This window comes from Povalibacter uvarum (assembly GCF_014202975.1).
In the GTDB taxonomy this organism is placed as follows: Bacteria; Pseudomonadota; Gammaproteobacteria; order Steroidobacterales; family Steroidobacteraceae; genus Steroidobacter; species Steroidobacter uvarum.
Map to the genome: position 1 here is coordinate 516,346 of NZ_JACHHZ010000004.1, position 57,477 is coordinate 573,822.

Here is a 57,477-nt window from a genome sequence, read left to right on the forward strand (position 1 = left end):
CACTGTCGGGCTCGCTGTTCCGAGTGAGCGGTTCAACGTGTTCTTGATCGTGAAATCCATTTCGTTCTTGCCGTAGACGAGCGAGCTGTCCATGTCCCAGTCGCCCCAGCCCCACTTCACACCCGCGGCGGCCGAGTAGTCGGTGACCTCGGGTGCGATGATGGGCAGGAAGCCGTCGGCGTAGATCTGGATGACATTGCGATCATCGAGTGCGCGGCGGAAGAAGCCAGCGGACTCCACATCGCGTTCCTGATAGCTCGCCCAGCCGTAGAGCTGCACGCCGCCGGAGAGGTCATAGCCGGTGTTCAGGAAGATCGTCTTCTGCTCCATGTCGGGCTCGCCCGACCAGGCATTGAAGCGTTCGATCGTCTGTTCGCGAGCATCGTACGTGCCGCCGACGAGCGGATACTGTTGCCGGAAGTCGAGGCCGTCGCGTTCCGTGCGCTGCTGATCTTTGTACTCGGCAGCGATCGTGAGGAAGCCGTCCTGACCGAGCGACAGTCCCTTCCACGCAGAGACCACCAGCGTCTCGCCGTCGGAGACATCGCGATCGACATCCGGCGAGGGAACCGTCCACGTAGCGTTCGCGGGCGGTTGTGTCGTGGGCGTCTTGTAGCTCGACTCACGCCAACCGTAGCTGCCGGAAGCGCCGCCGCCATCGCTGTTGTCCCGCAGCTGCAGGTTGATCACGCCGGCGATTGCGTCCGACCCGTACTGCGCCGATGCGCCGTCGCGCAGCACTTCGATCGATTTCACCATGGCGCTCGGGATGGTGTTCATGTCGACGGCGGACGAGCCGCGACCGATCGTGCCGTTGACGTTGACCAGCGATGCGGAGTGGCGGCGTTTGCTGTTTACGAGTACCAGCGTCTGATCGGGCGCAAGGCCACGCAACGTCGCCGGCCGGATCGTGTCGGTGCCGTCGGCGAGACCCGGGCGCGGGAAATTGAAAGAGGGGAGCACGGTCGACAGAGCCTGGTTCACTTCCGTGGTGCCGGAGTTCGCGAGCGTCTCGGCCGAGATCACGTCCACGGGCACAGCGGTATCGAGCGCCGAGCGGTTCTCCACCCGGGTGCCGGTGACGACGATCTGTTCGAGGACGTTCTTTTCTTCGGAAGGCACCGTCTGGGCGTGTGCCGAGTAGCTGGCCAGCAGCGTGAGCGACGCAGCGGACAACAGCCGTGAGGCGGATCGGTCGGGTTGCATGCATGTCTCCCTGTGGTTCGAAAAGGCCACCTGCCCCGGGGCGGCAGGCCGATCGGAAATCGACGGACCAGGGAGCGAACCCGCTTGCGGCCGGGCGAATCTGCAGCCTCGGCGCAACGCTCGACGACACGCCTCCCCTGCCGGTCGTGGCGGGACTGTGGCGGATCTGACCCGGGGGCGCTATCACGATTAGCCGAAACTGGACGATCAATCGAAGCGGCCCCGCCGGCTGCGATCGGCCCGCCCGTGGCGTGCGCCCCACAGCGAACATTCCCCCAGCCGGTCCTGTACGATTGCGCGGCCGACACCGATCACGGATCCCATGACTACGCATTCGCCGTTCCTTGTTACCGCTCTCGATGCCGCCCGGGCCGCCGCCGATGTCATTCGTCGCTATTACCAGCGCAATCTCGAGGTCGTGATCAAGGCGGACAAATCGCCGGTGACGCAGGCCGACATCGATACCGAAAAAGCGATTCGCGCCATCATCGGCGCACGCTTCCCGGAGCATGGGTTCTACGGCGAGGAAACCGGGCAGAGTGCGCTGGACGCCGACTATCTCTGGCTCGTCGACCCGATCGACGGGACCAAGGCCTTCGTTCGCGAGTACCCGTTTTTCTCGACGCAGATCGCGTTGATGCATCGGGGCGAGCTCATCGTCGGTGTTTCATCGGCACCGATTTATGGCGAGCTCGCGTATGCGCAGGCCGGCGTGGGGGCGTGGCTGAACGACAAGCCGATTCGCGTCAGCGACATCGACAGCATCGAGGCCGCGGCGATTTCAGCGGGCAATCTCAAGACGCTCGCGAAGAGCACCGGCTGGGCCCGCTACGGCCAACTCGTCGCACGAGTGAGCCGGATCCGGGGCTACGGCGACTTCCTGCACTATCACCTGCTGGCCGCGGGGAAGCTCGAAGCCGTGATCGAATCCGACGTGAACATTCTCGACATCGCCGCGCTCGCCGTGATCGTGGAAGCGGCGGGTGGAAAATTCACTGACCTGAACGGCAAGCCGCTGGGACTCGAAACGACGTCCGTGCTGGCGGCCAACTCGCGCATGCATTCGACCTTGCTGAGGGAGCTCTCTTAGCGCTCGAGAGAACCGACACTCGTTACGCGTTGGGGGCGCGGACGTGGACAGACCCAAGAAGAACACGGAGTCCCTATGGCCCAGCATCCCCCGTCGCCTTTTCACACCCGCGATCTGCCCGAGCCGCCCGCGCGCCTGTGGCCCCTGATCGGCCCCGGCGTCGTTGCTGCCGGTGTCGGGCTCGCCTCGGGCGAGTTCGTTCTCTGGCCCTACATCGCATCTCAAGTCGGACTGACGCTGTTGTGGGGTGCCGCGATCGGCATCGTCACTCAGTGGTTCATCAACATGGAGATCGAGCGCTACACGCTCGCCACCGGTGAGACGGCGTTGATGGGCTTCACGCGATTGTGGAAACACTGGGGCCTCGTGTTCGCCTTGATGGTGTATTTCGCGAACCTGTGGCCCGGCTGGGCGACGTCTTCCGCAACGATGGTGACGTATCTCGTCGGCGGCAATCCTCTGCCCATCGCGATCGGGATGCTCATCGTCATCGGCGCCGCGCTCACGCTCGCACCTGTCGTCTATGTGATGCTCGAGCGCGTGCAGTTTCTCAAAGTCATCGCCGTGATCACGTTCATCGCCGTGGCGGTGTTCTTCGTGATCTCCCGCGACGCTTGGACACAATTGCCGCGGACGATCGTCCATGTCGGAACGTTTCCGCCCGAGCTCGGTTTCGCGCTGGTGATGGGCGCGTTCGCATTCGCGGGCGCGGGCGGCGGGCAGAATCTCTGCCAGAGCAACTGGATCCGCGACAAGGGATTCGGCATGGGCGCTTACGTGCCGCGCCTGGTAAGCCCGATCACGGGTGAGGAGCACGCCGCGAACGTGCCGACGTGCTTCACCTTCGAGCCGACCGAACAGAATCTCTCCCGGTGGCGCGGCTGGTGGCGGCTGGCGAACATCGAGCAGGCTTCGACCTTCGCGCTCGTTTCCTTCGTGACCATCGTCTTCACGTCGATGATCGCCTACTCGACCGTCTACGGCAGGCCTGATGTGCCGCAGACAGTGGATTTCATCCGCGTGCAGGGAGAGCAGATGCAGGTGCAGGCGGGTACCTGGTTCGGCCTGCTGTACTGGATCATCGGCGCGATTTCGCTGTTCGCGGCCGCAATGGGCATCGTCGATTTCACCAGCCGCATCGGCGCCGACGTGATCAAGACAACGTACCTGCGCACGTCCAGGCACAGCGAAAGCCGGATCTATTTCGTGCTCGTCTGGGGCCTCGTTGCCTGCGGTTGCATCGTACTGCTGCTCGGCGTCACGCAGCCCCTGCTGCTGCTGATCATTTCCTCGGTGACCGGCGGGCTGATGATGTGCATCTATTCGGTCCTGCTGATCGTGCTGAACCGGAAGAAACTGCCGGCACCCATCCGCATTTCGCCGGTGAGGCTTGGCGCGCTGGTCTGGGCGGCGTTACTGTTCGGCGTGCTGGCATTGCTGACATTCCAGCAGCAGATCCGGAATCTGCTGTCGTGACGAGCGCGGTGGCCAGCAGGTGCAACCTCAAGGGTTGCCGCAGCATCCCAACGATGCCTCATCGTCGAGTACGGAGAACGTCATGAATTTCCTGCTTCTGGCCTTGGTCTGGTGCCTGCTCTTCGCGGTGGCATGGCCGATTGCGCTGGTCGTTCTATTGCTGATGCCGCTGCTGTGGCTGCTGTCGATTCCGTTCCGGATCGTCGGCGTGTTGCTGGAAGCGGCGATCGCATTCCTGCGCGCGTTGCTGTTTCTGCCGGCGCGACTGCTGGGGCACCGGGGATGAGAAGTTTCACACGCAGTTCACGCAGCGCACGGAGATAGAAAGCTGTGGGTCCGGCTCCAGCCACAAAGCCCGGCAGCTTTTCATTCTCTGGAACCTCCGTGTCCTCCGTGAGCTCCATGTGAAATCCCTTCTCCGGACTCACACCGCTACGAAAGTCCTTCCACCCTCCCAGCTCACTTCGCGAACGGCCACCCCGTAAAGCCGGCCGATATTGGTTTCAGTCAGAATCTCGCGAGTCGGTCCGCAGAGCCAGTCTCCGTCCCCGAAAAGCAAGACGGCCTGATCGCTGAATCTTGCGGCGAGGCCGGCGTCGTGCAGGCTCATGATGACCGCGCGGCCGGCGTCGGCGCGTGCACGGAAGAGCCGCAGAGCGTCGAGCTGATGCGGCGGATCGAGGTGATTGATCGGCTCATCGAGCAGGAACAGCTCCGGATCCTGCGCAAGCAACGTCGCGATCGCCGCGCGGCGACGCTCCCCGCCCGATAGTGTGCTGATGTCGCGCGCGGCGAATCCGGCGAGATCCACGGCTTCCAGTGCAGTGCCTGCGATGCTGCGATCGATGTCGCTTTCCCACTGCCAGAAGTCGATGTGCGGGTGCCGGCCGATGAGCGCGGTCTCCATCACCGTCGATGGAAATGGGTCCTCGGTTGTCTGCGCCAGCAAGCCGAGTTTGCGAGCGAGTTCTTTGCGCGGCCACTGCGCCAGCGATTGACCGGCAACGCTGATCGAACCTTTTTCGGCAGCTCGCAGACCGCAGAGCGTATGCAGCGTCAGCGTTTTTCCCGCGCCGTTGCGTCCCAACAGCGCAGTCACACTGCCGCTCGAAACGCTGAGATCGAGCGAGCGCACCAGCGTGCGACCCGCCACGGAGATATCGAGCCCGCGTACGTCCAGGAGTGTCATTGCGCCCAGCCGATTTCGGCCGCCGTCGTGGGTCCGATGACGACCTGATCGAGCGACTCGGGAATCTCAGCCTGCCTCGCGCTGACCGGAATCCGTCCGCCCATCAGCTCCGCGAACGACTGCGGATAAAGCGGCTGCAGATCCGGCTCCGCGTAGCCATCAGGCAATCGAGGCAGATTGTCCGGGCCGTATTTGTCGGTGGCGCCGAGCGTGTGAAGGAGTTCATGTGCGATCACGGTGTCGTTCGACCCCGCCATTGTGCGATCGGCGAACACGTGCACGATGCCAAACAGGCCCTTCTGCATGCCGACTGAGTGCTGCAGCGCTGGCGTCTGCCGAGGATCGTGATACAGCACGAACAGTTTGACCTCCGTGCCGGGTGGCCCGTCGATGCGCCATGCCCAGTAGCGCGCCCGCAGACTCCACAGCATGATGCCCAGGCGGCCTGTGCCGGGTTCGATCATCGGCGGCAAATCGCGTACTTGTGATCCCAGCAGCACGCGAACCGGGCGATCGAGCGCGATACCGTATTCCATGCCTTCTTCCGCGAAGAACGTTTCGATCGGCTGGAACGCATCGGCCGTCAGTTGCCGCACGTACCTCTCGGCCGTTGCGGAGCCGTCGCCGTTCGCAGGGACAATCGCTACGCTCAGTGGATTGCTCCAGTCCGTCGAGTACAGTCGATCGAACCACGTGTTCGCAGCGACGATCAGCAGGATCAGCAGCAGGACGGCAATGCGAAACTTGCGCCACATTGGATTGCGATGAGGATCGCTATGGTGCTTTCAGCTTGCCGCTTCGACGTTGAGTCCGGCGAGCCCGCCGTCGGCGGTGCTGTAGCTCACCGTCATCGGTTGGCAGCACACCGAGCAGTCCTCGATGTAGCTCTGTTCCTCGATCGACAGGTCCAGGAACAGCGTAATCGTCTCGCCGCAATGCGGGCACATGACTTCGGCGGTGGTCTCGAGCATGCGCACAAGCTACAGCGTAAAGGCGTTGCGAATCCACTCGATCTTGGTGCCTTCGACCGCCACGACATCGAACCGGGCCGGATATCGGCGCAGGTCGGCGCGATACGCGAGCAAGTGCCGCGCGGCGATGATGATGCGCTTTTGTTTGCGCCACGTGACAGAAGCGGCGGCACCGCCGAACGCGGCGCTTTCGCGATAGCGCACTTCGATGAGGACCAGAACGCCCCCTTGCAGCATGACGAGGTCGATCTCGCCAGCGCGGCAGCGATAGTTCCGGGTGACGAGCGTCAGTCCGTGCTGTTTCAGGTAGTCGAGTGCGGCGTCTTCGCCTGAGTTACCCGCATCCTTGCGGTTGATCATGCTGTTATCTCGAGGCGGTTGCCGTGGTTCCCACGGGTACGGGTTGACCATCCGTTACGCGAGCCCAGTCCAGTTCGCGGCGAACGCGGCCGCGCTCATCGATGGAGAGCAAGCCCGTCATGCCCGGGATCGTGTTGGCGGGGCCGAACTTGCCGGCCTTCAGCAAGGGCACGATGCGATAGGCGTCGAAGCCGAATGCGTAGAGCCGACCGCGACCGCGTGCGCGCACAGGCCAGTAGCGGCTCAGTGCAGTGCGCAGTTCGGTCGAAACCGCATCGGGCGAGATCACCCATGGCATGTCCGGGAAGATCACGCCGTCGAGATCGTTGTTCGCCTGCGCGTCGGGTTCGAAGATGTCCGATGTCGCGTACACGGGCAGATCGTCGGCGAGATAGAAGCGCAGTGTCGGACGCAGCGAACGACCTTGTGCAGGGTAAGCGCCGATGAATACGAACTTCGCATCGCTGCGCCGCCGCGGTTCGAACTCGAGGCGCTGTCCCAGAGCGGTGCTCAGCGAGTTCGCGCGTGCCCGACTCTCATCGATGAGCAGCAACCGCGAGATCGGATCCGAGAAGTCGCGTGCTGATGTGTCGTAGTAGCGCACGCCGGCAACACTTCCGCCTTGCGTCTTCAGCTCGGTTTCGAACGCGCGATAGAGGCGCTGGCCCCATTCATTGTTGGGCAGCAATGCGAGCCCGCGATTGCGGCCGTCAGAGACCACGCGACGCGCGACCTGACGGGCTTCGTCTTCAGGATCGAGTGAAAACTGGAAGAGCATTGGCGGCGAGCTCGCGCCATCGGGCAACTGGTTCAGTGCCAGTGTGAGCACGGAGACGTCACTCGATGCGCCGAGCGCAGCGACATCTTCCTTCATGAGCGGACCGACGACGAACTGAGAACCGTCGGCGATCGCACGGCGATACGCGGTGCTCGCGCCCATCGCGACCGTGTCATAGATGTTCACTTGCGGTCGGCGCGCGGGATCCTGTTGCAGCAGTGCGGCCATGAAGCCATCGCGCACGGCGACACCAGCAGCCTGCTGTCGTCCGCTGAGCGGCAGCACCAAGGCAACTTGCGTGGGATAGTCGAGACCGACGCCGAGATCGGGCAGCACTTCTTCATTGAGGAATGTGTTGGCCGGATGAGTCGGATACCGGGCACGCCAGCTCGCGAGATCGTTTTTCGCAGTGAACGGATTGCGTGCGGCAACGAGTGCGGCACTGCCCAGATCGAGCCAGCCGGCGACGATGGCGCTGCTGCCCGGCTGCGCTTTGAAATCGGCATTGCCGGCAGCGCTCTGCTGCAGACCTTCCCAGATGAGGCGCTGGTTGGCGCGGATGTCCTGAGGATTGTTCAGGAGTCGTTCGCGTTCGAGCGCCGTGGTGACCCCGAGTGCTGGTTTGTTCAGCGCGAACTGCGCTTTCGCGCGCAGGGCGAGAACGTCGGGTGCGTTCTCTCGGGGGATCGGCTGCGGGATGCGATCGAGCTCCGCGAGCGCCTTCGCTGGATTGCGGGACTGCAGCGCCAGTTCAGCGGCGATCTGAGCGCGCGTCGCGAAGTCCTGAGTCGGTAGCGAAGGACTCAGTTTCGCGAGCGTCGCGTTGACCTTGTCGGGATCGCCGGCGAGCAGATACTCCTTCGCAGCCCGCAGCAGGAGACGATCCCGCAGTTCCTTCGGCGACGTTGCCGCGACCTGTTCATAGACCTGCGCCGCCTCGACATACTTGCCTTCGCGCGCCAGCTTTTCCGCCTGCGCAAACTGCTTCTCGCTGCCGGGCGCCTGCGTTTGCGTCGTCGGCGTTGTGCATGAAGCGATGCTCAGTGCTGCCAGCACGCAGAGCAGGCCGTCCCGCACGGACCGCAGAGTCGTGAGCAGCTTCGATGGGCCTTCTGGTGCCCGGCCGCAGACGGTAGTCTGTGGGCCCGCGGGCAGGTGCAGCGTCAGGGACATGTCGGGAGATCCGGATGAATGCCAGGATGCGATGACGGGTCCGCAGTGTACCTGTCCGGTCTCGCGCCTGTAATTGCATCGTTCCACGGAAATACGCGTGTCAGCAGAATCCCCCACAAAAGCGGCTCCCGGGACGATATTCGTGGTAGCGACGCCTATCGGGAATCTCGGCGACCTGAGTCCGCGAGCACGCGAAGTGCTTGCCGGCGTGTCCCTGATTGCCGCGGAAGACACGCGCCACACCGGTCAGTTGCTGCAGTCGTTCGGTGTCGCGACGCCGCTCACGTCGATGCACGAGCACAACGAGTCGCGGAAGTCGGCGGCATTGCTGGATCGGGTCGCCCGGGGCGAATCCATCGCGATCGTGTCCGACGCCGGCACGCCGCTCATCAGCGATCCGGGCTTCGATCTGATCGCAGCTGCGCGCCAACGCAATATTCCCGTGATCGCCGTACCGGGCCCGTGTGCCGCGATCGCTGCCATTTCAGTTGCCGGACTGCCGACCGATCGATTCGCCTTCGAAGGCTTTCTCGCGTCGAAGAGCGCTGCGCGCCGCACACAACTGGAATCACTCGTCGCCGAGACGCGCACGCTCGTGTTCTACGAAGCACCGCACCGACTGACCGAAGTCCTGCGAGATATGGCGGCTGTGCTTGGCGGCGACCGGCGCGCCACGGTCAGTCGCGAGCTGACGAAACGATTCGAAACCACGTACAGCGGCTCACTCGCGGAACTGGCCGCTCTGGCTGAGCGCGACGAGAACATGTCGCGCGGCGAGATCGTCATCGTCGTCACCGGCGCTCCAGAACAATCTCACGACGCAGTCGCCCTCGATGCCCAGCAACTGCTGCGCGCGCTGCTCGACGAACTTTCTCCCGCCCAAGCCGCAAAAATCGCCTCGCGCCTCACCGGCACCAAACGCTCGGAGCTCTACGACCTCGCGATGCGCCTGAAGCCGGGCGAACAGATGTGAACAGTCGACGATCCCCTCGTCGTCATTCCCGCGCACGCGGGAATCCATCTTGTTTTTCAGCCCCGGATGGACACCCGCCTTCGCGGGTGTGACGGACGCGCCGTCCTTTTCTTTCCGAACCAACCGCCAACCGCCAACCGCTAACCGCTTCTTCCTTGCTACCATCGCCCCCGGAGTCGGCCAGACAACCGCTGTCCGCAAGGATGGAGGAAAGTCCGGGCTCCCAGGGCAAGGCGCCAGGTAACGCCTGGGGGACGTGAGTCCACGGAAAGTGCAACAGAAAGCAAACCGCCGAACTCCCGCAAGGGGGTGGTAAGGGTGAAATGGTGCGGTAAGAGCGCACCGCGCCGGTGGCAACACTCGGTGGCACGGCAAACCCCGCCTGGAGCAAGACCAAATAGGGAAGCACGCTGGCCAAGCAATTGGCCGGCACGTATGGCCCATACAGGCTTCCGGGTAGGTCGCTCGAGGTGCGCGGCGACGCGCACCCCAGATGAATGGTTGTCCTCGACAAAACCCGGCTTATCGGCCGACTCCTTTTTCTACCTGCCTGGCGACGTCACTCCCGCGAAAGCGGGAGCCCATGTCCTTATCCGGATGGATTCCCGCTTTCGCGGGAATGACGAGGCGAGAGTCGCTTCGCGTCTTTTTCGATTAAATTTCCTAAACGATTTCGGGCAGCCCCCATTCATGGCGTGAGGCTGTCCGGAATTTTTGTATACCTCCCCGGCCACTGGCCTTCGTAATAGGGCGCCAGAGCGCGTCGGCGCTTTGCCTCATTCCTGCCCCAACTCTGCGCAACTTTGCGCGCAGGCTCCTTTCCATCGTCCAGAAGAGCGGTCCACGGAGGAGCTTTCCGAAGTGCATTCTTACTTAAAGAAGCGCGCTTAACTCACTGATTCACATTGATACCTGTTTTCGAGTCTCCGGCCCCAGGGAGGTCCTGGAGCTAAGTCTCTGTCGCCAAACAGGAAATCACTCAGATTTTTTTGACTTGCAGCTTTGGCGGTACCTATAGTCGCCGCTCGGTGGGAAATAGTGGGAAGTCGTGGGTTGAAGGGGCGCGGAAGAGCGCCCTGAACCCTCAAGTGGCAAGCAAACATGTTCCGCGGTGCAAACAAGGTGACGCTCGACTCGAAGGGGCGGTTGGCCATGCCAACGCGCTACCGCGAGCGCATCGTCGAGCGCTCCAACGGGAGGCTCATTGCGACCGTCGATCGTTCGGATCGCTGCCTGCTCATTTACCCGCTGCCGGAATGGGAAGAGATCGAGCTGAAGCTGCGGCGGCTGCCGACGCTCAACCCGGTCGCGCGTCGGTTGCAGCGGCTGATGATCGGCCACGCCACCGACCTCGAGCTCGACAACAGCGGCCGGATCCTGGTGCCCCCGAGCCTGCGCGAATACGCCGGGCTTTCCCGCACGGCGATGCTGATCGGCCAGGGCAACCGGTTCGAGCTTTGGGACGAGACGCAGTGGAACGACAGCCGCGAGCAGTGGCTGAAGGTGGATGAGGAAGCTGAGGAGTTGCCGCCGGAGCTGTCGTCGCTGTCGCTCTAGTGCGCGGCTCAGGGCCTGGTGATTAGTGAAGGGGTTGGGATGTCCGAACACACGCCGGTACTTCTCGAGGAAGTGCTGGCAGCGCTGCAGGTTCGCGAGTCAGGTCGTTATCTCGATGCGACCTTCGGCCGCGGCGGACATACGGCGGCGATTCTCGAGCGTGTGGGCAAGGAGGGCAGGGTCGTAGCAATCGATCGGGATCCGGATGCCATTCGCGCCGGCCGCGAACGGTTCGGGGCCCAGCGTTCTTTGACGGAAAAGGGTTTGCTGGCGGATGGACGGTTGACATTGGTGCTGAGCCCGTTCTCGCTTCTCGCGCAGGTCGTGGCGGAGGCGGGCGCGGTCGGGGGTTTCGATGGCGTGTTGCTCGATCTCGGTGTTTCGTCTCCGCAGCTCGACAACGCGGCGCGTGGCTTCAGCTTCGTGCAGGACGGTCCGCTCGATATGCGGATGAACAACGCAAGTGGCATGACGGCGGCGGATTGGCTGGCAAAGGCGCCAGAGCACGACATCGCGCGCGTCATCCGCGAGTTCGGCGAAGAGCGGTTCGCGAAGCGCATTGCGCGAGCGATCGTTGTCGCGCGCGGTGTCGAGCCGATCGTGCGTACGTCCCAGCTGTCGCAGATCGTTGCCGGCGCGGTGCCGATGCGCGAGCCGGGGAAACACCCTGCCACTCGCACCTTCCAGGCGATCCGCATCCACGTGAACCAGGAGCTCGATGAGATCGAGGCTGCGCTCGAGGCCTCGCTGCTCGCGCTCGCGCCGCACGGTCGTTTGTGCGTGATCAGTTTTCACTCGCTCGAAGATGGAATCGTGAAGCGCTTCATGCAGAAGCATTCGCAGGAAGACCCCGTGTACGCCGGATTGCCGGAAGTGCCGGCGCACGCACGCCCGAAGCTGCGCCGCGTCGGCAAAGCGATTCATCCGTCGGCGGTCGAGGTGGACCGCAATCCGCGCGCTCGCAGCTCGATCATGCGAGTCGCCGAGAAGGTGGCCGCATGAACTCGGTCAGCCGCTGGTCGCTGCCGGTCTTGTGGTGCCTGCTGTTCGCGTCGGCGATCGGCGTCGTGTGGAGCCGGCATGAGACGCGCAGTCTCTTCATCGAATTGCAGGGGCTGCACGGGCAGCGCGATGGCCTCGATATCGAGTGGGGCCAGCTGAAGATCGAACAGAGCGCATGGTCGACGCACGGGCGCGTCGAGCAGACGGCGCGTTCCAATCTGAAGATGGTGATTCCGAAGCCCGACGAAGTCCGACTGGTGCAGCCGCAGTGATCCGCAACGACAACAACAGGGCATTCTCGGCCGAGCAGTTCGGCACGCGCTTGCGTGTCGTGCTCGGCCTGCTGCTCGTCATTGCCGTCGCGCTCGTTGCGCGCGCGGTCGATCTGCAGTTGCTCGATGATGGATTTCTCGAAGGGCAGGGCGACGCGCGCTTCACCCGTGTAGCCAAACTGTCAGCCATTCGCGGCGCGATCTACGATCGCAACGGCGAGGCGCTCGCGGCGAGCATGCCTGTGGATACCGTCTGGGCATCGCCGAAAGAGGTGATGAAGTCGTCGGATCAGCTGCCCCGACTGGCTGAGGCATTGAATCGCGATCCGAAGTGGCTGACGCAGGTGCTCACCAGCAACCTCGAACGCGACTTCGTCTATCTCGTGCGCCACATGCGCCCGAGCGATGCCGCTCAGGTTTCGGCGCTCAAGATTCCCGGCGTCTATCTGCTGCGCGAATACCAGCGCTTCTACCCGGCGGGCGAAGTCACCGGTCATCTGCTCGGCTTCACGAAGAAGTACGAAGACATCGGTCAGGAAGGACTCGAGCTCGCTTACGACCGCTGGCTCGGTGCCGAAGCCGGAGCGAAGCGCGTCATCCAGGATCGCTACGGTCGCACTGTCGAAGACATCGAGAGCATCCGAGCGCCACGTCCGGGCAGCGATCTCGTGACGAGCATCGACCTGCGCATCCAGTACCTCGCGTATCGCGAGCTGAAGTCGGCCGTACAGCTGCACCAGGCGAAGGCCGGCTCGATGATCGTGATCGATGTCGAGACGGGCGAGATCCTGGCGATGGTGAATCAGCCGTCGTACAACCCGAATGATCGCGATCAGGTCGCGGCGTCGCGCTATCGCAATCGTGCTGCGACGGACATCTTCGAGCCGGGTTCGAGCATCAAGCCGTTCATCGCCGCGGCGGGCATCGCTTCGGGCCGTTTCCATGCGAGCACGCAGATCGACACATCGCCGGTCCGTGTCGGCGTGAAGCTCATCGAGGATCACAAGCATCTCGGTACCGTGCCGCTCACGACCGTTCTCGCGAAATCGAGCAACGTCGGCATGGCGAAGATGGCGCTGAGCCTGTCGCCGGACAGCATGCACGACACGTTGACGGCGTTCGGCTTCGGTCAGGTGTCGGGCAGCGGGTTCCCCGGAGAATCGGCAGGATTGCTCAATGATGCATCGCACTGGCGGCGAATCGGCCAGGCGACGATCTCCTATGGCTACGGCCTGTCGGTCACGCCGCTGCAGCTTGCGCACGCTTACGCGACGCTGGGTTCGGGCGGTGTCAGCCGGCCAATCACGCTGCGGCGTGTGGATGCCGCTGTTCCCGGGCAGCGTGCAATCGATGAACACGTCGCTCGCGAGCTGATCGACATGATGGAAAGCGTCGTGTCGCAGGACGGCACCGGCAAGAGCGCGGCACTTGCCGGGTATCGCGTCGCCGGGAAAACCGGTACGGCCTGGACGGCTGCGTCCGGTGGCTATTCGACCGACCGTTACAAGGCGACATTCGGCGGCGTCGTGCCCGCGAGCAAACCGCGGCTGGCTGCGATTGTCGTTATTGACGAGCCGGGCGGTCAGCTCTACTACGGAGGCGACGTCGCCGCCCCCGTGTTCTCCAATGTGATGGCAGGTGCATTGCGCCTGCTGGGTGTGCCGCCGGATGGCCTGGACCAGTTGCCGAAAGCGACGCTGGCGCAGGCGAGCCGCGGATCGCAATGAGTGCCATGAACAGTGCACTCGCAAGGCGAAACGCAGTGAATGTCACGCGCCAACAGGCAGGAAAGAATCTGCGTGCGTTGCTCGCGGGGACTGCTGCTGCCGACGTTCCGGATCTCGAGATCACGGACCTGACGATCGACAGCCGCAAGGTACGAGCGGGCGGTGCGTTCGTCGCACTTCCCGGTCTGCGTAGTCACGGCGTCAGCTTCGCGACGCAAGCGATCAGCTCCGGCGCGATCGCGGTTCTGTGGGAGCCGGCCGACGGTGTCGTGCCGCCAGCAGTCCCGGCTAACGTAGCGATGGTCGCTGTGCCCGATCTGAAGGCCGCGATCGGAACGATCGCGGATCGCTTCTTCGATTCGCCGTCCGCAGCGGTGTTCGTCACCGGTATCACCGGAACCAACGGCAAGACGACGACGGCCTACGTCCTGGCCGGTGCGCTGGCGGAGCTCGGTCGGCCGTCGGCTTATGCGGGCACGCTCGGTCACGGTCGCATCGGCGCTGTGAAGCCGGGTACGCATACGACGCCAGATGCGATCACGCTGCATCGGCAGATCGCCGAACTGCGCGATGAAGGCATCACGCACCTCGGGATGGAAATCTCGTCGCATGCGCTCGACCAGGATCGTGTCGCGGGGGTCCGTGTCGACACGGCCGTGTTCACGAACCTGACTCATGACCATCTCGACTATCACGGGACCTTTGAAGCGTACGGCGAAGCGAAGGCGCGGCTGTTCGCGTGGCCGACGCTCGAACACGCGGTCATCAATGTCGACGATGCGTTCGGGCTGAAGCTGGCACGCGAGTATCGAGGCGAAGGTCTCGTTGCATGCGCGCGGTCGACTTCGTCGCTCGCGTCGCTGCCAGCCGATACATCACACGTCCTGGTTCGCCGCGTTCGCGCCGAGGCGGGCGGGCTGGTCATCGATCTCGACGGCACGTGGGGAACCGCCACGCTGCGGTCGCGTTTCGTTGGCGACTTCAATGTCGACAATCTCATCGCCGTGCTGGCAGTGCTGCTCGGCTGGGGGTTCGAACTCTCCGATGCAGTTGCCGCACTCGAGCGCTGTTCTCCACCACCCGGTCGAATGGAAACGTTCACTGCGGCGGGCAAGCCGCTGGCGGTCGTCGACTATGCGCATACGCCTGATGCGCTCGAGAAGGCGTTGCTGGCTGTTCGCAATCACTCGAGCGGCCGCCTCATCTGTGTGTTCGGTTGCGGTGGTGACCGCGACGCACGCAAGCGACCGGCAATGGGTGAAATCGCCGAACGTCTCGCCGATGTCGTCGTGATCACCGACGACAACCCCCGCACCGAGGATGGCAATGCGATCGTGGCCGGAATCGTCGCGGGGCTGAAAGAGCCGCAGCGTGCCACGGTCGAGCGTGATCGGGCGCGTGCGATCGAACATGCCATCGCGAAGGCCGGTGCCGGCGACGTGGTTCTCGTCGCGGGCAAGGGGCATGAGGACTACCAGATCGTCGGGATCGAGACGCGCTACTTCAGCGATCGCGACGTCGTGCAAGCCGCGCTGAGGAGGGATGCATGAGTAATCAAGCCCTCAAGAAGACTCTCAACGACATCGTGCGAGTCACCGGCGCCGAACTGGTCGGCGAGAACTGTGAGTTCACGAGCGTCTCGACCGATAGTCGCTCGTTGCAGCGTGGCGCACTCTTCGTCGCACTGTCCGGCCCGAACTTCGACGGTCATGACTTCGTGTCCGCAGCCGCCGAGCGCGGCGCAATCGCCGCACTCGTCGAGCGACCACTGCCCGTTGAGTTGCCACAGGTCGTCGTGCCCGATGCTCTCGCAGCGCTGTCGACGTTCGCGCGCGAATGGCGTCGGCAGTTCCAGATTCCTGTGATCGGCGTCACCGGCAGCAACGGCAAGACGACGACGAAGGAACTGATTGGCGCGATCCTGACGCGGCTCGGGGCCTGCCTCATCACCCGCGGCAACCTCAACAATCACATCGGCGTGCCGCTGACGCTCATGCAGATGAACGCGACGCATCGTTATGCCGTCATCGAGATGGGTGCGAATCATCAGGGCGAGATCGCGCATCTGGCGGGCCTCGCGGAGCCGACGATCGGCATCGTGACGAACGCAGGCGCCGCCCACCTCGAAGGCTTCGGCAGCCTCGACGGTGTTGCGAACGGCAAGGGCGAGATGTTCCAGGCATTGCCTGCCGACGGCGTTGCAGTGATCAACGCTGACGACAAGTACGCGGCACAGTGGCGCGACAACCGGACAGCGGAGAAGGCGTTCTCCTTCGGTTTCGAGCAGCCCGCTGATTTCATGGCGCGCAAGGTCAATGCGAGCGGCGACGCTGGCGGTTTCCGCATCGATTTCGAACTGGCGACACCCGCGGGCACGAAGCCGGTGACGCTTGCGCTCGCCGGATTGCACAACCTTCGCAATGCGCTCGGCGCGGCCGCTGTCGCCTTCGCAGCTGGCGCAACGCTCGAGCAGATCGTCGAAGGACTCGGTGCGATGCGCGCGGTTTCCGGACGGCTCGAGCTCAAACCCGCGATCAACGGCGCTTTCCTCGTCGACGATTCGTACAACGCCAATCCGAGCTCGCTGAAAGCCGGACTCGATGCGCTGCGCGGCTTCAGCGGCAAGCGCTGGCTCGTGCTCGGCGACATGCTCGAGCTCGGTGAAGGCGCGAACGAGCTCCATGCCGAAGTCGGGCGCTACGCGCGCCAGGTGGGTGTCGAGCGGCTCTTCGCGATCGGCAAGCATTCGCACTTCGCGGTCGAAGCTTTCGGGCGCGGCGCCCAGTGGTTCAACGATGTCGAACCGCTCATTGCCGAGGCGCGTCGTTCACTGACGGCCGGCGTCGCGGTGTTGATCAAGGGTTCGCGCGCCAACCGATTGGAGCGCGTATCGGCAGCGCTGGCGGCCACGCCGCCGCAGGCAGCGAACGGACACTAAAAGAAGAATCACATGCTGTTCTATCTCGCCCACTACCTGAGCGACTTCCATTCCGGCTTCCGTGTGTTCCAGTACCTGACGCTGCGCGCGATTCTCGCGGCGCTCACGGCACTCGTGATCTCTTTCATCGTCGGTCCGTGGATGATCCGCACGCTGTCGGACCGACAGATCGGTCAGCGCGTTCGCGACGACGGTCCGAAGACGCACTTGCCGAAGGCCGGAACGCCGACGATGGGCGGCGCGCTGATCCTGGTCGCGATCGGCGCGAGCACGGCGTTGTGGGCGGACATGACCAATCGCTTCGTGCTGATCACGCTGCTCGTGACGCTCGCGTTCGGCCTGATCGGATTCTGGGACGACTATCTGAAGCTCGTCGTCGGCAACAGCCGCGGTCTCATCGCGCGCTACAAGTACTTCTGGCAGACGATCGCCGGTCTCGGCGCGGCGATCGCGCTGTACATGACTGCGAAGGCGCCGGCGGAAACGGCGCTCTACGTTCCCTTCTTCAAGACGGTAATGGTGCCGCTCGGTGTCGGCTACATCGCTCTCACCTATTTCGTCATCGTCGGTACCAGCAACGCGGTGAATCTCACCGACGGGCTGGACGGTCTCGCAATCATGCCCGCGGTTCTGGTTGGCGGTGCTCTGGGAGTTTTCGCTTATGCAACAGGCAATGCGGTGTTCTCGGGTTATCTCGGCATTCCATTCATCGAGGGCACCGGTGAAATACTGGTGTTCTGCGCGACGCTGGTCGGTGCTGGACTCGGATTCCTCTGGTTCAACACCTATCCGGCCCAGGTGTTCATGGGTGATATCGGTGCGCTCGCGCTTGGTGCGGCACTAGGCGTCGTCGCCGTCATCGTCCGGCAGGAGATCGTGCTCTTCATCATGGGCGGCGTGTTCGTCATGGAAACGCTGTCGGTGATGCTGCAGGTCGCCTCGTTCAAGCTGACCGGCAAGCGCATCTTCCGCATGGCGCCGATCCATCATCACTTCGAGCTCAAGGGCTGGGCCGAGCCGAAGGTGATCGTGCGCTTCTGGATCATCTCCGTGATCCTCGTGCTCATCGGTCTTGCGACGCTGAAGGTGCGCTGATTCATGACGCCCCAGGTCGACATGCCCCGCTCGATGCAACCGCGCTCCGGACGCACTGTCGTCGTCGGACTCGGCCGCACGGGCATGTCCTGCGTTCGATACTTGCGCTCGCGCGGTATCGAGTTCGCAGTAACCGACAGTCGTGCAACGCCGCCGGAAGCGGCTGCGCTCAAGCAGCTTGCTCCCACCGCAGATGTGGCGTTCGGCGGATTCGATCCCGCGTTGCTCGATGGCGCGGCAGAAATCATCGCATCGCCCGGTGTGTCGCTTCGCGAACCTTTTCTCGCGGCCGCCGCGGCGCGCCACGTTCCGATCGTTGGAGATATCGAGCTATTCGTTCGCGAGGCGCGGGCACCAATCGCGGCCATCACGGGAACGAACGGCAAGAGCACCGTGACGACACTCGTTGCACAGATGGCTGAAGCGGCCGGCAAGCGTGTTCTCGCGGGCGGGAACCTCGGTCGACCGGCGCTCGAACTGCTCGAAGAGCCGGCACCCGAGTTGTACGTCCTCGAACTATCGAGCTTTCAGCTCGATACGACGCAGTCGCTCCGCGCTGCTGCCGCGGCGGTGCTGAACGTCACGCCAGACCACATGGATCGCTACGACACGATCGCGGACTACGCGGCTTCGAAGGCGCGCATCCTGCGCAATGCCGGCGCGGCGATCGTGAATCTCGACGATCCGCTCGTGCGGGTGATGGGTGAGGAAGCCGCGCGGGTCATCGGTTTCAGTTTGCTGAAGGATCCCGCCGCTGCGTACTACGCCCTCACGCAAGGTGCGGACGTCGCGTTGATGCACGGCGAAGAGCGCATCGTGCTGCTGTCGGAGCTCAAGATCGCTGGTCTTCACAACGCGGCAAATGCATTGGCTTCGCTCGCGATGGCTGAGGCCCTCGGCCTCGATCGGCAGCGCTGCGTACGGACGTTGCGTGACTTCCCGGGCCTCGCGCATCGATCGCGATGGGTCGCGGATGTCGCCGGCGTGCGCTATGTCGACGACTCGAAGGGAACGAATGTCGGTGCAACGCTCGCTGCTGTCGCCGGCATGCCTGGTTCGTTGGTGCTGATCGCGGGCGGGCAGGGCAAGGGTCAGGACTTTGCGCCGCTGGCGCCTGCGTTTCGCGGCAAAGTCCGCCACGTCGTCCTGCTCGGGCAGGACGCAAAGTTGATCGCTGATGCGCTTCAGGGCGTGGTGACTCTCGAGTTTGCACGTGACATGCAGGAAGCCGTCGCGATGTCCGCTCGCGCCGCCCGATCGGGTGAGACGGTGTTGCTGTCGCCTGCTTGCGCGAGCCTCGACATGTTTCGCGACTACGCGCATCGCGGTGATGTCTTCGCGGCCGCGGTCCGGGGATTGCAATCATGAACGCCGCGACACTCACCTTCGCCCGTTCCAACGCGCGCCCGCGCGCCTTCGTGTTCGATCAGGTCCTGATCCTAGCGACGGCAGCGATCCTGCTGCTCGGCCTGATCATGGTGACCTCGGCTTCGATCTCCGTCGCGGACAAGCAGATGCAGGAGCCGCTGTTCTATCTCGAGCGTCAGTCGGTCGGGGTCATTCTCGGGCTGATCTGCGCCGTGGTGATGATGTTCATTCCGACGCGCATCTGGGAACAGCTCGCGATGCCGCTGCTGCTGTTCGCATTCCTGCTGCTGATCCTGGTGCTCATCCCGGGCATCGGTCACGAGGTGAATGGCAGCCGGCGCTGGTTGCGTGCCGGCTTCATGAACTTCCAGGCCTCCGAGCTGACGCGCGTATTGCTGCTCACCTATCTCGCGAGCTATGTCGTGAGACGGCAGCAGGAGTTGAAGGACGAGCTCAAGGGCTTCGTCAAACCGCTCGGCGTTCTCATGGCTGCCGCGGCACTGCTGTTGCTCGAGCCCGATTTCGGCGCGGCGACGGTACTGATGGCAACCGGCCTCGGCGTGCTCTTCCTTGCAGGCGTGAAGCTGCGTCACTTCGCTGCCCTCGTCGCCATCGCGGCGGCGGGAATGGCGGGGCTCGCGGTCACGAGTGCATATCGACTCAAGCGACTCACTGCGTTCCTCGATCCGTTCGCCGATCCGTTCAACTCCGGCTTCCAGCTGACGCAGTCGCTGATCGCTGTCGGTCGCGGCGAGTTGTTCGGCGTGGGTCTCGGCTCGAGCGTGCAGAAGCTCTTCTATCTGCCCGAGGCGCACACGGATTTCGTGTTCGCGATCCTGGCCGAGGAGTTGGGGCTTGTCGGCGTGATCGCCACACTGGGCCTGTTCATCGTGCTCGTGTGGCGCACGTTCCGGATCTCCCGCCTCGCCGCCGAAGCCGGGCTTGCGTTCCAGGCGTACTGCGCCGCTGGCTTCGGCATCTGGCTTGCTTTCCAGACGTTCATCAACGTTGGCGTGAATCTCGGCTTGCTGCCGACGAAGGGATTGACGCTGCCGTTGATGTCGTACGGCGGCTCCAGCATTCTGGTCACGCTCGGCTGGCTCGGCCTCATCCTGCGCATTCATCACGAAGCGAATGTCAGCGGCCGCCTTGCTGTGCGTCGCAAGGAGCGCGAAGAGTAATGTCGCGCACCGTTCTCATCATGGCGGGCGGCACCGGGGGGCATGTGTTCCCGGCGCTGGCGGCTGCGCGGGTGCTTCGCGAACGGGGCTTCGAGCCGGTGTGGCTCGGAACGCAGCGCGGTCTCGAAGCGAAGCTCGTTCCGCCGCAACAGATTCCGATCGAGTGGATTACCGTCGGTGGTGTGCGTGGCAAGGGCATCACGACCCTGCTGGCCGCGCCGTTCCGCCTCGCTCGCGCCGTGTGGCAGAGCCTGCAAGTGATGCGGCGTCGCAATCCTGTCGTCGTGCTGGGCGCCGGCGGTTTCGTGTCGGGACCTGGTGGCATCGCTGCGTGGCTCACCGGTCGGCCGTTGCTGATCCACGAACAGAATGCCGTCGCGGGCATGACCAACCGCGTACTGGCGCGCTTTGCCAAGCGGGTGTTCGAGGCTTTTCCTGCAAGCTTTCCGTCATCCATCAAGGCGGAGCGCGTTGGAAATCCCGTGCGTCGTGAGATCGCCGCGCTGCCGTCGCCCGAGTCACGGTACGCCGAACGCAGCGGACCATTGCGCGTGCTCATCATCGGCGGCAGTCAGGGCGCATCGCGTCTCAACGTCGTCGTGCCGGCGGCACTCGCGATGATCGACGTCTCCATTCGGCCCGCGGTGTTGCACCAGGCTGGCGAGCGACACATCGAGAGCGCGCGTGACGCTTACGCGAAGCACGGAGTGCAAGCAGACGTACGCGCGTTCATCGACGACATGGCGGAAGCGTATGCATGGGCGGATCTCGTGATCTGCCGTTCTGGCGCGCTGACTGTCTCCGAACTTGCAGCGGCCGGACTGCCGGCGGTGTTCGTGCCGTTCGCGGCGGCAGTCGACGATCATCAGACGCACAACGCGCGCTTCCCGGTGTCGGCGGGGGCTGGTGTGCTGATTCCGGAAGCGGATCTCACGCCGATGCGATTGTCGAACGAGCTGCGAACGCTGCTGGGCGCTGGTCGTTCTCATCTGGCCGAGATGGCGATGAAAGCGCGTTCGATCGCGCTGATCGATGCCGACGTCAGGCTGGCCGACGCCTGCGTCGCGGCTGCGGGAGGTGCCCGATGACCGACCGCATGCGCCGGATCCATCGCATCCACTTCGTCGGCATCGGCGGCGCCGGCATGGGCGGCATCGCCGAAGTGCTCCTCAACCTGGGCTACCAGGTGCAGGGCAGCGATCTCAAGCCCAACACTGTCACTGCCCGTCTGCAGAAGCTCGGCGCACGCGTGATGTTCGGTCATGCGTCGGCGAACGTGGCCGATGCCGATGTCGTCGTCGTGTCGACGGCGATCCAGCGGGACAACCCGGAGATCGCGGACGCGCTCGCACGGCGTCTGCCGATCGTGCAGCGTGCGGAGATGCTCGGCGAGCTGATGCGCTTCCGCTACGCAATCGCAGTCGCGGGCACACACGGCAAGACCACGACGACGAGCATGGTTGCGAGCCTGCTCGCCGAAGGCGATCTCGACCCGACGTTCGTCATCGGCGGACGACTCGTGAGTGCCGATACGAATGCACGCCTGGGTCAGGGGCGCTATCTCGTCGCGGAAGCGGACGAGAGCGACGCTTCCTTCCTGCACCTGCAACCGATGATCTCGATCGTCACCAACGTCGACAACGATCACCTCGGCACGCATGAAGGCGACTTCGAACGGCTCAAGCAGAGCTTCGTCGACTTCCTCCACAACCTGCCGTTCTACGGGCTCGCGGTCATTTGTGCCGACGATCCCGTGGCCGCTGCAATGATTCCGCGCATCAATCGACCCGTCGTCACGTATGGCATCGAACAGGCCGCCGACGTGCGGGCGACGGACATCGTGCGCGAAGGACTGAAGACCCGTTTCACCGTCCACCGCGCCGGCAAGCCGGCACCCCTCGTCGTCACGCTCAATCGCCCGGGCACGCACAACGTGCTGAATGCGCTCGCCGCGATTGCAGTCGCCTCCGAACTGGATGTCGCCGATGCCGCGATTCAGGCAGCCCTCGCGAACTTTCAGGGGATCGATCGGCGCCTGCAGCAGAACGGCGAGGTCGATATCGCGGCGGGACGCGTCACGCTCGTCGACGACTACGGCCATCACCCGACGGAGCTTGCGGCGACGCTGGAAGCGATCCGGCAGGGCTGGCCGGGCCGTCGGATCGTGCTCGCGTTCCAGCCGCACCGTTACACGCGCACGCGCGATCTGCTCGACGACTTCGCAAGGGTGCTCGCTGGTGTCGACGCGTTGCTCGTCACAGAAGTCTATGCGGCAGGCGAAGCGCCGATTGCCGGTGCCGACGGCAAGGCGATCTGCCGCGCTGTGCGCTCGCACGGCCGCGTCGAACCTGTGTTCGTGGAGAAGGCCGAGCAGTTGCCGCAGGCGTTGCTTCCGATCCTGCGTGATGGCGATCTCGTCGTGACGATGGGTGCGGGCAGCATCGGCGCTGTTGCGTCGGATCTCCCGGTCACGCTCAAAGCGGAAGGGAGGAGTGCATGAACTCGCTCGCCCTCCCGCCTGATTTCGATTCGCGCGTGCTGCGCAACGAGCGCATGGCGAAACACACGTCCTGGCACGTTGGCGGCCCCGCGGATTTCTTCTTCACGCCAGCCGACGAAGCGGACCTGGTTGCATTCCTGCGCAGCCTCGAGCCGATGACGCCGGTCATGTGGATCGGCCTCGGCAGCAATCTGCTGGTGCGCGATGGCGGCATCCGCGGTGCGGTAATCGACACGCACGGCGTCTTCGCCGAACTCGATCGCATCAACGACAACGAGATCCAGGCGGGCGCCGGTGTCGCGTGCGCGAAGCTCGCAAAGCAATGCATCAAGTGGGGACTTGGACCCGCCGAGTTCTTCGCTGGCATTCCAGGAACACTCGGTGGTGCGCTCGCGATGAACGCCGGCGCATTCGGTGGCGAGACATGGAATCACGTCATCTCTGTCACGACGCTTGATCGCTCGGGCACGCGACGCGAGCGCCCGGCTTCGGACTTCACCGTCGGCTATCGCCACGTGTCTGGACCAAAAGACGAGTGGTTCCTCGGGGCGCGGCTTCGCTTCGAACAGCGGCCGGGGGTCAGCAACGACGACATTCGCCTGCTGCTCGCGCGCCGCAAGGCAACGCAGCCGATCGGCGAGTGGTCCTGCGGGTCCGTCTTCACGAACCCGCCTGGCGATCACGCGGCCCGACTCATCGACAGCGCCGGCCTCAAGGGCTTTCGCATCGGCGGAGCGCGTGTGTCCGAGATGCACGCGAACTTCATCGTGAACGACGGCACGGCGACAGCTGCGAACATCGAGCAGCTCATCGCGCATGTCAGGCAGACGGTTGAAAGCACCCACGGCGTGAAGCTCACGCCGGAGGTGCGGATGGTGGGGGAGAGAGAATGAATAGGGCGCGAGGCTTGAGGCTCGAGGCACGAGCCAGAGAGGCGACTGGTTACTTCTGGCTTACACGCCGGTCGCCCAGCGCGTGGGCGCTCATGGCTCGCAGCCACGCAAGCCAGATTGCACCTCCCTCCTTCTGGCTCGCGCCTCGAGTCTCAAGCCTCGCGTCTCTGAATCTCCGTCCAGGAGCAGAGCAATGAGCGCCCAGCGTCAGTCCCGCGTCACCGACCCGCGTTCTTTCGGCCGCGTCGCCGTCCTCATGGGCGGCACCTCGTCCGAGCGCGAGGTCTCGCTGGATTCCGGTCGCAACTGTCTCGAAGCGCTGCAGCGTCGCGGCGTCGATGCGCAGGCGGTCGATGGTATTCCCGCGCTCGTGCAGGCGCTGGTCGCGAAGCGCTTCGATCGCGTGTTCAACATTCTCCACGGCCATCACGGCGGTGGTGAAGACGGCATTCTGCAAGGGTTGCTCGATGCGCTGCAGGTCCCGTACACGGGTTCCGATGTGCTCGGGTCGGCACTGTCGATGGACAAGATCCGTACGAAGCAGGTGTGGCTCTCGCTCGGGATGCCGACGCCGCGATACGTATCGCTCGCGAAGAAGAGCAGCGACGTCGAAGCGGCAGCTCGTTCGCTGGGTCTGCCGGTGATCGTGAAGCCCGCTTGCGAGGGCTCGAGCGTCGGGGTGAGCCGCGTGTTCAGCGAAGCCGATCTGCCGAGTGCGGTCGCGCTTGCCGAGCGCTACGAAGGCGATCTGCTCATGGAACAGATGATCGTCGGTGAGGAGTACACGGTCGGCATTCTCGGTGCGGAAGCGCTGCCGACGATCCGCATCGTGCCGGCCGGCGAGTACTACGACTATCACGCGAAGTATGTCGCCGAGGACACGCAGTACATCTGCCCAGGTCTGAGTGGTGCCGCGGAGAACGAGATGCGGGCGCTCGCGCTCAAGGCGTTTCAGGCTGCGGGCTGCGGCGGCTGGGGTCGCGTCGACGTGATGCGCGATCGCGGCGGCGCGAACTTCCTGCTCGAAGTGAATACCGCGCCCGGTATGACGAGTCATTCGCTCGTGCCGAAGGCGGCGCGTGCCGTGGGCATCGAGTTCGATGATCTCGTGTGGCGCGTACTGGAGACGAGTCTCGATCGTGGAGGTGGCGCCTGATGTTCGCTTCTCGCAAACGCAATCGACGCAAGGCCGCCTCGGGCGAGGAAGCCGGTTGGCTGTCGAAACTCTCGCTCAGTGGATTGCAGCCGCTCTTCACGGAGAGCGCGAGGCACGTGCTCGGCATGTCTGGCGCGATCATCGCGGGGGTGTTGATTCTGTGGGGTCTGGCGACGGCGCTCGATCGGCCGATCGCTGCCGTCGATGTCGGCGGTCAGTTCCAGCGTGTCGCGCCGATCCAGGTCGAAGAAGCGGTCACGCCGTTTCGCGGCGCCGGATTTCTGTCAGTCGATCTCGATCGACTGCAGGCATCGCTCGAGAAGATTCCGTGGGTGGATCGTGCACGCGTGGAGCGGCGCTGGCCGAGTGCCGTGCGCATCACGATCACCGAACACGTTGCCGCCGCACGCTGGGGCGAAGACGGATTGATGAATACGCGCGGTGAGCTCTTCCTGCGTCACACGCGTCACATTCCGCCCGAGTTGCCGCAGCTCATCGGGCCGGAAGGTACGGAAGAGCAGGTGGCAAAGCTTTATCTCGAGAGCTATCCGCGGCTGCTCGCGGTGGGAATGCGGCTTGCGAAAGTCGAGCTCGATCCGCGCGGCGCGTGGCGGCTGACGCTCGCGAACGGCGTGCAGGTTCGGCTCGGCCGGCAGGATGTCGAGCAGCGCCTCGAACGATTCCTGCGCATCGCGAGCCCGCTGGTCGCGACGCGCAGCGGCGAAGTCGAGTACGTCGACCTTCGCTACAGCAATGGTTTTTCCGTGGGCTGGAATCCTCCGGCCACGCGTATGGCGCACGACGCGCAGGATCTGACGCCCGATGCCTAACGCTCTCACGCAACCGGACGGTCAATAAGTGGCTAGAAAGAACGATCGCAATCTGATTGTCGGCCTGGATATCGGCACGTCCAAGGTCGTCGCCATCGTGGGCGAGATGACCCACGACGGCAAGCTGGAGGTCGTCGGGCTCGGTTCGCACCCTTCGCGCGGCCTGAAGCGCGGCGTCGTCGTCAACATCGAGTCGACCGTGCAGTCGATCCAGCGCGCCGTCGAAGAGGCGGAGCTCATGGCCGGTTGCGAGATTCACTCGGTATATGCGGGCATCGCGGGCAGTCACGTGCGCAGCCTCAATTCGCACGGCATCGTCGCCATCCGCAACAAGGAGGTGACGTCGGAGGATGTCGATCGCGTGATCGATGCAGCGCGTGCCGTTGCGATCCCCGCCGACCAGAAGATCCTGCACATCCTGCCGCAGGAGTTCCTGATCGACAGCCAGGAAGGCATCCGCGAACCGATCGGCATGTCGGGTGTGCGCCTCGAAGCGAAGGTTCACATCGTCACCGGCGCTGAAAGTGCCGCACAGAACATCGTGAAGTGCGTGCAGCGCTGCGGCCTTGCGGTCGAAGACGTCGTGCTCGAGCAGCTCGCATCGAGCTACGCGGTGCTCGCTGACGATGAGAAGGAACTCGGAGTGTGTCTCGTGGATATCGGTGGCGGCACGACGGACATCGCGGTGTTCTCGGGCGGCGCGATCCGCCACACCGCCGTGATTCCGATCGCGGGCGATCAGGTCACGAACGACATCGCCGTCAGTCTGCGCACGCCGACGCATCACGCCGAAGAGATCAAGATGAAGTTCGCCTGCGCGCTGTCGCAGCTTGCGAACTCGGACGAAACGATCGAGGTGCCGAGTGTGGGCGATCGTCCGCCGCGACGCCTCGCCCGCCAGACGCTCGCGGAAGTCGTCGAACCGCGCTACGAGGAGCTGTTCGCTCTCGTGCGCGAAGAGCTGCGCCGCTCCGGCTTCGAGGAAGTGATTGCCGCGGGCGTCGTGCTGACGGGCGGCAGCGCAAAGATGGAAGGCGCCGTCGAGCTCGCCGAAGAGGTGTTCCACATGCCCGTGCGACTGGGCATTCCGCAGCACATCAGCGGCCTCGTGGATGTGGTGAGTAACCCCATCCACTCGACCGGCGTCGGCTTGCTGCTCTACGGCCGCGAGAACTACATGCGCGGCCGGCGCGAATCGCCGATCAGCGGCAATGCGCGTGGTGTGTTCGACCGGATGAAGGCTTGGTTTCAAGGCAACTTCTGATCGCGCGTTGCGCGCTCGGAAGTTGTCGGTGACGAGGTGAAGGGCGTGATCCGCGGCCTCTGACCAACGATCACGGTTTATGTCGAAGCTGATAGATGTCTTACCGACATCGAGGGGACTAACGATGTTTGTACTTGCTGATACAGAGAATCAAGGGGCCGTGATCAAGGTCATCGGCGTGGGCGGTGGCGGCGGCAACGCCGTATCGCACATGATCCAGACCGGGATCGAAGGTGTGGATTTCATCTGCCTCAACACGGATGCTCAGGCGCTGAAGCATTCGAAGGTGAAAGTCGGTCTGCAGATCGGCTGCAATATCACGAAGGGCCTGGGCGCGGGCGCGGATCCGGAAGTCGGCCGTCAGGCGGCGATGGAAGATCGCGATCGCATCATCGAAATGATCGAAGGCTCTGACATGCTCTTCATCACCGCCGGCATGGGCGGCGGCACTGGCACGGGCGCCGCGCCGGTCGTGGCACAGATCGCGAAGGAGCTCGGCATCCTCACGGTTGCCGTCGTTACGCGTCCGTTCGACATGGAAGGCCGCAAGCGCATGGGTTCGGCGGACCACGGGATCTCGGAATTGAGCCGTCACGTCGACTCGCTCATCACGATTCCGAACCAGAAGCTGCTCACGGTGCTGGGCGGCGACGTCACGCTGCTCGATGCCTTCAAGGCAGCGAACCAGGTGCTGCAGGGTGCGGTGCAGGGCATCGCGGAACTCATCACGAAGCCCGGCATGATCAACGTCGACTTTGCCGACGTGCGCACCGTGATGGCGGAAACGGGTATGGCAATGATGGGCTCGGGCTCGGCTCGTGGTGAGAACCGCGCGCGCGAAGCTGCCGAAGCCGCAGTCTCCAGCCCGCTCCTCGAGGATGTGAATCTGCACGGCGCTCATGGCCTGCTGATCAACGTCACCGCCGGCATGGACCTGCGCACGAGCGAGTTCAGCGTCGTCGGCGACACGGTGAAGCAGTACGCCTCGGAAGACGCGAACGTCGTCGTCGGTTGCGTGATCGATCCGGAAATGCGCGAAGAGATTCGCGTGACCGTCGTCGCGACCGGCATCGGCCGCCCGGTGGCGGAGCAGATGCCGCAGCCGGATGCCCGCAAGATGACAGCGATCCAGGGCGGCCGCGCCGGCCGGGTGCCGACGCTCGACGACCTGCACGTGCCGACCTACATCCGCAATCAACGCGATGGCGGCGGTCGGGACATGCACGCTCCTCGTCGCGCAGTGGGCGATGGCCTGAACGCGGACGACACGACGATGCTGGATATTCCGGCGTTCTTGCGTCGGCAGGCAGATTGAGAAGAAGGGGATGGCGGATAGCGGATGGCGGATAGCCAGACGCAACCCGCGCCCTTTCGATATCTGATCCGGGTGTGTCCCCGCCCGGAAGCGGTAACGACCGCGCTCGCGCCCCCGACAGGTCAGAGGCTTGTCGGGGCTGCGGGCCGGTGCTACGGTGCCGCCGGCTTCGTGGACATGGCTCTATTCCAGGGTTTCCTGATCCGCCCCATCCGCCATCCGCTATCCGCCATCTACTTCCTCAGATGCATCAAAGAACCCTCAAGAACTCCATTCGCGCCACGGGCGTCGGCCTTCATTCGGGCAAGAAAGTCCTGATGGTCGTGAAGCCTGCGCCGGTGGATACGGGTGTGGTCTTTCGGCGGACGGATCTCGAGCCGATCGTCGATGTGCCGGCCTATGCCGAGAACGTCGGCGAGACGACGCTGGGCACGACTCTTATAAGAGGCCATTCGCGGGTCTCCACGATCGAACACCTGATGTCCGCCTTCGCGGGGCTCGGCATCGACAATGCGTATATCGAACTGTCGGCCGAAGAAGTGCCGATCATGGACGGCAGCGCGGGACCCTTCGTATTCCTGCTGCAATCCGCGGGCCTGGAAGAACAGGACGCGCCGAAGCGCTTTGCGCGGATCCTGCAGCCCATCCAGGTGGAAGAGGGCGACAAGTGGGCCCGCTTCACGCCTTACAACGGTTTCAAGGTCAACTTCGAGATCGAGTTCAATCACCCGATCTTCAAGAAGCGCGACCAGACGGCCACCATGGATTTCTCCAGCACGTCCTTCCTGCGGGAGATCAGCCGGGCCCGTACTTTCGGATTCATGCGCGATCTCGAGTACATGCGCTCACGCAACCTGGCGCTCGGCGGCACGATGGAAAACGCGATCGTGCTCGACGACACGCGGATCCTGAACGAGGAAGGGCTGCGCTACGAAGATGAGTTCGTGAAGCACAAGATCCTCGACGCGATCGGCGATCTGTACCTGCTGGGCCGCAGCATCCTGGGCGAGTTCAGCGGCTTCAAGTCGGGCCATGCCCTGAACAACCGGCTGCTGCGAAAACTGATCGCGACACCGGAAGCCTGGGAAGAGGCGACGTTCGAGACGGGGCCGGGACCGATTTCGTACGTGCCGACGGCGTCGGCGGCCGTCGGGGCATGACATATAAGAAGCCGGTCAGCGGGATGAGCTGGTAGCCGGCTAGCCAGAAGCCGAAAAGAACCTCCCAGCTGTCATTCCCGCGCACGCGGGAATCCATCGGTCCGTAAGTCCGGCTCTGGCCGAACGTTAGGCGAAGTCCCCCGCGGCTTTACCCCAGCTAAAGCCTCACTCATCAATCGAGCCGTCTGGTGCGTTGATTCGTTAACTTTACCTAACTCATCCCGGAAGCTTTCGCGCCTAGGGGCTTCCCCGGCCGACCCGGATGCGCACTTTCGTGAACTGGGTCTCACCCTGAGCACGCAGGGATTCGGCGACCGAGTCCTGGAGGTACCGCATTCGTGAGCCCCACGCCGCCGAGTCCGCGGTGATGACCAGGGTGTCATCGCGGTAACTCGCTGAAACTACATGATCTTTCTCCTCGCCGGGCAGCGCCTGGCGCACCCGGGTCGTCAGGTCCTGGGTCTCCTGGGCACGGCGTTCGAGGTCGGCGAACAGGGCGCCAAGACCCGTTGCGAGGGGCTTCATTCCTTCAGACATAAACTGAAAGGCCGTTAATGTGAGCTATAGCCGCTTGATCTTTGCTTTGCGGATTCTGCATATTCCCCCTGACTGTAAAGGGCAAACCCGCTGAAAGGCGGGGACGCAAAGCCACCGGTCTAAGGGCTGCGCTGGGAGCGGCCACGATAGCGGGGTTGCCAGGATGTACAACACGAATATTCGGTTTACGTCCGCGCTTCCCCAAGGGAAATTTGCCGTCGCTTGTCGCGCCACGACCGTGCTGCAAGCAGGACGTTTTGTCGCGCCACATTTTTTAAGGACGCGAGGCATGCTCGAATGAACGTCATCGTCTTTTCACGGCGCCTGGGGCGCGCTCGCCAGATCGAGCTCGGCCGCCCGCTCGCCGCGACGGTGACCATCGCGCTCGTCGTCTCCGTTTTCGCCGGCGTCCTCTTCGCCGGTGTCCAGCTCGGTCGCAGCAGCCTTTTCGAACCCACCACGCAGGTAGCGGAGTGGGGCCGCAAGCTCGAAGATCAGCGGCTGCAGGTCATTGAAACCAAACAGGAACTTCAGAACCGGATGGACGCGATCGCAAGTCGCGTCGGCCAGATGAACGCCCACGTGATCCGGCTGGACGCGCTGGGTCGCCGCCTCACCGAGATGGCGAACCTGGACAAGGGCGAGTTCGACTTCACCAATCCGCCGGCCGTCGGCGGTCCGGAAGGTCTCGTCGAAGGCGCGGTAGCCACGTCGCCTGATATCTCCGCGATGCTCGACAGCCTCACCCGTCAGATCAAGGATCGCGAGCAACAGCTCAGCGTTCTCGAAAGCCTCATCTCCACCCGCAACCTGAACCGCCAGATCGTGCCGGGCGGCCGCCCCGTGATGCAGGGCTGGATCTCCTCCTATTTCGGACAGCGCACGGACCCGTTCAACGGCCGTACCGCGTATCACCGCGGTGTCGATTTCGCCGGCCCGGCGGGGTCGCAGGTGGTCGCTGTCGCTTCCGGCGTCGTGACCTATTCGAAGGATCGCTTCGGCTACGGCAAGACCGTGGAGATCAACCACGGCAACGGCTACGTCACCCGCTATGCGCACAACCAGCGCACCCTCGTGACGCCTGGCGACACTGTTCAGAAGGGCCAGGCCATCGCGCTGATCGGATCGACCGGTCGCTCCACCGGCCCGCACCTGCACTTCGAAGTGCTCAGGAACGGCCGGGCAGTCGACCCGATGAGCTTCGTCAGGCAGTGACGGAGCGCCCCCAAGGGGCTCCACCCTAGGCATCGATCCCGCGGCGCCACGCCTTCGTAAGTTACGGAAGATTAAGAATTTCGCGGCACGTCCCGCGTGCTGTCTTTCCCCGCATTCGAACGACGATCCACGCGGGAATCTCAGCCGAAAGTCCCTCGTTGACCTTGTTTTCCGGTCCCGCGCCTAGAGCCTAGGGCCTAGTGTCGTGCACACGGCGTGTACAATCGCGTCCTTTCTTTTCAGCCCCCTGTCGGAGTTCTCTCAAGTGGCGAACTGGCTCAGCCAATTGTTCGGCAGCCGCAATCAGCGGCTCGTCGGTGGATATTCGAAAGCCGTGAATCGCGCCAATGCCCTGGAGCCGACAATCCAGGCACTGAGCGATGAAGCGCTGAAGGCCAAGACCGCGGAGTTCCGCAAGCGTCTCGAAGAAGGCCAGACCCTGCAGTCGCTGTTGCCCGAGGCATTCGCGACCGTTCGTGAAGCGGCGCGCCGTACGTTGGGAATGCGGCACTTCGATGTGCAGCTGATCGGCGGCATGGCACTCAATGACGGCAAGATCGCCGAAATGCGCACCGGCGAAGGCAAGACGCTCGTCGCGACGCTGCCTGCGTATCTCAATGCGCTCCCCGCAAAGGGTGTTCACGTCGTTACGGTGAACGAATACCTCGCGCAGCGCGATGCCGACTGGATGGCGCCGGTCTACAGGTTCCTTGGTCTTACCGTCGGTGTGATCAGGAGCGGGCAGACGTCCGACGAGAAGCGCGCTGCCTATGCAGCGGACATCACTTACGGCACCAACAACGAATTCGGCTTCGACTATCTGCGCGACAACCTCGCGTTCCGGCTCGAGGATCGCGCCCAGCGGGGTCTCGCGTTCGCGATCGTCGACGAAGTCGACTCGATCCTGATCGACGAAGCCCGCACGCCGTTGATCATTTCGGGCCCGGCGGAAGAAAGCACCGAACTCTACGTCAGCATCAACAAGCTCGTCCCGAAGCTGAAGCGCCAGGAAAGCGAAGAAGGCGAGGGCGACTACTGGGCCGACGAAAAGACGCGCCAGGTGCATCTGTCCGACACGGGTCACGAACATGCGGAAGAGCTGATCGCCGAAGCCGGGCTGCTCAATCCAGACGAGAGTCTCTACGACGCGTCGAACATCCGGCTGATGCATCACCTCAACGCGGCGCTGCGTGCGCACGCGCTCTATCACCGTGACGTCGAATACATCGTCCGCAACAGCGAAGTCATCATCGTCGACGAGTTCACCGGCCGCACGATGCCGGGACGCCGCTGGTCGGACGGCCTGCATCAGGCGGTGGAAGCGAAGGAAGGCGTGCGCGTCCGCGAAGAGAACCAGACCGTCGCGTCGATTACGTTCCAGAACTACTTCCGCATGTACGCGAAGCTCTCAGGCATGACCGGTACCGCGGATACGGAAGCGTTCGAATTCCAGTCGATTTACGGGCTCGAAGTCGTCGTCATCCCCACGCACCGCCCGATGGTCCGCAAGGATCATGCGGACTTCGTGTACCTGACGGCGAAGGACAAGTACGACGCGATCATCGAAGACATCCGCGACTGCGTTTCGCGGGGCCAGCCGGCGCTCGTCGGCACGACGTCGATCGAAACGTCGGAGTACCTGTCAGGTCTCCTCAAGCAGCATGACATCGCTCACGAAGTGCTGAACGCGAAACAGCACGAGCGTGAAGCGGCCATCGTCGCGCAGGCCGGCCGTCCCGGCGCGGTGACGATCGCAACCAACATGGCCGGCCGCGGTACGGACATCGTGCTCGGCGGCAAGGCTGAAGCCGATCTCCACGACATCGACCCAGCCGACAACGCTGCGCGTGAACGCGCCCGCGAGGAGTGGAAGCAGCGTCACGAGCAGGTGCTGGCTGCCGGCGGCCTGCACATCGTCGGCACCGAACGTCACGAATCGCGCCGTATCGACAATCAGCTCCGCGGCCGTTCAGGTCGTCAGGGTGACGCCGGTTCGAGCCGGTTCTATCTCTCGCTCGAAGACAACCTGATGCGCATCTTCGGCGATCCCGAGCGCACCAAGCGCTGGCTGCAGACCGCCGGCATGAAGGAAGGCGAGGTCATCGAAAGCCGCATGCTGTCGCGCCAGATCGAGCGTGCTCAGCGCAAGGTCGAGGCGCACAACTTCGACGCCCGTAAAAACCTGCTCGAATACGACGACGTGGCGAACGATCAGCGCAAGGTCATCTACCAGCAGCGCACCGAGCTGATGGCTGCGGAAGATGTTGCCGATGCCGTCGCGGGTATCCGCAACGAAGTCGTCAACAGCGTTTCCGAGCGGTTCATGCCCCAGGGCAGCCCCGAGGAGATGTGGAACATCGACGGGCTCACCGAAGCGTTGCAGCGCGATTTCGGCGTGCCGCTCGACGTGAAGGGCTGGCTGGCGGCGGACAACAGTCTCAACGACCAGGATCTGCGCGAGCGCATCGTCAAGACGCTCGATGAGGCCTACGAATCGAAAGTGCAGACGTACGGCGCACCGATCGTGCGGCACCTCGAGAAGGCCATCATGCTGCAGCAGCTCGACTCGCACTGGCGCGAGCATCTCGCGGCGATGGATTACCTTCGCCAGGGCATTCATCTGCGCAGCTACGCGCAGAAGAACCCGAAGCAGGAATACAAGCGCGAGGCGTTCGAGCTGTTCTCGACGATGCTCGACCGCATCAAGCACGACACCGTGTCGCTGCTCTCACGCATGCAGTTGCGCACGCAGGCGGAGATCGATGCCGAAGAGGCTGAGCGTCAACAGCGTCTCGAGCGTGCAATGAAATTCCAGCATGCTGCGCCGGAGCAGATCACGGCGCCGCCGCCGGCTGAACCCGAGCCGTTGCCCGAAGATCAGCGCGCACCGGTTGCGCAGTTCGTTCGCGAGACGCGCAAAGTGGGCCGTAACGAAGCCTGCCCGTGCGGATCGGGAAAGAAGTACAAACACTGCCACGGCCAGCTCGCCAGCGAAGGCTGACAAAGAAGAAGGAGATGGCGGATAGCGGATGGCGGATAGGCCGGATCGCACGACCAGGCCGCCACCCCGTTTCACTCGCCTGCTGCGCATGATCGTTCAACGACCGCCTGCTCATGTATTGGCCGGAGCCATCTTCGATGAGCAGGGCCGTGTGCTCATTGCACAGCGGCCTCCGGGCAAGCATCTGGCGGGCGGCTGGGAATTCCCGGGCGGCAAACTCGAACCGGGCGAAGAACGTATCGAAGCGTTGCAGCGTGAGCTCGACGAAGAGCTCGGTATTACGGTTCACAGTGCCGAGCCGCTCATCTGCTACGAACATCACTACCCCGATCGCCGTGTCGTCCTCGATCTGTGGCTCGTGACGAAATACACGGGCACTCCCCAGTCACTCGAAGGTCAGCCGCTGCAATGGGTCGCGGTCAATGACCTCGAGAAGGCGGGGCTGCTGGATGCGGACAAGCCGATGATTCCGGCGCTGCAACGGGTGGAGGGGTGGGCGCTGGGATGTAAGATGTGATTGAGAAGCCGGCTAGCCATTAGCCAGCTAGCCAGAACAAGAAAGGCGGAGGCGACACTCTGCGCGTCATCCCCCGCTGGGCTCTGGCTAGTGGCTAGCAGCTAGTGGCTAGCAGGCTAGTCCGCCAGTTCGCGGGAGAAGAACCTCAGAACCATCTCGTAGTAGTGCTTCCCCGTCTGCGGCACGCGTATCAACCCGTGCTTGCTCCCCGGATACGTCATCACGTCGAATGGCTTGTCGAGCGACTGCAGTCGCTGCATGAGCATCGTGCTGTGCGTGAACAGGACGTTGTCGTCGGCCATGCCGTGCACAAGCAGCAAGCTGCCGTTGAGGGATCCCGCGGCGGGCAATACGCCACTGTCTTCATAGCTGCGTGATGCGCCCGGCATCCCGAGATAACGCTCGGTGTAGTGAGTGTCGTAGAGGCGCCAGTCGGTGACGGGGGCGCCTGCGACGCCGGCTTTGAATGCGGTCGTATGCGTCAGCGCCATCAGTGTCATGTAGCCGCCGTAGCTCCAGCCCATCATGCCCATGCGTTCTGCATCGATGAAAGGCAGTGACTTGAGGAAGTCGACGCCGCGCAACTGATCTTCGATCTCGACCTTGCCCAGCCGGCCGCTGATGGTCGTGTCGAAGGCTTCGCCGCGGAAGCCTGAGCCGCGATTGTCCAGCGTGAAGACCACGAAGCCCTGCTGCGTGAGCATCTGGCGGAAATATCCTTGAGCCGCGCGTGCGCCTCCCATCCAGTCCTTCCGCACATACTGGAAATGCGGGCCGCCATACGTGTCGATGACGACGGGATAACGTCGTCCGGGCTCCATCCGCGCCGGCTTCAGCAAGCGGTAGTACAGCGACTGGCCGTCACTCGCCTTGAGTGAGCCGAATTCCTCGACCGGTCGCGAAGCGCGGAACGGGTAGTAGGGATGCGACTCGTCGAACTCGTTGCGCACGAGCCAGCGTTGCACCTTTCCGTCCATCGTGCGGATGCTCGCTGTCGGCGGCTGCTCCGGCGATGACCACTGATCGAGATACTGCTTCGCTCCGGGAAGGAGCTTTGCGTCGTGCCAGCCGGTTTCCTGCGAGATTCGACGGACATGGGCAGCGTCGCTCGTGTTGAGCGAAGTAGCGTACAGGTGGCGCTCGAGCGGCGATGCTTCGTTCGCCATGAAGTAGACGATGCCCTTCGCTTCGTCGACACCGACGACGCCGTCTTCTGTCCCGTCGCCGACGACCATCCACTCGCCCGCCGTCAGCGGTCGCAGCAGGTTGCCGTCGAGATCGTAGAGATAGAGGTGCCTGTAACCGGAACGGCGCGAAGCCCAGATGAATGCATCGCGTCGCTTCAGGAAGCGCAGGTCGTCGTGCAATTCGATCCACGCGGGACTGGTCTCGGTGAGCAGTGTTTTCACGCCGCTGTTGACGACGTCGACCTTCAGCAGTTCGAGCTTCTTCTGATCGCGCGTCTGTCGCTGTACCGCAAGGTGCTTCGAGTCACCGAACCAGCTCACGCGCGCGAGGTAGCCATCGTCGAACTTCACGGCAACGTCTGATGCCGAACCCGAGCGCAGATCGAAGACTTTGAGGGTCACCTGGGTGTTTGCAGTACCGGCAGCGGGATAACGCTGCCGAAACATGCGTGCGCCGTCTGCATTGATCTCGAAGCGTTCTACTTCCTGCACGGGCGTGTCGTCGATGAGAGTGAACGCGACGCGCGTGTCATCCGGCGACCACCAGTAGCCCGTGTTTCGATCCATTTCCTCCTGCGCGACGAACTCGGCCACGCCGTTCTGCACGAGACCCTGGCCGTCGGTCGTGAGTGCCTGCTCCTGGCCGGACTGGAGCTCGATCACGAACAGGTTCTGATCGCGGATGAAGCTCACGTACTTGCCGCCCGGAGAGAAACGCGCGTCGGTCTCGTACGACCCGCTGTTCGTCAAGCGCCTCACCGGCTCGGTTCTCGCCGAGAAATCGTACAGATACAGATCGCCGCCGAGCGGCACGAGCAGGCGTTTGCCGTCGCTGGAGAATTCGTACTCGACGATGCCGCGCAGCGAGGCGGTGCGCTGGCGTTCGCGGCGAGCTTCTTCCTCCGCCGACAGCTTTTCCTCGTTACCCACCAGCGCGCGCGAATCGACCAGCAGCTTCGATTCGCCCGAGCGGGTATCCATGCCCCACAGGTCCAGCTGATCCTTGTTGTCAGCTTTGCCCTGCAGGAACGTCACGTAGCGACCGTCAGGCGAAAACTTCGGGCTTCGCAGCCGTGGCCCGCTGAGATCGGGAGCAGCGAAGATTCTTTCGACGGTCAGTGGTGTGGAGGCAGGTGTGTCGGGCACGGCAATTGCGGCGAGTGGAGTCAGGGAAACGATGAGCGCTGTTGTATACCGCATCGGAACTGCCGAAGGTTGTAGGCTATGGAACAGAAATATTCAGGCTCGCGACCGGGACTCGCCCTTAGGTGCATCACGGCTCCGCCAGGTCGCGACCATACAATCAACCAGCTCCGCTTTGTAGCCGCCGCTGGACCTTCGGAGAAGAGAATGAAACGCACGCTCTGTGTGTCCTGGGTTCTGTTGCCGATGCTGACCTCGATGGCGATCGTCGCCGCGCCGACGGTTCCGCAGACTACCGACGCCATCGTCGCCTATCCCTCGACGAAGCGCGTCGAGCATGTCGATACGTATCACGGCGTGCGGGTCGATGACTCCTATCGCTGGCTCGAAGCGATCGGCACACCCGATGTCGCCAAGTGGGTCGAAGCGCAGAACGGCCTCTCACAGCCGATTCTCGAAGCCATTCCGGCGCGCGAGAAGATCAAGCAGCGTCTCACGCAGCTGTGGAACTACGAACGCTACGATGTGCCCGTGAAGCGTGGCGGCCGCTACTTCTATCTGCGCAACGACGGTTTGCAGAACCAGAGCGTCCTGTACGTCGCGGAGTCGCTCGACGCATCGCCGCGCGTGCTGCTCGATCCCAACAATTTCAGCGGCGATGCGACTGTGGCGCTCGGCGAGTTCGTTCCGAGCCCCGACGGCAAGCTGCTCGCCTACAGCCTTTCCGATGGCGGCACTGATTGGCGCACCTGGCACGTGCGCGATGTGGCGACCGGCAAGGATCTGGCCGATGAGCTGCGCTTCATGAAATTCCGTGAGGTCGCGTGGACGGCCGATTCGAAGGCCATGTACTACGCGCGCTATCCCCTGCGCGCTGACGGCACGGGCGATGACTCGAAGCAGACGTCGATCTACCTGCATCGCCTCGGAGATCAGCAAAGCGCGGACCGGCACATCTTCAGCGTGACCGACCATGCGACTCGTGCAACGTATCCGCAGGTCACCGACGGCGGCCGCTACCTCATCATCAATCTCTACGACGGTTCACAGGAAACGGGCATCTACTTCCAGAAGCTCGGTGCCGACGGTGCGCCCTCGGGCCCGGTGGTCCGCCTGATCGACACGTTCGACGCGAACTACGATGTGATCGCGGAAATCGACGACGTGCTTTACGTCCATACGACGCGCGGTGCGCCGAACGCACGCGTGATCGCGGTGCCGGCGGAGACTGGCGGCATGTCCAAAGCGCGCGACGTGATCGCCGAGAAGGACGTGGCGCTGCTTGATGTCGCGGTCATCGGCAATCGCTTCGTGGGGCAGTACATCAAGGATGCCTACTCGCTGGTGACCGTCAGCGATCTGAAAGGCAAGCAGCTCTACGACGTGAAGCTGCCCGGCTACGGCCAGGTCGGCGGCTTCGAGGGTGACGTGAAGGATACCGAGACATTCTTCGTCTACACGGATTTCCTGACACCCGCATCCATCTCGCGCCTCGATGTCGCATCTGGAAAGACGAGCCTCTTCCGCGCGCCGAAGATCCAGGCGCAGACGGACCGCTATGTGACCGAGCAGGTTTTCTTTCGCAGCAAGGACGGGACGCGCGTGCCGATGTTCATCACGCATCGTCGCGACCTCGTCAAGGACGGCAAGGCACCGCTGATGCTCTACGGCTACGGCGGCTTCAACATCGCCCAGCAGCCCGGTTTCAGCGTGCCCGCTCTCGTCTGGCTCGAGATGGGCGGCGTCTACGCGGTAGCGAATCTGCGCGGTGGCTCGGAGTACGGTGAAGCATGGCACTCGGCCGGCACGAAGCTGCAGAAGCAGAACGTGTTCGATGATTTCATCGGCGCCGCCGAATGGCTGATCGAGCAGAAGTACACGTCGACTCCGAAACTCGCGGTCCGCGGCCGCAGCAACGGCGGCTTGCTCGTCGGCGCGGTGATGACCCAGCGTCCCGATCTCTTCGGTGCAGCGCTGCCCGGCGTCGGCGTGCTCGACATGCTTCGCTATCACACGGCCAGCGCGAACGCGCGTCACTGGTCGACCGATTACGGTCTCAGCGAGAACGCGGACGAGTTCAAGGCGCAGTACGCGTACTCGCCGGTCCACAACGTGAAGCAGGGCACCTGCTATCCGCCGACGCTGGTGACCACCGCCGATCGCGACGATCGTGTCGTGCCGTGGCACAGCTACAAGTTCACCGCGGAACTGCAGCGTGCCCAGGGCTGCAAGAACCCGATTCTCCTGCGTGTCGAGACGCGCGCTGGCCATGGCGCAGGCAAGCCCGTGTGGATGCAGATCGAGGATTGGGCGGATCAGTGGGCGTTCCTGAATACAGCGCTCAAGATGAGCTACTGAAGGCTACTGGCCGCTGGCCAGAGAGGAGTCAGGGTGGACGGCGGGGCGTCTCAGGCTCCGCGTCGTCATCGACGCTCTCGCCCGGGATTGCGTGCTTCTCCGAAGCCCACGCGCCGAGGTCAATGAGCTTGCAGCGCTCGGTGCAGAACGGACGCCATGGATTGATGTCGGACCACTCGACGGGGCGATTGCAGGTGGGGCAAGGAACGGTAGGCATGGGAAAAGGCTAACTGGCTCGCTGGCCAACTGGCAAACCGGCCAGAATCCAATCTCAGTCGTCGACGCTTTCGCTCTTTGTCTGGCCAGCAGCCAGTAGCCAGCTGGCCGCGTCTTCTCACGTGCACGTCGTCAGCAGAAACTTCACATCGTCGCCGGTTTGAATCGGCCTGGCGTTCACATCCGTCGATGCCATGAAGCGGATGCTGCAGCGATGGTGGCTGCCGCTGATCTCCGGGAACAGCGTCGTCTCGCCCGGGAGCGTGATGCGGATCAGCTGACACGGATTCTCGCGTTCGAACTGGAGCTGGAACACGCCGCCGACTGCCGTCTCCGGCCGGGACCGCGCGGCTTCCCGGGTGAGCCATAACAGCTCGGTCACGGCGTCGCAGAGGGGGCGGATCGTCGCCATCCAGCCGTTGAAGGTCTGCGAGCGGGTGGCGAAGGGCAGGTCGAGCCAGTGCCGGTAGTCCGGCAGATCGAATTCGCACGTGCCGCCGGGAATGGCGCTGCGATGTTTGATGGCATTGAGGAACTCGGAATCCCTGAGCCGCTGCATGAACATCGCGCCGGCGTTGTTGAGCTCGGTCCGCAGCCGGGCGAGGTTGGACAGCACGGCCTTCAGCCGGCCTCCGTCCACACCGGGCCGGGCTCCGTACTCGTGCATGACCGCCATCTGGCGTTCGAGCTCTTTCAGGACTTCGCTGCGGATATCGCCCCGCGCCGTGATCGCAAGGATTTCCAGCAGCGACCCCATCGCGGCCCGCGTCGACCACGAGTCCGAGCGCTCCTCGTGATAGAGCGTCTGCTGATACAGAAAGTCCAGCCGCAGGAACGTACGCATCCGCTCGTTGAGCGGTTGCTCATAGACGGTCACGCTGGCCTGAGTTGCGTCTGCCGAGGTCATCGGTGGATTGTGCTGCACTCATGCGCATGAGGGAAGCGCTGCGGCCCGCGGAAGCTCACTCAGTTGTCCGCAAGGCGCTCGTAGTTGCGGTGCAGAGTCAGTACAAACTGCTCGAGGTCGGCGAGTGTTCCCGTGTTGACGATGACATCGTCGGCGGCATCGAGTCGATCTTCACGACTCGCCTGAGCGGCGAGGATCTGCTGTGCCTGCTCGGCGGAGGACCCATCGCGCTCCATGAGCCGCTGGACCTGCTGCTCCTCGGGGCAATCGACCACGAGCACGCGATCGTAGAGGCCCGAACGACCGCCTTCGACGAGCAGAGGGATCACGTGGATCTGGTAGAGCCCGCCGGCGGCCTCGGCCCGGCGCGCGAGCTCGGCACGAATCGCGGGGTGAGTGATCGCTTCGAGTTGCTGCCTCAGGGAGGGATCGGCGAAAACCTTGTCCCTGAGCCGGCGCCGGTCGAGTCGGCCCGATGCGTCGAGCACATCGCGTCCGAACGTCGCGACGATCTCCGCGAATGCCGGCATGCCCGGCTCGACGATGTCGCGTGCGATCTGGTCCGTGTCGAGGACCGGCACGTCGAGATCCGCGAACAGCTGTGCGACCGCCGATTTTCCGCTGGCGATGCCGCCGGTCAGTGCGATGAGAACGGGCCTGCTCATGGCCTGGAGTCTACATCCTGGGACCGAACCCGCTCATGTGCAGATATGTACCGATGATCTGATCGCCCCACATGAGCGCAATCCAGCCAGCGGCCGCGAGATACGGGCCGAAGGGGATCGGAATGTTCCGGTCTCGCCCGCGCACCACGATCAGCGCGATGCCGACTGCCGCGCCGGTGAATGCAGACAGCAGGATGATCAGCGGCAGCATCTTCCAGCCGAGCCAGGCGCCGAGCGCGGCGAACAGCTTGAAGTCGCCGTAGCCCATGCCCTCCTTGCCGGTGAACAGCTTGAAGGCCCAGTAAACGCTCCAGAGGCTGAGATAGCCGGCGACCGCGCCGATGATGCTCGAGTGCGCATCGACGGGCAGCCCGATCCGGGGATCAGCCGGGGCCAGGCTGATCACGAGCCCGATCCAGACCAGCGGAAGCGTCATGTTGTCGGGCAGCAGCTGCGTATCGAAATCGATGACGGTCAGTGCGACCAGGAACCAGGTGAGCAGCAACGCCGCGCCTGCGTACCAGTGAAAGCCGAACTTCCAGGCGACAGCGGCAGACAGGACCGCGGTCGCGAGCTCGACCACGGGATAGCGCGGCGAGATCTTCGTGCCGCACTTTGCGCACTTGCCCTTGAGGAACAGGTAGCTGATGACAGGGATGTTCTGGCTTGCGGTGATCAGCGCGCCGCACTTGGGACAGGCGGAGCGGGGGACGAAGAGGTTGTACTGCGACTGGGAATTCGGCTGCGCGTCGGGCTTGAGCTGCGGATCCTTGTCGTCCGTGAGGATCTGTCGCGCCTGATCCTTCCACTCGCGGTCGAGCATGATCGGCACGCGGTGAATGACGACGTTGAGGAAGCTGCCGATCATCAGCCCGAAGACGAACACCAGCCCGATCCAGGTCGCGCTCGACGTGGTCAGGCCATAGATCAGCAGATCCAATACGTGCTGCATCGGTAGTGCTCTTGGGGTTTGCGTTGCCGTAAAGGGATTCTAGGAGCAGGCCGGCCGCGTGACGGTCGAATGCAGCACGATTTGTCGCACCGGAAAGAAAACGCCGCGCGGTGCGCGGCGTTTGTCCCCATGCCTGTTCAGTTGTCTGCGGCGCGAATCACACCACCGCGCCGAGCTTGAAGATCGGCAGGTACATCGCGATGACCATGCCGCCGACCAGCACGCCGAGGATCGCCATGATCAGCGGTTCCAGCAAGCTGCTCATCGCGTCGACCGCGGCGTCCACGTCCGCTTCGTAGAAGTCCGCGACCTTCGATGCCATCTGGTCGAGCGAGCCGGATTCTTCGCCCACGGCGATCATCTGGATGACCATGTTCGGGAACAGTCCGGTGCTCTCCATGCAGCGCTGCAAGCGCATGCCAGTCGAGACTTCGTCGCGAATCCGCAGGGTCGCTTCCTCGTAAACGATATTGCCCGTGGCGCCGGCCACCGAGGTGAGCGCTTCGACGAGAGGAACACCGGCGGCGAACATGGTTGACAGCGTCCGCGAGTAGCGTGCAATACAGGCTTTCACCATGATCGGGCCAACCACCGGCGCCTTCAGCATCATGCGATCCAATGCGCGTCGCATCGGGCGCGAGCGCTTCTTGAAGTAGAAGAACGCATATCCGGCGCCGCCGGCCGCAATAGCCATCCACCACCCCTGAGCCTGAATGAACCGGGACATGTCGATGACCATCTGAGTGAACGCCGGCAGGTCGGCACCGAATCCCTTGAAGAGCGATTCGAACTGCGGGATCACGAAAATCAGAAGGATGATCGTCACGATCACGGCGACCGCGAGCACCGCGGTCGGATAGAACAATGCCTTCTTGATCTTCTTCTTCAGCGCTTCGGTCTTTTCCTTGTAGGTGGCAACCTTGTCGAGCAGCGTCTCGAGCGCACCGGCATGCTCGCCGGCTTCGACCAGGTTCACGAAGAGATCGTCAAAGTACAACGGATGCTTTGCCAGCGACTCGTGCAGGGTGGTGCCCGCTTCGACGTCCGACTTGATCGCGAGCACCAGCTTCTGCATCGACGGCTTGTCGTGTCCGTTGCCGATGATGTCGAAGCACTGCACCATGGGAATACCCGCTTGCAGCATGGTCGCGAGCTGGCGCGCGAAGAGCGCGATGTCTTCGGCGTTGACCTTCTTGCCGCTCTTGAAGAGCTGCACTTCCTTGCGGACCCTCTTCGCGAGGACGCCCTGGCGCCGCAGATCCGCCTTGACCGCGGCCTCCGACACGGCAAGCATCTTGCCCTTGATCTTCTTTCCCTTCTTGTCTGTGCCTTCCCAGACGTAGGGCAACTGCTGCGATGAGGCAACTTGAGCCATGGTGAATACCTGGAGTGGCGGTTAAGCGGTTAGCGGTTGTTTCGGAACAGACTCACCCGGCCCACGATCATTCCGTGGTGCACTGGTTCAGTTCGTCGAGGCTGGTGATGCCCGCCTTGACCTTCGACAGGCCGGAGCGCCGCAGATCCCAGATCCCTTCCTTGGCGGACTGTGCGGCGATGTCGACCGCGTTGCCGTCCTGGAGAATGATGCGCTGGATTTCCTCGGAAACCGGCATGACCTGATAGAGGCCGGTTCGTCCCTTGTAGCCGTCGGTGCACGAGCCGCAGCCGACAGGACGATAGACCTTGACGCCTGCCGAGATCTCCTCGTCGGTGAACCCTTCCTTCAGCAAGGCGTCGCGCGACATCTCGACGGGCTCTTTGCAGCTGTTGCACAGCTTGCGGGCGAGGCGTTGAGCAATGATCAGCGAGACCGACGTTGCGATCGCGTACGGCTTGACGCCCATGTCGACGAGACGCGTCAGCGTCTTCGGGGCATCGTTCGTGTGCAGGGTCGAGAGAACCAGGTGACCGGTCTGCGCCGCCTTGATGGCGATTTCGGCCGTCTCGAGGTCGCGAATTTCGCCGACCATGATGACGTCCGGATCCTGACGAAGGAACGCGCGCAGCGCGCCTGCGAACGTGAGGCCGACCTTCGGGTTCACGTTCACCTGGTTGACGCCGGGCAGATTGATTTCGGCCGGGTCTTCCGCGGTCGAGATGTTCGTGTCTTCCTTGTTGAGGATGTTCAGACCGGTGTATAGCGACACGGTCTTGCCGCTGCCGGTCGGGCCTGTGACCAGGATCATGCCGTGCGGCTGAGCCAGGGCCTTCATATACAGGTCCTTCTGGGCTGGCTCGTAGCCGAGGGCATCGATGCCCAGCATGGCGCTCGACGGATCCAGGATACGCGCCACGATCTTTTCGCCGAACAGGGTCGGGCAGGTACTGACGCGGAAGTCGATCGCGCGATTCTTCGAGATTCGCATCTTGATGCGGCCGTCCTGCGGCACGCGGCGTTCCGCGATGTCGAGGCGGGACATGACCTTGATGCGGGCCGCGAGCTTGCCGGCGAGCTGGACCGGAGGAACAGCGAGTTCCTTCAGATAGCCGTCCAGGCGCAGACGAATGCGGTAAGTCTTCTCGTAGGGTTCGAAATGGATGTCCGACGCGCCTTTCTTGATCGCATCGAGCAGCACCTTGTTCACGAAGCGGACGATCGGAGCGTCTTCGACATCGTCGCGCGCAATCGCATCGCCTTCGAGCTCGTCGTCACCGCCCGTGACGTCGAGGTTCTCGAGATCGAGTCCTTCGTCGTCGGTGAGCTGGGACATCTGCGTGTCGGCCTGCTCGATCGCCTTGCTGGCAATCCTCTGCAGCTTGTCTTCCTCGGCGACGACCGCTTCGACGGACAGGCCCGTCTGAAACTTGATCTCGTCGAGCGCATGCAGATTGGTGGGGTCGGAGACCGCCACGAAGAGTCGCTTGCCGCGCTTGATGAGCGGCAGCACGCGGTGCTTGGCCAGCAGCTTGTCGGAGACGAGCTTGACGGTTTCGAGATCGAGCTGGATCGCTTCCAGATCCACCATCGGAACGCCGAACTCCTGCGAAGCGGCAATCGCAATCTCGCGGGCGTCGGCCAGGTTGTTCGCAACCAGGTGCGAAACCAGGTTCGTGTTGGCCTCTTTGGCTGCCTGCAACGCCTGCACCATGGCCTTCTCTTCCAGGAGCCCGTCCTGGATGAGGCGCAACGGCAGACCTTGCAGGGTCAGCCTGGCGGTAGTCGCTGCTGAAAGGTTGTCGGCCATCGTCGTCCGGAATCGCTGCTGGTTACATGCCCATGGTTAGTCTTGCTCATCGGGTGCGCGGCGAGCAAATGTCAAATCAGTAAGCATTGTCCCTGATTGGCCGGGACGGCAACGCGAAATCTGTCACACCTGGAACGTCGTCAGCATTCGGCTCGGTAGGGGATTTCCCCGGCCCCAAAAAAAAGAGGCCCCTCGCAAGAGGGGCCTCCGTTTCGCATCCTGCGAAGCAGCTTGGATTAGCTGCCGAAGCCGTTGCGGCAAGAAGCCGGCAGGTACTTGTCCAGAACCGAGGTCGAACCAGCAGCCGGGCCCGAGAAGCCGCTGACGCCGCCCGGGGGGTTCGCGTTGCCGCAGACCCAGATCACGTCGCCGTTGGTGTTCGTGCCCGGGTTGAGCGACAGGGTCTGACCGACGATGCGGTTGTTCGCCTGGTTGCCGTACGTGATCGTGACCACGCCCTCAGCCACGTCGATGCCCTGCACGTACTTGCCAGCCTTCGACGCAGCGGTGCCGCTGGAGCCGATGATCTGGGCGAGTTCCGGCCAGTCGCCAGTCTGCGCCTGGTATTCGGCAACGCCAGCCTTCAGGTCGGATGCGAGGTTCAGACCTTCCGTGATCTGCGAGCGGATCGTGTAGTCCTGGTAGGCCGGGATAGCGATGGCAGCCAGGATGCCGATGATCGCGACCACGATCATCAGTTCGATCAGGGTGAAACCCTTCTGTGCAGTCTTCAGCATGCGATTCTCCTCAACAGTAGAACAATGAAATCTCGAACGGCTCGGGGCCGGTTGCTGGGCATAGATGCAACGGGTATGCCACAGGGATGGGGCATGGATAAGGCGTTGATTTAGCGTGTCATTTCTCCCATTTGTCAGAAGCTGGCGGCCGGTTTACCTGCCGCTGTCTGTCCATACCGGTCGGAATTTGTCACTTCGCGTCAGTGCGGGGCGACAGTTGCCAGCGCAGGCGGCGCGGCCAGGCTGGCTTCCAGCCGGAAGCGCCGGTCCAGCGCATCCCATAGCTGGACGACGTCCTCGCCGGCCTGCACGGATGCGCTCCGATCTGCCAGCAGGCGTACCTGCGTTCGGTCGCGATTGACCAGCACGTAGCGATAGCTGGTGGCGTGGTTCTCGAGGACTTCGGGGATTGCAGCAAGCACATGCTTGCTCCCGATCGCTGCATATTCGCGATTCGCCATGGCTTCGGCCAGCAGTTCCTCCCGCAATGACAGAAGTCCGGATTCCGGATCGACGCGATAGAACTTGGCCGCCTGGCGCGCGAGTTCCTTTTCGGCCTGGAAGCCCGCCAGGAGCGCAGGCGGATTGAATTCGCTCTCCGTGAAGCGGATGCGCTCCATGGAGCCGGGCGCCGGCGGGTCGCCCATCAGCTCCGGTACCAGCGACCGGCCGGTCGATTTGTAGCCGGGCACGTTGACGCCCGTGATGCCGAGCAGTGTCGGCATCAGATCTTCCAGCGATGCAGGCACATCGGAAGCCGCCGGCGGCAGCTTCGCTATCTGGGCGGCACCGTAGCCTCGTATCGCCAGAAGAACCTGGTACTGAGGAGGACTCAGCACGCTCGTCCCGTGGCCGTTGCTCCTCGCGGGAATCGAGTAGTCGTCGACCTTACGCTGCTCCGTCGTGATCAGCACGTCCTCGGGCCGCCCCAGTCCTTCACCATGGTCCGACAGGATGACCACGATCGCGTTCTCGAGCGCGCCACGCGACTCAAGCAGTTCGAACAGGGCACCGACCTGTCCGTCGGCGTGTCGAACGGTTTCCGGATACAGCGTCTGGCCGTGATGATTCGACCCGTCTTCCTTGTGCAGCGGCGCCGTAGCCCAGTAGTACGGATAGTGTGGCAGCGTGAGATGCACCGCCAGGAAGGTCGGCTGCGGGAATTCCAGTTCGTTCTCCAGCCGGTCGACGAAATCGCCCGGGTAGTAGACGTGGGCAGCCGCGCGATTGGCCGACGCATGCGGAAAGAAGAAGCTGCCGAATGGCGTTCTCGAGACCAGGTTGGAAAGCAGCGTGTCGTTCAGGGTTCCAAGCAGGAAATCCGCGGCCCCCATCGGAGGCGTGATGACCTGGTCGAAACCATAGGACTGGTCGATGTTCGCGAAGCGTGTTTCGTCGATGGCGAAGATGCTTCGATATCCCTGCCCGCGGAAAACTTCTGCAAGCGTGGGCGACGCTTCGATACTGCCGCGGCGAGTCAGATTCATCAGTGCGCCGGTATCGTGCGGATGCCGGCCCGTGAGAATCGACATCCATGAAGGAAAGGTGCGGGCGAGCGGTGTCGTGACGTCGCTGAATACCCGGGCGCCGCGGATGAATTTGTTGATGTTCGGTGCGTGAGCGTGGTCGCCGCCGACCACCGTGAAGTCCGGACGCAGGGAATCGACGCCGATCAGAATCACATTGGGCTTGGTGGGATTGGGGATGGCGCGCGCATCTTTCGAGCCTGACAGCAACGCCGAGATCGTTATGGCGACGCCGAGTGCGCCGACCACGGCGATACTTGTGACCATCGACGGCAATCTCGCGGATCGCAGACCCCTGACGGTCGCCGGCGCGGTCGCTGCGACCATGAGGATGCCGATAGCGACGAGGGCATATGCGGCGACGGGCGCACCCAGCACGCGCGTGCTTACGATGTCCCCGAAATATTCCCCGAGCGTCGACCAAGGATAGTAGTAAGCGTTGGCCACGAAGGCGCCGATCGAAAGCAGCAGGAACCAACCAAGGACCAATGTCGCCCGACTTCCCACGCGGCTTCCTCCGGAGAGCTCGGTGAGCTTTGCCAGGAGGCATGTAAGCCCTGCGAAAGCGAGATGAACGAGGAGCGTTGCTGTGATGAACCAGGCGATGTCCCAGCCCAGTCGGGTCCCCAGCAACGGGACGTCGACGACGGAGCTCAATACCTTGTCTCCACCGGTGAAGACGTAACCGTAGCCGGTGATGATCCGTGCGAACGATACGAGCAGCAGCAGCAGGCTCAATCCGACGGCGAGCCAGAAAGCTTTTCGCCAGGACATGCTCGGGCGCTCTGCAGGGGACATGCTCGCTTCCGCTGGATTTGACAGAAGCTGCTTATACCAGAGCGATTTTCCCTCCTCTAAATCGAAGAGGCAGGAACGAGCAACGCGTCACACAGCCCCGACGCGCCTGCGCCGCGACGTGTGAGCGAATGCAAGGTTCTGAAGTCGCGGTCGAGGGTCGTGATTCGGGCTGATATAGCATCCATCGTCTTATGTTCACCGACGCACGCAAACGCATTCGCGAGACAGTGTCCTTCGACGGACTGCCGCTTGCAGTGCTCCTCGGCGTCGGCTTCGGTCTGGGCGCAGCAGCAATCGCGTTCTTCGGCGCGCAGCAACTGGTGCCTCCTCGCGTCGCGGAGTGGCTGCTGGGACAGCGACTGGGTGGCGCTCTTTACTGGCGGTTCGCCGGTTTCGCGGCGGCGCAGCTGATGCTGCACATTTTCTTCGGATGCGTCGTGTGGTTGCTGGCGCTGGTATCCGAGCGTGCACTGCCGCAATTAGCGTGGCAACGCACGCGCTGGGTGCTCACATGGGGCCTGGCGGGTGCGGCCTGGCTGGTGCTGCTCAACATCGACCGCTTCCCGGATTCGGTGACATCTCGCGTCGTGTGCTGCGAGCTGATTCCACACGATTTCTATTCAGGGCTTGCTGCATTCGCCACCAGCGTCCTGCTGGCGGCGGTCGCAGTCGTCGTATGGAGGAATCTGGCGCGCAGCGCCGCATTCAGACGCTTCGGGCCGCGAATCATCGTCTGGGGTGTCCTGGTCGCCGTCTGCGCCGCAACGATGAGCTGGCTGCGCTCCGAGGCGGTGGCCAACGGCGAGGCATCTCTCAGCCAGCCGAACATCATCATCATCGGGGTCGATTCGCTGCGTGCCGACTACATTGGAGTCGGTGGCCAGCAGCCGGGCATGACCCCCAACATCGATGCCTTCCTCCAGGAGGGTGTGCTGATTGCCGACTGCGTGACGCCGGTGGGTCGCACGTTCCCAGCATGGGTATCGATTCTCAGCGGACAGTCCCCCAGGACGAATGAAGTCCGGGAAAATTTGTTCGCGGTGAAGCAGGCGACGCTCGATGCTTCGGTTGCTCATGCGTTCCGCCGCGCCGGATATCGAACCGTGTACGGAACCGACGAAGTGCGCTTCAGCAATATCGATCAACGTTTCGGTTTCGACGAGATCCTCAGCCCGCCAATGGGTGTTTCGGATTTCCTGCTCGGTGCAGCGAATGACATGCCGCTGGCCAACCTCGTCGCCAACAACGACGTTGGTGAGATCCTGTTTCCAGAGACTCACGCGAATCGCGCGGCCGCGGTCACCTACGACCCTGATTCGTTCGTCGATAGGGTGACCTCTGCGCTCGATGATGGTTCCAGCGATCGCCCCCTGTTCCTCGCGGTCCATCTGGCGCTGCCTCACTGGCCCTACACCTGGGCCCAGGACGATGCCGACGGCGGATTCTCGCGGCTGTCGGATACGCGTTATCAATATGGCGCCTCGGTGATCGAGGCCGACAGGCAGTTCGGTGCCCTGGTGGATGCGCTCGAAAGCTCGGGTGTCCTCAGGAACGCGATCGTCCTGGTGCTTTCCGATCACGGCGAGGGCCTCGGCCTGGCGCGGGACAATCTGCTCTTCAGCAAGGAATCGAAAGAAGCCGTGCGGGGGCTCAGCGTTGCGATGTGGGGACATGGGAACAGCGTGCTCAGTCCCTACCAGAATCAGGTCGTGCTGGGCATGCGAGGCTTCGGCCGTTCGGCGCTAGGGCGCGGTTCCGGAGTCGTCCTTCCGGATGTGCCTGGTTCTCTCGAGGACATCGCGCCGACGTTGATCGGGTTGACCGGAATCGCGGATGAGACCAGGCGCGACGGGAGTGACTGGAGCAACGTGCTGAAGTCGGCCGATGCCCCGATCGACGCCGCTTCGCGCGTGCGCTTCATCGAAAGCGGCTATGTCGTCGGATTCAACAATCGCGGCACGGTCGATACGGACAAAGTCGCGGGTGAAGGCGTGCACAAGTACATGATCGACCCGGAAAGTGGCCGGATCACGGTGCGACCGGACGCGCTGCCCGCGTTGCTGCGCGAGAAGGAGCGTGCCGCGATCCAGGATCGACGGATACTCGCGACGGTGTGGGAGCAGGGCCAGCGGCGCTACGTTCTGGTGGATCAGCGCACGGGTGCTGTCCGCGAGCTCAGGAGTGCCCCCACGAGCGAGGAAGGCAGTACCTACTCGCTGTGGACAGCGCTGCAACGAGAATACGGCGCCGAACTTGATGGTGCTTTCTAGAGTCCGGAGTACAGCGAACCCATCGGAGCATCTGTGGACGGCGCCGGACGGGCGGCGGCGATGATGAAGCGCGCTTCGCTGTCGCAAGGCTGATCGGCGGCGCAAGCTACGGCAACCGTCGAACCGGTGAACTGAAGGACATCGTTCCCGGAGCGTAGCTTGCCGTCGACGATCAGTGGCGAGCGACTCTCCAGCCGGTAGCGGCCAGGGAAGGGCAGGGCAACCTGCGTCTGCGTCGTCGCCGGATGAATGTTGGCGCCGGCCACTTTGATGGGTCCCCAATAGCTGAGGTAGAACTGCTCGATCAGCTGCCGGTCCTCGGGCAGCAACCATGAGGATGCGCCGGAGGCTGGGTCGAGTACGGGACGGTTTGCGAGCAGCAGAGGTGGCTGGTGCCGCGACATCGCCGGCTTCATGAATCCGGCACGCCTGTCGCGGTAGTCGCTGAGTCCCCAGCTGCTCATGAAGAAGTTGATCTTGGGGAAGCTGCTGATCATGCCGCTGTGATCGATATAGGGAACGGGATCAGGAAATATCTGGTGAACCGCCGCGACCACTGCGTGCTGATGCCGGATCTGGTCGTGGTGCAGCTGCATACCCTGCAGTATCCCTTTGACGAATAGCCCGAACCCCAGCGCCGCAACCAGCGAGTAGGCCAGGACAGCCTTGGCATGCCTGGCTGCGATCCCCGTGAGCGTTTCTGCTGCCACTCCCGCCAGTACACAAGCGGGTGCAAGCATCACGACATAGTAGTAAGGGAATGCGTTGCGGTAGAACAGGATTGGAGTCAACGACAGTGCCAGCGTCGCGGTCTGCCAATAGCGACGTTGCAACAGCGCGGCTATGAGCCCGCCATAGATCAGCCACCAGGCGAGGCGATCCTCGTACCGCGTTTCGTAGTAGACGCTTGCGCGCGGGAAGAATGGAACGTCCAGCAGCGTCTTCTGCGCGGTGCCCGCGACGTATTCAGTTGCGTGGTGAGAGGTTTCGGCGAGCGACAGCGAATGCAGCGACACGAGGAGCAGTGCGGTGCCGACGGCCACCGCACCGGAGGTCGCAGCCAGCATCAGGATGCGCCGTATTGGCTGCGGCTGACTGCGCTGCAATTCGACGACGACCAGCAGTGCACCGACGAGCGGGATCGAGAGCGCGGCCTTGACGCTGACAGCTGCGGATGCACCAAGACAGAGGCCGACTGCTATGCCGCGCCTGATCTGCGTCGCAGACGAGGTGAGGAACAGCAAGGCCGCGACCAGCAGCGGCGCCATCAACGAGTCGTAACGGAACGACGCTCCATGCTTGATGATGGGCGACATCGACAGGTAGCACAGGGGAGCGATGAGTGCCGCCACGGACCCGAGCCATCGCGCCGCCAGCTTCCAGATGAGGAACGCCGTCAGGATGAGCAGGGCAGCCATCACGGTCCTGGCAGCAAGAATCTGTGCGATCTCGTCGTCGCCGATCCTCACGAGCCATGCGAACAGGTGGGTGTAAGCGCCCTGCAACAGCAGAGTCAGTTCGCCGCGGGTCAGTTCGTGGACATGCGACAGGAAATTGAACTCGTCCCAGTTGATGTTGATCCGGCGAGTCAGTGCCACCTTGCCCAGCAACAGGACGCATGCAGCGAGACCGATGCACGCCGCGATGACCCGCGTCATCATCGGGGCCGGCGCAGCATCGGCGCGCGGGCCGGTCGCCGCAAGAGCTTCGGAAGGGTGATTCATGGATGCGTCGAGGATCGGTTCCGGCAGTCAGGGTAGGTGCGTTATGGAAGCTAAAACGGGGTATGGTTCTCAGATTCAGGGCTTAAGAGCGCTTACCTTGCCGGGACTAGGAGAGCACGTGCGTAAGCTGATCATCCAGATTCCTTGTTACAACGAAGAGGGCACGCTTGGCCTGACACTGGACGCTCTGCCCCGCTCCGTTGCGGGCTTCGATGTCGTCGAGCGGCTGATCATCGATGACGGATCGAAAGACGATACCGTGAAGGTTGCCCGTCAGCACGGCGTCGAACACATCGTCTCGCTGTCGAGCAACCAGGGTCTGGCCCGGGCGTTTCTCGCGGGACTCGAGGCTGCCCTGAAGGCAGGCGCCGACGTCATCGTCAACACCGATGCTGACAATCAGTACGACGCAGCAGGCATCGATGATCTGGTGCGCCCCATTCTTGCCGGCCAGGCACAGATCGTCATTGGAGCACGGCCGATTTCGGCGATCACCGAGTTCTCGCCGCTGAAGAAGATGCTGCAGCGGTTGGGGAGCGCGGTCGTGAAAATCGCGAGCGACACGGAGATCCCCGACGCTCCGAGCGGCTTCCGCGCGATTCACCGGGATGCGGCGCTGCGGTTGAACGTCTTCAACAACTACACGTACACGCTCGAAACCATCATCCAGGCAGGTCGCAAGGGTATCGCGATCACGTCGGTCCCGATCCGCGTGAATGGCGCCACCCGGCCCTCGCGCCTGGTGAAGAGCATGTCCTCGTATGTCCGGCGGTCGATATTCACGATCGTCCGGATCTTCGTTCTCTATAAGCCGCTGCGATTCTTCATGTGGGTCGGCAGCCTCTTCCTGATTCCCGGCGTGCTGGTGGGGGCCCGCTTTCTGTGGAAGTACCTGCAGGGCCAGGGCGACGGACACGTTCAATCGTTGATCCTGTCGTCGATCCTGATCGTCACGGCAATGGTAGTGTTCGGGGCGGGCATCGTCGCCGATCTGGTTGCCGCCAATCGCGTGCTGCTGGAAGAAGTGCGGATGAGGCTGCTGAAAGCGGAGATCGTTTCGGGTAGCCACGATGCGTCGAGGCCGTGCGAGTGATTTCCCGGATCGCCAGCCGCCGGCGTTCTGCAGACATGCAGCGTCGCGATTCAAGATGAACCTGACGACGCATCTCAAGCACGGGCGCGAAGCATTCCTGGATCGCGCGGCCGACGCTGCCACGTGGGAGAACCGTCTGTTCTCCGGCACCACATACGCGCTATGGCGAGCCTCCAGAGAGGTGATGCAACAGCATTGCTCGGGCCTCGCTCTCGACGCAGGTTCGGGCCGTGAATCCTGGAAGCAAACCGTTCTTCGATCCGCCAGCGGCTATGAGTCCATCGATATCGCGCCGCGCGGTGAATCGCATCCCACGTGGATCGGTGACGTCACCAACATGCCTGCCGTGCCTGATGCGCGCTACGACACGGTCGTGTGCCATCAGGTTCTCGAACACGTACGGCGGCCCTGGGCGGCAATTGCAGAGTTCCACCGCGTCCTGAAGCCGGGCGGGAAGCTGATCATCTCGGCTCCGCATCTCAGCCGCAGGCACGAGCTGCCCCACGACTATTTTCGGTTCACGCAGGAAGGGATGGCGGCGCTGCTCGAGGATGCTTCGTTCACCGGCATCTCCGTGCGTACCTACGGGGGCATTGCAGCCTTCCTGCATCACCAGCTGAGCTTCTTCTTCCCGGGTCTGTTCGTCGGGCTGCCCTTGGTGGGGCCGGTGACGCTGGCGTTGAATGCGCCGCTTTCATGGCTGAGCGCCACCGTCGACGATCTTCTGGATCGTCCGCGTCTCATGCCCGTGGGCGTTATCGCAGTTGCCACGAAGCCAGGCGGATCGTGATGCCCGCGGATGTCGATCCGATGCAGCGGGGCGCAGCGGATTCCGCGGCGCCACCCGGTCGGGTTCTGCTCGTCACGTCGAATTTTCCTCGGTGGCCCGGCGACAGCACGACGCCGTTCGTGCTGCACATCGCGCAGGACCTCATATCACTCGGGTGGCACGTCAGAGTGCTCGCGCCGCATGCGCCCGGAGCATTGCGCGATGAAACGATCGACGGCGTCAGCATCCGGCGCTTCCGGTACATGTGGCCGCAGTCCCAGCAAGTCCTCTGCTACAACGGCGGTGCACTGATCAATCTCCGGCGCGACTGGCTCAACCTGTTGCGCGTGATCCCCTTCGTGATATGCGAGGGACTGGCGATCCTGAGCGAGGTGATTCGCGGCCGATTCGATGTCATCCATTCGCACTGGCTGCTGCCGCAGGGATTCACGGCCGGTATCGTCTCCCGGCTGCTGCGCGTGCCGCATGTTGCGACGATCCATGGCGGGGATGTGTTCGCGCTTCAGAGCGGTGTGCTCAGGATGTGCAAGAAGCTAGCGCTTCGATTCAGCGATGCAGTGACCGTCAACAGCTCGGCGACGGCGGCAGCGGTAGAGAGAATCGCCCGTCCCGCGAGACTCGTGCAGATTCCCATCGGTGTCTCGGAGCACGATGCGGACGCACTGGCTGTGAGGGTTCGAGCGATACGCGCCCGGTACAGGCGCGATGACGGGCCTCTCGTCGTGTTCGTCGGTCGGCTGGTCGACGAGAAGGGCGTAGACGATCTGCTGCACGCCATAGCGACGGTGGTCGATCGGTTGCCGCACGTCACGGCGCTGGTGATGGGGGAGGGACCGGCGAGGCCCGCACTCGAGACACTAGCTCAACAGCTGGGAATCGCCGATCGAGTGCACCTGACTGGCTGGGTGCCGCACGCTGAAGTGCGCGCCCACCTCGCGGCAGGAGATATCTTCGTCGGACCATCGCGACGCTCCAGCGATGGCTGGGTGGAGGCGCAGGGGCTCGTCTTTCTCGAGGCGATGCTCGCAGGAGTGCCGGTCGTCGCTACTGCGTCCGGCGGCATCATCGACACCGTGCGCCAGGAGGAAACCGGGTTACTGGTGGACGAGCGCTCGCCAAGTCAGATCGCCGACGCCATCGTCCGCCTGTGCAACGAGCCCGAGCTAGCGGACAGGCTGCGAAGGGCAGGTCGTCAGCTGGTTCTCGACGGCTACACGCGCGGCAAATCCGCTCGAGCTTTCGCGCGGGAATTCACGTTGTCGATGCGACAGCCATCGCGTCAGGACTGCGACCGTTCGTAGAAGTAGAAATCCGCAAATGTGTCGTCACGATGCGGATTCTCCAGTCGCTGTATCAGGCGGAACTGAGGAAAGGCCTTCGCCACGTCGAGCGTGAACGGATGATGGCGCACGTGACGCGACGGATGGCGCGCGTCCGTATCCGAAGAGTAGACGATCACGAAGCGACGTGCGGTCGTGAAGAGATGCTGCAGGTACATCTCGTAGACCGAGTCCTCCAGCAGGTGGTAGATCACATCCAGCGACATCGTGAGGTCGGCGGTGAGCATGCCCGGCAGGTTGACGGTTCTGACGGGGTCGTATTGCAGGAACGATTTGGATGAGTCATTGGCGAACCGCTGGCGGCACAGATCAATGGCAGTCGCCGAGACATCGAGGCCGACGTACTTCGGATAGCGTGCCAAGGTGAGTTGATTGCCATCCCCGCAGCCGAATTCCATCACGTCCGTCACGGCTCGAGTTGCTACGAACTCATTCAGGACACCGGCCTTGAACTCGGCCAGATGACCGTAGGAACCGGCACCTGAATTCAATCCGCCGGCGTACCGCCGTTCCCAGTAGTCTGCGGAGGACTTTGCCGCCAGTCCCAACCAGATCTGTCGGAGCAACCGAGCCGGATTCATGCGATGCCTGCCTTCAGAGTCGGAATGATCGTGTCATAGGCGCCTAGTCTATCGCCGCCTTCGAGAACGCTGTGGGATGCAGTCCCATTTTTCGCCGCACGGTCAGTGCCAGGCCCGCACTCAGGACCGCGAGGCTGAAGGCGGTGGCGACCGCCGCTCCGGTCACACCCCAGTAGGGGATCAGGATCAAGTTGCCGACGACGTTGAGTACGCCCGCGATCGCAAAGCAGAGCGCAGCCGCCTTCTCATGGCGAGTCATGATCAGCAGGTATCCCGAGGTTCCGGCTGCTGCGTTGATCACGTAAGCGACGGACAGGATGGCGAGTGCCGGATAGGCATTGACGAACGGGGCGCCGAAGAGTCCCAGCAGCTCCCGACCGAATATCGTCAGGGCAACCGCGACGCAGATCGATGCCGCGAGGACCTGCCTTGCGGCCCGGGTCGCCACCCTTTGCAGCCCCGCATGGTCATCTTGCGCAAACAGTCTGGCGATTTGTGGCGCCGCAGCCATGTTCACTGCGGTGAGCGGAAACGCGACGAGCATCGCTGCGTTGCTCGCGACGCGATAGATGCCGGCGCTGGACGGCTCGCTGAGCAGGCCGAGAACGATGACGTCTGCGTAGGTCAGCAGCGTATTCATGCCCAGCATCCAGACGAACGGCAGGCCGCGAATCAGCATCTCCATGGAACCGGGCTGCGCGGATGCAGCTGCATCGCCTGACGGCAGGACACGCCGCAGGATGGCCACGCCAGCTACGCATGCAATGCCGACGGCGGCGATGTACGCGAGCACGGGGATACTATCGCCCACGAGCGTCAATGAGGCGGGCAATACCAGCAGGAGCAGCAATGCGATCGGCTGAACGAGGGTTTCCGGGATCTGGCCGACCACCACACGACCGAGGCCCTGGATGGCCGCCTGCCTGATTCTGGCGTAGGCCACCAGGGGCAACGCGAGAGATCCGATCCGCAGGCCAGCTGCAATTTGCGGATGGGTCCTGTCGAGCAGCAGACTCGTCACCGCAACGAGCAGTGCGACACCCACCGAGATCGCCAACGAAAGGCGTGTGGACAGTCGCAGCAAGCCACGCAGCTTCGGCAGCTGATCCTGCCCACGCAGCACAGCCGCGTCTCGCAGCATCAGTCGATCGAAGCCCCCGGCCGCAGGAATCGCTAGCACGGCGATGCAGGCACTGACGAAGGCGTAGATCCCATACGCCTGCGCTCCGTAGAGACGTGCCACGACCATTGCGCACGAGAA

Annotated in this window: 48 protein-coding genes, 1 other RNA gene and 1 riboswitch (2 of these 50 cut by a window edge); of the genes, 30 read left to right on the forward strand and 19 right to left on the reverse strand. The window is 63.3% G+C overall.

The genetic code is table 11. The annotated features are described in order from the left end of the window. A protein-coding gene (locus HNQ60_RS18615; RefSeq protein ID WP_184334270.1) for a TonB-dependent receptor plug domain-containing protein crosses the window boundary here: on the reverse strand, window positions 1-1,206 show its 5' end (the start). It extends 1,380 nt beyond the left edge of the window; 1,206 of the gene's 2,586 nt are visible here — the first part of the coding sequence; it begins with the start codon at window positions 1,204-1,206; the stop codon falls past the left edge of the window. A 322-nt stretch (window positions 1,207-1,528) separates the two neighbouring features. Here HNQ60_RS18615 and HNQ60_RS18620 point away from each other — a divergent pair, with 322 nt between their 5' ends. The 3 genes from HNQ60_RS18620 to HNQ60_RS18630 all read left to right on the forward strand — a co-directional run bounded on the left by HNQ60_RS18620 (window position 1,529) and on the right by HNQ60_RS18630 (window position 4,058). Further along, a complete protein-coding gene (locus HNQ60_RS18620; RefSeq protein ID WP_184334271.1) occupies window positions 1,529-2,296 on the forward strand; it encodes an inositol monophosphatase family protein in 768 nt (255 codons plus the stop codon). 75 nt (window positions 2,297-2,371) lie between these two features. Then, a complete protein-coding gene (locus HNQ60_RS18625) occupies window positions 2,372-3,772 on the forward strand; it encodes an Nramp family divalent metal transporter (protein WP_184334272.1) in 1,401 nt (466 codons plus the stop codon). Window positions 3,773-3,854: 82 nt separating this feature from the next. Further along, on the forward strand, window positions 3,855-4,058 hold the full coding sequence (locus HNQ60_RS18630) for a hypothetical protein (RefSeq protein ID WP_184334273.1): 204 nt from the start codon (window positions 3,855-3,857) through the stop codon (window positions 4,056-4,058). Between the two features lie 138 nt (window positions 4,059-4,196). On the opposite strand, the gene HNQ60_RS18635 is transcribed toward HNQ60_RS18630, so the two are convergent. Genes HNQ60_RS18635 through HNQ60_RS18655 form a run of 5 tightly spaced genes read right to left on the reverse strand, consistent with a single transcriptional unit; the run spans window position 4,197 to window position 8,243 of the window. Continuing rightward, window positions 4,197-4,961 (reverse strand): ABC transporter ATP-binding protein, encoded by a 765-nt coding sequence (locus tag HNQ60_RS18635; protein WP_184334274.1) that lies wholly within the window; start codon window positions 4,959-4,961, stop codon window positions 4,197-4,199. Beyond that, window positions 4,958-5,716 carry a hypothetical protein gene (locus HNQ60_RS18640; RefSeq protein WP_184334275.1) on the reverse strand — a complete coding sequence of 253 codons (759 nt, stop codon included), beginning with the start codon at window positions 5,714-5,716 and terminating at the stop codon, window positions 4,958-4,960. The genes HNQ60_RS18635 and HNQ60_RS18640 overlap by 4 nt, the downstream gene beginning before the upstream one ends. Before the next feature lie 30 nt (window positions 5,717-5,746). Continuing rightward, window positions 5,747-5,932, reverse strand: a complete 186-nt coding sequence (locus tag HNQ60_RS18645; protein ID WP_184334276.1) for a CPXCG motif-containing cysteine-rich protein — start codon at window positions 5,930-5,932, stop codon at window positions 5,747-5,749. 9 nt (window positions 5,933-5,941) lie between these two features. Beyond that, entirely contained in the window at window positions 5,942-6,292 is a 351-nt protein-coding gene (locus HNQ60_RS18650) for a YraN family protein (protein ID WP_184334277.1), read from the reverse strand. A gap of 4 nt (window positions 6,293-6,296) precedes the next feature. Next, complete coding sequence (locus HNQ60_RS18655) at window positions 6,297-8,243, reverse strand: penicillin-binding protein activator (protein WP_184334278.1); 1,947 nt, start codon at window positions 8,241-8,243, stop codon at window positions 6,297-6,299. Window positions 8,244-8,340: 97 nt separating this feature from the next. On the opposite strand from HNQ60_RS18655, the gene rsmI reads away from it, so the two are divergent. From rsmI to lpxC, 19 genes are all read left to right on the forward strand, one after another. Next, complete coding sequence (gene rsmI, locus HNQ60_RS18660) at window positions 8,341-9,216, forward strand: 16S rRNA (cytidine(1402)-2'-O)-methyltransferase (protein ID WP_322096883.1); 876 nt, start codon at window positions 8,341-8,343, stop codon at window positions 9,214-9,216. Between the two features lie 172 nt (window positions 9,217-9,388). Continuing rightward, an RNA gene (rnpB, locus tag HNQ60_RS18665) (RNase P RNA component class A) lies at window positions 9,389-9,757 on the forward strand. A gap of 560 nt (window positions 9,758-10,317) precedes the next feature. After that, window positions 10,318-10,773 (forward strand): division/cell wall cluster transcriptional repressor MraZ, encoded by a 456-nt coding sequence (gene mraZ, locus HNQ60_RS18670; RefSeq protein WP_184334279.1) that lies wholly within the window; start codon window positions 10,318-10,320, stop codon window positions 10,771-10,773. 39 nt (window positions 10,774-10,812) lie between these two features. Then, complete coding sequence (gene rsmH / locus HNQ60_RS18675; RefSeq protein WP_184334280.1) at window positions 10,813-11,775, forward strand: 16S rRNA (cytosine(1402)-N(4))-methyltransferase RsmH; 963 nt, start codon at window positions 10,813-10,815, stop codon at window positions 11,773-11,775. After that, a complete protein-coding gene (gene ftsL, locus HNQ60_RS18680; RefSeq protein ID WP_184334281.1) occupies window positions 11,772-12,047 on the forward strand; it encodes a cell division protein FtsL in 276 nt (91 codons plus the stop codon). Before rsmH ends, ftsL begins: the two co-directional genes overlap by 4 nt. Further along, window positions 12,044-13,774 (forward strand): peptidoglycan D,D-transpeptidase FtsI family protein, encoded by a 1,731-nt coding sequence (locus HNQ60_RS18685; protein WP_221304286.1) that lies wholly within the window; start codon window positions 12,044-12,046, stop codon window positions 13,772-13,774. Before ftsL ends, HNQ60_RS18685 begins: the two co-directional genes overlap by 4 nt. Before the next feature lie 5 nt (window positions 13,775-13,779). Then, a complete protein-coding gene (locus tag HNQ60_RS18690; protein ID WP_184334283.1) occupies window positions 13,780-15,324 on the forward strand; it encodes a UDP-N-acetylmuramoyl-L-alanyl-D-glutamate--2,6-diaminopimelate ligase in 1,545 nt (514 codons plus the stop codon). Continuing rightward, complete coding sequence (locus tag HNQ60_RS18695; protein WP_184334284.1) at window positions 15,321-16,712, forward strand: UDP-N-acetylmuramoyl-tripeptide--D-alanyl-D-alanine ligase; 1,392 nt, start codon at window positions 15,321-15,323, stop codon at window positions 16,710-16,712. The genes HNQ60_RS18690 and HNQ60_RS18695 overlap by 4 nt, the downstream gene beginning before the upstream one ends. A gap of 12 nt (window positions 16,713-16,724) precedes the next feature. Then, window positions 16,725-17,807 (forward strand): phospho-N-acetylmuramoyl-pentapeptide-transferase, encoded by a 1,083-nt coding sequence (mraY, locus tag HNQ60_RS18700; RefSeq protein ID WP_184334285.1) that lies wholly within the window; start codon window positions 16,725-16,727, stop codon window positions 17,805-17,807. A gap of 3 nt (window positions 17,808-17,810) precedes the next feature. Then, window positions 17,811-19,175: a UDP-N-acetylmuramoyl-L-alanine--D-glutamate ligase gene (murD, locus tag HNQ60_RS18705; protein ID WP_246433669.1), complete on the forward strand. Its 1,365-nt coding sequence runs from the start codon at window positions 17,811-17,813 to the stop codon at window positions 19,173-19,175. Then, window positions 19,172-20,356, forward strand: a complete 1,185-nt coding sequence (gene ftsW / locus HNQ60_RS18710) for a putative lipid II flippase FtsW (RefSeq protein ID WP_184334286.1) — start codon at window positions 19,172-19,174, stop codon at window positions 20,354-20,356. Before murD ends, ftsW begins: the two co-directional genes overlap by 4 nt. After that, a complete protein-coding gene (gene murG / locus HNQ60_RS18715) occupies window positions 20,356-21,444 on the forward strand; it encodes an undecaprenyldiphospho-muramoylpentapeptide beta-N-acetylglucosaminyltransferase (RefSeq protein WP_184334287.1) in 1,089 nt (362 codons plus the stop codon). Before ftsW ends, murG begins: the two co-directional genes overlap by 1 nt. Further along, the gene (gene murC / locus HNQ60_RS18720) at window positions 21,441-22,856 is read left to right on the forward strand and encodes a UDP-N-acetylmuramate--L-alanine ligase (RefSeq protein WP_407676453.1); all 1,416 of its coding nucleotides are present in this window, start codon (window positions 21,441-21,443) and stop codon (window positions 22,854-22,856) included. The genes murG and murC overlap by 4 nt, the downstream gene beginning before the upstream one ends. Then, complete coding sequence (gene murB / locus HNQ60_RS18725; RefSeq protein ID WP_184334288.1) at window positions 22,853-23,749, forward strand: UDP-N-acetylmuramate dehydrogenase; 897 nt, start codon at window positions 22,853-22,855, stop codon at window positions 23,747-23,749. Before murC ends, murB begins: the two co-directional genes overlap by 4 nt. Before the next feature lie 193 nt (window positions 23,750-23,942). Continuing rightward, window positions 23,943-24,905: a D-alanine--D-alanine ligase gene (locus HNQ60_RS18730; protein WP_184334289.1), complete on the forward strand. Its 963-nt coding sequence runs from the start codon at window positions 23,943-23,945 to the stop codon at window positions 24,903-24,905. Then, on the forward strand, window positions 24,905-25,735 hold the full coding sequence (locus HNQ60_RS18735) for a cell division protein FtsQ/DivIB (protein WP_184334290.1): 831 nt from the start codon (window positions 24,905-24,907) through the stop codon (window positions 25,733-25,735). The genes HNQ60_RS18730 and HNQ60_RS18735 overlap by 1 nt, the downstream gene beginning before the upstream one ends. 28 nt (window positions 25,736-25,763) lie before the next feature. Beyond that, window positions 25,764-26,999 (forward strand): cell division protein FtsA, encoded by a 1,236-nt coding sequence (ftsA, locus tag HNQ60_RS18740; protein WP_184334291.1) that lies wholly within the window; start codon window positions 25,764-25,766, stop codon window positions 26,997-26,999. 124 nt (window positions 27,000-27,123) lie between these two features. Then, window positions 27,124-28,314: a cell division protein FtsZ gene (gene ftsZ, locus HNQ60_RS18745; protein ID WP_184334292.1), complete on the forward strand. Its 1,191-nt coding sequence runs from the start codon at window positions 27,124-27,126 to the stop codon at window positions 28,312-28,314. A gap of 245 nt (window positions 28,315-28,559) precedes the next feature. Then, window positions 28,560-29,474, forward strand: coding sequence for a UDP-3-O-acyl-N-acetylglucosamine deacetylase (lpxC, locus tag HNQ60_RS18750; RefSeq protein ID WP_184334293.1), 915 nt, complete (start codon window positions 28,560-28,562; stop codon window positions 29,472-29,474). Window positions 29,475-29,711: 237 nt separating this feature from the next. On the opposite strand, the gene HNQ60_RS18755 is transcribed toward lpxC, so the two are convergent. Continuing rightward, window positions 29,712-29,999 (reverse strand): DciA family protein, encoded by a 288-nt coding sequence (locus HNQ60_RS18755; protein ID WP_184334294.1) that lies wholly within the window; start codon window positions 29,997-29,999, stop codon window positions 29,712-29,714. Between the two features lie 82 nt (window positions 30,000-30,081). Continuing rightward, window positions 30,082-30,174, forward strand: a riboswitch (cyclic di-GMP riboswitch). Between the two features lie 134 nt (window positions 30,175-30,308). On the opposite strand from HNQ60_RS18755, the gene HNQ60_RS18760 reads away from it, so the two are divergent. From HNQ60_RS18760 to mutT, 3 genes are all read left to right on the forward strand, one after another. After that, the gene (locus tag HNQ60_RS18760) at window positions 30,309-31,226 is read left to right on the forward strand and encodes a M23 family metallopeptidase (protein WP_184334295.1); all 918 of its coding nucleotides are present in this window, start codon (window positions 30,309-30,311) and stop codon (window positions 31,224-31,226) included. 265 nt (window positions 31,227-31,491) lie between these two features. Beyond that, complete coding sequence (gene secA / locus HNQ60_RS18765; RefSeq protein WP_322096884.1) at window positions 31,492-34,227, forward strand: preprotein translocase subunit SecA; 2,736 nt, start codon at window positions 31,492-31,494, stop codon at window positions 34,225-34,227. Window positions 34,228-34,255: 28 nt separating this feature from the next. Then, entirely contained in the window at window positions 34,256-34,744 is a 489-nt protein-coding gene (gene mutT, locus HNQ60_RS18770; protein WP_221304287.1) for an 8-oxo-dGTP diphosphatase MutT, read from the forward strand. A 116-nt stretch (window positions 34,745-34,860) separates the two neighbouring features. On the opposite strand, the gene HNQ60_RS18775 is transcribed toward mutT, so the two are convergent. Further along, window positions 34,861-37,131 carry a S9 family peptidase gene (locus tag HNQ60_RS18775; protein ID WP_184334296.1) on the reverse strand — a complete coding sequence of 757 codons (2,271 nt, stop codon included), beginning with the start codon at window positions 37,129-37,131 and terminating at the stop codon, window positions 34,861-34,863. A gap of 150 nt (window positions 37,132-37,281) precedes the next feature. On the opposite strand from HNQ60_RS18775, the gene HNQ60_RS18780 reads away from it, so the two are divergent. Beyond that, entirely contained in the window at window positions 37,282-39,432 is a 2,151-nt protein-coding gene (locus HNQ60_RS18780; protein ID WP_184334297.1) for a prolyl oligopeptidase family serine peptidase, read from the forward strand. 28 nt (window positions 39,433-39,460) lie between these two features. Here the strand turns inward: HNQ60_RS18780 and yacG are convergent, their stop codons facing one another. The 8 genes from yacG to HNQ60_RS18820 all read right to left on the reverse strand — a co-directional run bounded on the left by yacG (window position 39,461) and on the right by HNQ60_RS18820 (window position 48,394). Beyond that, window positions 39,461-39,649, reverse strand: a complete 189-nt coding sequence (gene yacG / locus HNQ60_RS18785) for a DNA gyrase inhibitor YacG (RefSeq protein ID WP_184334298.1) — start codon at window positions 39,647-39,649, stop codon at window positions 39,461-39,463. Window positions 39,650-39,766: 117 nt separating this feature from the next. Continuing rightward, on the reverse strand, window positions 39,767-40,555 hold the full coding sequence (gene zapD, locus HNQ60_RS18790) for a cell division protein ZapD (RefSeq protein WP_184334299.1): 789 nt from the start codon (window positions 40,553-40,555) through the stop codon (window positions 39,767-39,769). 59 nt (window positions 40,556-40,614) lie between these two features. Next, complete coding sequence (coaE, locus tag HNQ60_RS18795) at window positions 40,615-41,220, reverse strand: dephospho-CoA kinase (protein ID WP_184334300.1); 606 nt, start codon at window positions 41,218-41,220, stop codon at window positions 40,615-40,617. 10 nt (window positions 41,221-41,230) lie between these two features. Then, window positions 41,231-42,172, reverse strand: coding sequence for a prepilin peptidase (locus HNQ60_RS18800; RefSeq protein WP_184334301.1), 942 nt, complete (start codon window positions 42,170-42,172; stop codon window positions 41,231-41,233). A gap of 157 nt (window positions 42,173-42,329) precedes the next feature. Beyond that, window positions 42,330-43,547 carry a type II secretion system F family protein gene (locus HNQ60_RS18805; protein WP_184334302.1) on the reverse strand — a complete coding sequence of 406 codons (1,218 nt, stop codon included), beginning with the start codon at window positions 43,545-43,547 and terminating at the stop codon, window positions 42,330-42,332. A 67-nt stretch (window positions 43,548-43,614) separates the two neighbouring features. Next, the gene (pilB, locus tag HNQ60_RS18810; RefSeq protein WP_184334303.1) at window positions 43,615-45,357 is read right to left on the reverse strand and encodes a type IV-A pilus assembly ATPase PilB; all 1,743 of its coding nucleotides are present in this window, start codon (window positions 45,355-45,357) and stop codon (window positions 43,615-43,617) included. A gap of 236 nt (window positions 45,358-45,593) precedes the next feature. Next, entirely contained in the window at window positions 45,594-46,094 is a 501-nt protein-coding gene (locus HNQ60_RS18815; protein ID WP_184334304.1) for a pilin, read from the reverse strand. A 200-nt stretch (window positions 46,095-46,294) separates the two neighbouring features. Next, window positions 46,295-48,394: a sulfatase-like hydrolase/transferase gene (locus HNQ60_RS18820; protein ID WP_184334305.1), complete on the reverse strand. Its 2,100-nt coding sequence runs from the start codon at window positions 48,392-48,394 to the stop codon at window positions 46,295-46,297. 215 nt (window positions 48,395-48,609) lie between these two features. Here HNQ60_RS18820 and HNQ60_RS18825 point away from each other — a divergent pair, with 215 nt between their 5' ends. Continuing rightward, complete coding sequence (locus tag HNQ60_RS18825; RefSeq protein ID WP_184334306.1) at window positions 48,610-50,688, forward strand: sulfatase-like hydrolase/transferase; 2,079 nt, start codon at window positions 48,610-48,612, stop codon at window positions 50,686-50,688. Here the strand turns inward: HNQ60_RS18825 and HNQ60_RS18830 are convergent. Then, window positions 50,685-52,412: an ArnT family glycosyltransferase gene (locus tag HNQ60_RS18830; RefSeq protein ID WP_184334307.1), complete on the reverse strand. Its 1,728-nt coding sequence runs from the start codon at window positions 52,410-52,412 to the stop codon at window positions 50,685-50,687. The genes HNQ60_RS18825 and HNQ60_RS18830 overlap by 4 nt on opposite strands. Window positions 52,413-52,530: 118 nt before the next feature. On the opposite strand from HNQ60_RS18830, the gene HNQ60_RS18835 reads away from it, so the two are divergent. From HNQ60_RS18835 to HNQ60_RS18845, 3 genes are read left to right on the forward strand one after another with little or no spacing between them, the layout of a single operon-like run. Beyond that, window positions 52,531-53,505 (forward strand): glycosyltransferase family 2 protein, encoded by a 975-nt coding sequence (locus HNQ60_RS18835; RefSeq protein WP_221304288.1) that lies wholly within the window; start codon window positions 52,531-52,533, stop codon window positions 53,503-53,505. After that, the gene (locus tag HNQ60_RS18840) at window positions 53,483-54,295 is read left to right on the forward strand and encodes a methyltransferase domain-containing protein (protein ID WP_184334309.1); all 813 of its coding nucleotides are present in this window, start codon (window positions 53,483-53,485) and stop codon (window positions 54,293-54,295) included. The genes HNQ60_RS18835 and HNQ60_RS18840 overlap by 23 nt, the downstream gene beginning before the upstream one ends. Then, complete coding sequence (locus tag HNQ60_RS18845; RefSeq protein WP_221304289.1) at window positions 54,295-55,596, forward strand: glycosyltransferase family 4 protein; 1,302 nt, start codon at window positions 54,295-54,297, stop codon at window positions 55,594-55,596. Before HNQ60_RS18840 ends, HNQ60_RS18845 begins: the two co-directional genes overlap by 1 nt. On the opposite strand, the gene HNQ60_RS18850 is transcribed toward HNQ60_RS18845, so the two are convergent. Together HNQ60_RS18850 and HNQ60_RS18855 are read right to left on the reverse strand one after the other, a co-directional pair. After that, a complete protein-coding gene (locus HNQ60_RS18850) occupies window positions 55,575-56,216 on the reverse strand; it encodes a class I SAM-dependent methyltransferase (RefSeq protein ID WP_184334310.1) in 642 nt (213 codons plus the stop codon). The genes HNQ60_RS18845 and HNQ60_RS18850 overlap by 22 nt on opposite strands. A gap of 43 nt (window positions 56,217-56,259) precedes the next feature. Then, window positions 56,260-57,477, reverse strand: partial view of a flippase gene (locus HNQ60_RS18855; RefSeq protein ID WP_184334311.1) — the 3' portion only. Its footprint extends 69 nt past the window's final position; the window shows 1,218 of its 1,287 coding nt (coding positions 70-1,287); its start codon lies beyond the right edge, outside the window; its stop codon occupies window positions 56,260-56,262.

Excerpts from the sequence above, each read along its gene's own strand:
- murD (WP_246433669.1), top strand. The coding sequence starts at position 17,811 with ATGACGCCCCAGGTCGACATGCCCCGCTCGATGCAACCGCGCTCCGGA.
- HNQ60_RS18840 (WP_184334309.1), top strand. The coding sequence starts at position 53,483 with ATGCGTCGAGGCCGTGCGAGTGATTTCCCGGATCGCCAGCCGCCGGCG.
- HNQ60_RS18690 (WP_184334283.1), top strand. The coding sequence starts at position 13,780 with ATGAACAGTGCACTCGCAAGGCGAAACGCAGTGAATGTCACGCGCCAA.
- yacG (WP_184334298.1), bottom strand. The coding sequence starts at position 39,649 with ATGCCTACCGTTCCTTGCCCCACCTGCAATCGCCCCGTCGAGTGGTCC.
- HNQ60_RS18800 (WP_184334301.1), bottom strand. The coding sequence starts at position 42,172 with ATGCAGCACGTATTGGATCTGCTGATCTATGGCCTGACCACGTCGAGC.
- HNQ60_RS18650 (WP_184334277.1), bottom strand. The coding sequence starts at position 6,292 with ATGATCAACCGCAAGGATGCGGGTAACTCAGGCGAAGACGCCGCACTC.
- lpxC (WP_184334293.1), top strand. The coding sequence starts at position 28,560 with ATGCATCAAAGAACCCTCAAGAACTCCATTCGCGCCACGGGCGTCGGC.
- HNQ60_RS18805 (WP_184334302.1), bottom strand. The coding sequence starts at position 43,547 with ATGGCTCAAGTTGCCTCATCGCAGCAGTTGCCCTACGTCTGGGAAGGC.
- murC (WP_407676453.1), top strand. The coding sequence starts at position 21,441 with ATGACCGACCGCATGCGCCGGATCCATCGCATCCACTTCGTCGGCATC.
- coaE (WP_184334300.1), bottom strand. The coding sequence starts at position 41,220 with ATGAGCAGGCCCGTTCTCATCGCACTGACCGGCGGCATCGCCAGCGGA.
- murG (WP_184334287.1), top strand. The coding sequence starts at position 20,356 with ATGTCGCGCACCGTTCTCATCATGGCGGGCGGCACCGGGGGGCATGTG.
- HNQ60_RS18645 (WP_184334276.1), bottom strand. The coding sequence starts at position 5,932 with ATGCTCGAGACCACCGCCGAAGTCATGTGCCCGCATTGCGGCGAGACG.
- ftsZ (WP_184334292.1), top strand. The coding sequence starts at position 27,124 with ATGTTTGTACTTGCTGATACAGAGAATCAAGGGGCCGTGATCAAGGTC.
- HNQ60_RS18735 (WP_184334290.1), top strand. The coding sequence starts at position 24,905 with ATGTTCGCTTCTCGCAAACGCAATCGACGCAAGGCCGCCTCGGGCGAG.
- HNQ60_RS18620 (WP_184334271.1), top strand. The coding sequence starts at position 1,529 with ATGACTACGCATTCGCCGTTCCTTGTTACCGCTCTCGATGCCGCCCGG.
- HNQ60_RS18815 (WP_184334304.1), bottom strand. The coding sequence starts at position 46,094 with ATGCTGAAGACTGCACAGAAGGGTTTCACCCTGATCGAACTGATGATC.
- pilB (WP_184334303.1), bottom strand. The coding sequence starts at position 45,357 with ATGGCCGACAACCTTTCAGCAGCGACTACCGCCAGGCTGACCCTGCAA.
- HNQ60_RS18780 (WP_184334297.1), top strand. The coding sequence starts at position 37,282 with ATGAAACGCACGCTCTGTGTGTCCTGGGTTCTGTTGCCGATGCTGACC.
- HNQ60_RS18830 (WP_184334307.1), bottom strand. The coding sequence starts at position 52,412 with ATGAATCACCCTTCCGAAGCTCTTGCGGCGACCGGCCCGCGCGCCGAT.
- HNQ60_RS18775 (WP_184334296.1), bottom strand. The coding sequence starts at position 37,131 with ATGCGGTATACAACAGCGCTCATCGTTTCCCTGACTCCACTCGCCGCA.
- zapD (WP_184334299.1), bottom strand. The coding sequence starts at position 40,555 with ATGACCTCGGCAGACGCAACTCAGGCCAGCGTGACCGTCTATGAGCAA.
- mraZ (WP_184334279.1), top strand. The coding sequence starts at position 10,318 with ATGTTCCGCGGTGCAAACAAGGTGACGCTCGACTCGAAGGGGCGGTTG.
- HNQ60_RS18850 (WP_184334310.1), bottom strand. The coding sequence starts at position 56,216 with ATGAATCCGGCTCGGTTGCTCCGACAGATCTGGTTGGGACTGGCGGCA.
- mutT (WP_221304287.1), top strand. The coding sequence starts at position 34,256 with ATGGCGGATAGGCCGGATCGCACGACCAGGCCGCCACCCCGTTTCACT.
- HNQ60_RS18845 (WP_221304289.1), top strand. The coding sequence starts at position 54,295 with ATGCCCGCGGATGTCGATCCGATGCAGCGGGGCGCAGCGGATTCCGCG.
- mraY (WP_184334285.1), top strand. The coding sequence starts at position 16,725 with ATGCTGTTCTATCTCGCCCACTACCTGAGCGACTTCCATTCCGGCTTC.
- HNQ60_RS18730 (WP_184334289.1), top strand. The coding sequence starts at position 23,943 with ATGAGCGCCCAGCGTCAGTCCCGCGTCACCGACCCGCGTTCTTTCGGC.
- HNQ60_RS18655 (WP_184334278.1), bottom strand. The coding sequence starts at position 8,243 with ATGTCCCTGACGCTGCACCTGCCCGCGGGCCCACAGACTACCGTCTGC.
- HNQ60_RS18760 (WP_184334295.1), top strand. The coding sequence starts at position 30,309 with ATGAACGTCATCGTCTTTTCACGGCGCCTGGGGCGCGCTCGCCAGATC.
- HNQ60_RS18695 (WP_184334284.1), top strand. The coding sequence starts at position 15,321 with ATGAGTAATCAAGCCCTCAAGAAGACTCTCAACGACATCGTGCGAGTC.
- HNQ60_RS18825 (WP_184334306.1), top strand. The coding sequence starts at position 48,610 with ATGTTCACCGACGCACGCAAACGCATTCGCGAGACAGTGTCCTTCGAC.
- HNQ60_RS18635 (WP_184334274.1), bottom strand. The coding sequence starts at position 4,961 with ATGACACTCCTGGACGTACGCGGGCTCGATATCTCCGTGGCGGGTCGC.
- HNQ60_RS18820 (WP_184334305.1), bottom strand. The coding sequence starts at position 48,394 with ATGTCCTGGCGAAAAGCTTTCTGGCTCGCCGTCGGATTGAGCCTGCTG.
- HNQ60_RS18755 (WP_184334294.1), bottom strand. The coding sequence starts at position 29,999 with ATGAAGCCCCTCGCAACGGGTCTTGGCGCCCTGTTCGCCGACCTCGAA.
- ftsL (WP_184334281.1), top strand. The coding sequence starts at position 11,772 with ATGAACTCGGTCAGCCGCTGGTCGCTGCCGGTCTTGTGGTGCCTGCTG.
- HNQ60_RS18640 (WP_184334275.1), bottom strand. The coding sequence starts at position 5,716 with ATGTGGCGCAAGTTTCGCATTGCCGTCCTGCTGCTGATCCTGCTGATC.
- rsmH (WP_184334280.1), top strand. The coding sequence starts at position 10,813 with ATGTCCGAACACACGCCGGTACTTCTCGAGGAAGTGCTGGCAGCGCTG.
- HNQ60_RS18625 (WP_184334272.1), top strand. The coding sequence starts at position 2,372 with ATGGCCCAGCATCCCCCGTCGCCTTTTCACACCCGCGATCTGCCCGAG.
- murB (WP_184334288.1), top strand. The coding sequence starts at position 22,853 with ATGAACTCGCTCGCCCTCCCGCCTGATTTCGATTCGCGCGTGCTGCGC.
- ftsW (WP_184334286.1), top strand. The coding sequence starts at position 19,172 with ATGAACGCCGCGACACTCACCTTCGCCCGTTCCAACGCGCGCCCGCGC.
- HNQ60_RS18630 (WP_184334273.1), top strand. The coding sequence starts at position 3,855 with ATGAATTTCCTGCTTCTGGCCTTGGTCTGGTGCCTGCTCTTCGCGGTG.